General features: G+C 34.7%; 53 protein-coding genes and 1 pseudogene (1 of these 54 running past the window's edge). 31 read left to right on the plus strand and 23 right to left on the minus strand.

Annotation, left to right across the window (positions count from 1 at the left end):
- Positions 1 to 37: 37 nt before the first annotated feature.
- A pseudogene (locus DOK76_RS11260) lies at positions 38 to 442 on the minus strand (GNAT family N-acetyltransferase); the annotation flags it as partial.
- Positions 340 to 561, minus strand: a complete 222-nt coding sequence (locus DOK76_RS13180; protein WP_242542295.1) for a hypothetical protein — start codon at positions 559 to 561, stop codon at positions 340 to 342. The gene DOK76_RS13180 and the pseudogene DOK76_RS11260, both read right to left, overlap by 103 nt.
- 169 nt (positions 562 to 730) lie before the next feature.
- Between DOK76_RS13180 and DOK76_RS11265 the strand changes: the two genes are divergently transcribed.
- The 7 genes from DOK76_RS11265 (at position 731) to DOK76_RS11295 (ending at position 9,306) form a co-directional block, all read left to right on the plus strand.
- The gene (locus DOK76_RS11265; protein ID WP_206967828.1) at positions 731 to 2,506 is read left to right on the plus strand and encodes a DNA-binding protein; all 1,776 of its coding nucleotides are present in this window, start codon (positions 731 to 733) and stop codon (positions 2,504 to 2,506) included.
- Positions 2,507 to 2,535: 29 nt separating this feature from the next.
- Positions 2,536 to 3,132, plus strand: coding sequence for a Type 1 glutamine amidotransferase-like domain-containing protein (locus DOK76_RS11270; RefSeq protein WP_206967830.1), 597 nt, complete (start codon positions 2,536 to 2,538; stop codon positions 3,130 to 3,132).
- A 172-nt stretch (positions 3,133 to 3,304) separates the two neighbouring features.
- Positions 3,305 to 4,912, plus strand: a complete 1,608-nt coding sequence (pyrG, locus tag DOK76_RS11275) for a CTP synthase (RefSeq protein WP_206967832.1) — start codon at positions 3,305 to 3,307, stop codon at positions 4,910 to 4,912.
- 101 nt (positions 4,913 to 5,013) lie between these two features.
- The gene (locus DOK76_RS11280; RefSeq protein WP_206967942.1) at positions 5,014 to 6,201 is read left to right on the plus strand and encodes a glycine C-acetyltransferase; all 1,188 of its coding nucleotides are present in this window, start codon (positions 5,014 to 5,016) and stop codon (positions 6,199 to 6,201) included.
- 22 nt (positions 6,202 to 6,223) lie between these two features.
- The gene (locus tag DOK76_RS11285) at positions 6,224 to 7,183 is read left to right on the plus strand and encodes an L-threonine 3-dehydrogenase (RefSeq protein WP_206967834.1); all 960 of its coding nucleotides are present in this window, start codon (positions 6,224 to 6,226) and stop codon (positions 7,181 to 7,183) included.
- Positions 7,184 to 7,339: 156 nt separating this feature from the next.
- Positions 7,340 to 8,854, plus strand: coding sequence for a DUF1846 domain-containing protein (locus DOK76_RS11290; RefSeq protein ID WP_206967836.1), 1,515 nt, complete (start codon positions 7,340 to 7,342; stop codon positions 8,852 to 8,854).
- A gap of 62 nt (positions 8,855 to 8,916) precedes the next feature.
- Complete coding sequence (locus tag DOK76_RS11295; RefSeq protein WP_206967838.1) at positions 8,917 to 9,306, plus strand: ASCH domain-containing protein; 390 nt, start codon at positions 8,917 to 8,919, stop codon at positions 9,304 to 9,306.
- Positions 9,307 to 9,337: 31 nt separating this feature from the next.
- Here the strand turns inward: DOK76_RS11295 and DOK76_RS11300 are convergent, their stop codons facing one another.
- The 9 genes from DOK76_RS11300 to lexA form a co-directional block, all read right to left on the minus strand.
- Complete coding sequence (locus DOK76_RS11300) at positions 9,338 to 10,561, minus strand: ABC transporter permease (protein ID WP_206967839.1); 1,224 nt, start codon at positions 10,559 to 10,561, stop codon at positions 9,338 to 9,340.
- Positions 10,554 to 11,288 (minus strand): ABC transporter ATP-binding protein, encoded by a 735-nt coding sequence (locus DOK76_RS11305; RefSeq protein ID WP_206967841.1) that lies wholly within the window; start codon positions 11,286 to 11,288, stop codon positions 10,554 to 10,556. Before DOK76_RS11305 ends, DOK76_RS11300 begins: the two co-directional genes overlap by 8 nt.
- A gap of 1 nt (position 11,289) precedes the next feature.
- Positions 11,290 to 12,432 (minus strand): efflux RND transporter periplasmic adaptor subunit, encoded by a 1,143-nt coding sequence (locus DOK76_RS11310; RefSeq protein WP_206967843.1) that lies wholly within the window; start codon positions 12,430 to 12,432, stop codon positions 11,290 to 11,292.
- 132 nt (positions 12,433 to 12,564) lie between these two features.
- Positions 12,565 to 13,842, minus strand: coding sequence for a hydroxymethylglutaryl-CoA reductase, degradative (locus DOK76_RS11315; protein WP_206967845.1), 1,278 nt, complete (start codon positions 13,840 to 13,842; stop codon positions 12,565 to 12,567).
- Between the two features lie 12 nt (positions 13,843 to 13,854).
- Entirely contained in the window at positions 13,855 to 15,030 is a 1,176-nt protein-coding gene (locus tag DOK76_RS11320; protein ID WP_206967944.1) for a hydroxymethylglutaryl-CoA synthase, read from the minus strand.
- Between the two features lie 147 nt (positions 15,031 to 15,177).
- Complete coding sequence (locus tag DOK76_RS11325; RefSeq protein WP_206967847.1) at positions 15,178 to 15,792, minus strand: 50S ribosomal protein L25/general stress protein Ctc; 615 nt, start codon at positions 15,790 to 15,792, stop codon at positions 15,178 to 15,180.
- A gap of 357 nt (positions 15,793 to 16,149) precedes the next feature.
- The gene (locus DOK76_RS11330) at positions 16,150 to 17,184 is read right to left on the minus strand and encodes a M42 family metallopeptidase (RefSeq protein ID WP_206967849.1); all 1,035 of its coding nucleotides are present in this window, start codon (positions 17,182 to 17,184) and stop codon (positions 16,150 to 16,152) included.
- 73 nt (positions 17,185 to 17,257) lie between these two features.
- Positions 17,258 to 17,476, minus strand: a complete 219-nt coding sequence (locus tag DOK76_RS11335; protein WP_206967850.1) for a hypothetical protein — start codon at positions 17,474 to 17,476, stop codon at positions 17,258 to 17,260.
- 105 nt (positions 17,477 to 17,581) lie between these two features.
- Entirely contained in the window at positions 17,582 to 18,202 is a 621-nt protein-coding gene (gene lexA, locus DOK76_RS11340; RefSeq protein WP_206967852.1) for a transcriptional repressor LexA, read from the minus strand.
- A 141-nt stretch (positions 18,203 to 18,343) separates the two neighbouring features.
- Between lexA and DOK76_RS11345 the strand changes: the two genes are divergently transcribed.
- On the plus strand, positions 18,344 to 18,589 hold the full coding sequence (locus tag DOK76_RS11345) for a DUF896 family protein (protein WP_206967855.1): 246 nt from the start codon (positions 18,344 to 18,346) through the stop codon (positions 18,587 to 18,589).
- A gap of 93 nt (positions 18,590 to 18,682) precedes the next feature.
- Complete coding sequence (gene tkt / locus DOK76_RS11350; protein WP_206967856.1) at positions 18,683 to 20,680, plus strand: transketolase; 1,998 nt, start codon at positions 18,683 to 18,685, stop codon at positions 20,678 to 20,680.
- A 46-nt stretch (positions 20,681 to 20,726) separates the two neighbouring features.
- On the opposite strand, the gene DOK76_RS11355 is transcribed toward tkt, so the two are convergent.
- From DOK76_RS11355 to DOK76_RS11370, 4 genes are all read right to left on the minus strand, one after another.
- Positions 20,727 to 21,893, minus strand: coding sequence for a CynX/NimT family MFS transporter (locus DOK76_RS11355; RefSeq protein ID WP_206967857.1), 1,167 nt, complete (start codon positions 21,891 to 21,893; stop codon positions 20,727 to 20,729).
- Positions 21,894 to 21,961: 68 nt separating this feature from the next.
- Positions 21,962 to 22,522, minus strand: coding sequence for a helix-turn-helix domain-containing protein (locus DOK76_RS11360; protein ID WP_206967859.1), 561 nt, complete (start codon positions 22,520 to 22,522; stop codon positions 21,962 to 21,964).
- A complete protein-coding gene (locus tag DOK76_RS11365; RefSeq protein ID WP_206967861.1) occupies positions 22,522 to 23,388 on the minus strand; it encodes an SPFH domain-containing protein in 867 nt (288 codons plus the stop codon). The genes DOK76_RS11360 and DOK76_RS11365 overlap by 1 nt, the downstream gene beginning before the upstream one ends.
- An 81-nt stretch (positions 23,389 to 23,469) precedes the next feature.
- Positions 23,470 to 24,813, minus strand: coding sequence for an APC family permease (locus DOK76_RS11370; RefSeq protein WP_370590132.1), 1,344 nt, complete (start codon positions 24,811 to 24,813; stop codon positions 23,470 to 23,472).
- Positions 24,814 to 24,996: 183 nt separating this feature from the next.
- On the opposite strand from DOK76_RS11370, the gene lepB reads away from it, so the two are divergent.
- The 5 genes from lepB to dinB all read left to right on the plus strand — a co-directional run bounded on the left by lepB (position 24,997) and on the right by dinB (position 35,297).
- Complete coding sequence (gene lepB, locus DOK76_RS11375; protein WP_206967865.1) at positions 24,997 to 25,557, plus strand: signal peptidase I; 561 nt, start codon at positions 24,997 to 24,999, stop codon at positions 25,555 to 25,557.
- Between the two features lie 124 nt (positions 25,558 to 25,681).
- Positions 25,682 to 29,248, plus strand: coding sequence for a PD-(D/E)XK nuclease family protein (locus DOK76_RS13375; RefSeq protein WP_206967867.1), 3,567 nt, complete (start codon positions 25,682 to 25,684; stop codon positions 29,246 to 29,248).
- Positions 29,235 to 32,990 (plus strand): helicase-exonuclease AddAB subunit AddA, encoded by a 3,756-nt coding sequence (gene addA, locus DOK76_RS11385; RefSeq protein ID WP_206967869.1) that lies wholly within the window; start codon positions 29,235 to 29,237, stop codon positions 32,988 to 32,990. Before DOK76_RS13375 ends, addA begins: the two co-directional genes overlap by 14 nt.
- 67 nt (positions 32,991 to 33,057) lie before the next feature.
- Positions 33,058 to 33,942 (plus strand): DUF975 family protein, encoded by an 885-nt coding sequence (locus DOK76_RS11390; RefSeq protein WP_242542297.1) that lies wholly within the window; start codon positions 33,058 to 33,060, stop codon positions 33,940 to 33,942.
- A gap of 236 nt (positions 33,943 to 34,178) precedes the next feature.
- Positions 34,179 to 35,297 carry a DNA polymerase IV gene (dinB, locus tag DOK76_RS11395; RefSeq protein WP_206967872.1) on the plus strand — a complete coding sequence of 373 codons (1,119 nt, stop codon included), beginning with the start codon at positions 34,179 to 34,181 and terminating at the stop codon, positions 35,295 to 35,297.
- Between the two features lie 47 nt (positions 35,298 to 35,344).
- Here the strand turns inward: dinB and DOK76_RS11400 are convergent, their stop codons facing one another.
- Positions 35,345 to 36,541 carry a toxic anion resistance protein gene (locus DOK76_RS11400; RefSeq protein WP_206967873.1) on the minus strand — a complete coding sequence of 399 codons (1,197 nt, stop codon included), beginning with the start codon at positions 36,539 to 36,541 and terminating at the stop codon, positions 35,345 to 35,347.
- Entirely contained in the window at positions 36,542 to 37,255 is a 714-nt protein-coding gene (locus DOK76_RS11405; RefSeq protein WP_206967875.1) for a 5-bromo-4-chloroindolyl phosphate hydrolysis family protein, read from the minus strand.
- A gap of 200 nt (positions 37,256 to 37,455) precedes the next feature.
- Here DOK76_RS11405 and DOK76_RS11410 point away from each other — a divergent pair, with 200 nt between their 5' ends.
- The 4 genes from DOK76_RS11410 to DOK76_RS11425 are packed head-to-tail and all read left to right on the plus strand — an operon-like array spanning position 37,456 to position 39,475.
- Positions 37,456 to 38,004 carry an NUDIX hydrolase gene (locus DOK76_RS11410; protein WP_206967877.1) on the plus strand — a complete coding sequence of 183 codons (549 nt, stop codon included), beginning with the start codon at positions 37,456 to 37,458 and terminating at the stop codon, positions 38,002 to 38,004.
- Between the two features lie 11 nt (positions 38,005 to 38,015).
- Positions 38,016 to 38,201, plus strand: a complete 186-nt coding sequence (locus DOK76_RS11415; RefSeq protein WP_206967879.1) for a hypothetical protein — start codon at positions 38,016 to 38,018, stop codon at positions 38,199 to 38,201.
- A gap of 22 nt (positions 38,202 to 38,223) precedes the next feature.
- Positions 38,224 to 38,928 (plus strand): 5'-methylthioadenosine/adenosylhomocysteine nucleosidase, encoded by a 705-nt coding sequence (locus DOK76_RS11420; RefSeq protein ID WP_206967881.1) that lies wholly within the window; start codon positions 38,224 to 38,226, stop codon positions 38,926 to 38,928.
- Position 38,929: 1 nt separating this feature from the next.
- The gene (locus DOK76_RS11425; protein ID WP_206967883.1) at positions 38,930 to 39,475 is read left to right on the plus strand and encodes a cysteine hydrolase family protein; all 546 of its coding nucleotides are present in this window, start codon (positions 38,930 to 38,932) and stop codon (positions 39,473 to 39,475) included.
- Between the two features lie 55 nt (positions 39,476 to 39,530).
- Here the strand turns inward: DOK76_RS11425 and DOK76_RS11430 are convergent, their stop codons facing one another.
- Positions 39,531 to 40,535: a YeiH family protein gene (locus DOK76_RS11430; RefSeq protein ID WP_206967885.1), complete on the minus strand. Its 1,005-nt coding sequence runs from the start codon at positions 40,533 to 40,535 to the stop codon at positions 39,531 to 39,533.
- Between the two features lie 111 nt (positions 40,536 to 40,646).
- Here DOK76_RS11430 and DOK76_RS11435 point away from each other — a divergent pair, with 111 nt between their 5' ends.
- Positions 40,647 to 41,459: a LysR family transcriptional regulator gene (locus tag DOK76_RS11435; protein WP_206967887.1), complete on the plus strand. Its 813-nt coding sequence runs from the start codon at positions 40,647 to 40,649 to the stop codon at positions 41,457 to 41,459.
- Positions 41,460 to 41,516: 57 nt separating this feature from the next.
- Here DOK76_RS11435 and DOK76_RS11440 read toward each other — a convergent pair whose 3' ends face one another.
- Entirely contained in the window at positions 41,517 to 42,062 is a 546-nt protein-coding gene (locus DOK76_RS11440) for a TIGR01440 family protein (RefSeq protein ID WP_206967889.1), read from the minus strand.
- Between the two features lie 118 nt (positions 42,063 to 42,180).
- Between DOK76_RS11440 and DOK76_RS11445 the strand changes: the two genes are divergently transcribed.
- Entirely contained in the window at positions 42,181 to 43,125 is a 945-nt protein-coding gene (locus DOK76_RS11445; protein WP_206967891.1) for an NAD(P)-dependent oxidoreductase, read from the plus strand.
- 31 nt (positions 43,126 to 43,156) lie between these two features.
- Here DOK76_RS11445 and DOK76_RS11450 read toward each other — a convergent pair whose 3' ends face one another.
- Entirely contained in the window at positions 43,157 to 44,185 is a 1,029-nt protein-coding gene (locus DOK76_RS11450; protein WP_206967894.1) for a lactonase family protein, read from the minus strand.
- Between the two features lie 196 nt (positions 44,186 to 44,381).
- On the opposite strand from DOK76_RS11450, the gene DOK76_RS11455 reads away from it, so the two are divergent.
- Both DOK76_RS11455 and DOK76_RS11460 read left to right on the plus strand, forming a co-directional pair.
- Positions 44,382 to 44,735 carry a PTS glucitol/sorbitol transporter subunit IIA gene (locus DOK76_RS11455; RefSeq protein ID WP_206967895.1) on the plus strand — a complete coding sequence of 118 codons (354 nt, stop codon included), beginning with the start codon at positions 44,382 to 44,384 and terminating at the stop codon, positions 44,733 to 44,735.
- A 19-nt stretch (positions 44,736 to 44,754) separates the two neighbouring features.
- Positions 44,755 to 45,918, plus strand: a complete 1,164-nt coding sequence (locus tag DOK76_RS11460; protein WP_206967897.1) for an AI-2E family transporter — start codon at positions 44,755 to 44,757, stop codon at positions 45,916 to 45,918.
- Positions 45,919 to 45,944: 26 nt separating this feature from the next.
- On the opposite strand, the gene DOK76_RS11465 is transcribed toward DOK76_RS11460, so the two are convergent.
- Positions 45,945 to 46,556 carry an FMN-dependent NADH-azoreductase gene (locus tag DOK76_RS11465; protein ID WP_206967899.1) on the minus strand — a complete coding sequence of 204 codons (612 nt, stop codon included), beginning with the start codon at positions 46,554 to 46,556 and terminating at the stop codon, positions 45,945 to 45,947.
- A gap of 180 nt (positions 46,557 to 46,736) precedes the next feature.
- Between DOK76_RS11465 and DOK76_RS11470 the strand changes: the two genes are divergently transcribed.
- From DOK76_RS11470 to nth, 9 genes are all read left to right on the plus strand, one after another.
- Positions 46,737 to 47,306, plus strand: a complete 570-nt coding sequence (locus DOK76_RS11470) for a thymidine kinase (RefSeq protein WP_206967901.1) — start codon at positions 46,737 to 46,739, stop codon at positions 47,304 to 47,306.
- A 54-nt stretch (positions 47,307 to 47,360) separates the two neighbouring features.
- On the plus strand, positions 47,361 to 48,431 hold the full coding sequence (gene prfA / locus DOK76_RS11475; protein WP_206967903.1) for a peptide chain release factor 1: 1,071 nt from the start codon (positions 47,361 to 47,363) through the stop codon (positions 48,429 to 48,431).
- Complete coding sequence (gene prmC / locus DOK76_RS11480) at positions 48,424 to 49,266, plus strand: peptide chain release factor N(5)-glutamine methyltransferase (RefSeq protein WP_206967905.1); 843 nt, start codon at positions 48,424 to 48,426, stop codon at positions 49,264 to 49,266. The genes prfA and prmC overlap by 8 nt, the downstream gene beginning before the upstream one ends.
- 13 nt (positions 49,267 to 49,279) lie before the next feature.
- Positions 49,280 to 50,305, plus strand: coding sequence for an L-threonylcarbamoyladenylate synthase (locus DOK76_RS11485; protein ID WP_206967907.1), 1,026 nt, complete (start codon positions 49,280 to 49,282; stop codon positions 50,303 to 50,305).
- Between the two features lie 50 nt (positions 50,306 to 50,355).
- Positions 50,356 to 51,594: a serine hydroxymethyltransferase gene (gene glyA / locus DOK76_RS11490; RefSeq protein WP_206967948.1), complete on the plus strand. Its 1,239-nt coding sequence runs from the start codon at positions 50,356 to 50,358 to the stop codon at positions 51,592 to 51,594.
- Positions 51,595 to 51,674: 80 nt separating this feature from the next.
- The gene (upp, locus tag DOK76_RS11495) at positions 51,675 to 52,304 is read left to right on the plus strand and encodes a uracil phosphoribosyltransferase (RefSeq protein ID WP_206967909.1); all 630 of its coding nucleotides are present in this window, start codon (positions 51,675 to 51,677) and stop codon (positions 52,302 to 52,304) included.
- A gap of 107 nt (positions 52,305 to 52,411) precedes the next feature.
- Positions 52,412 to 53,563, plus strand: a complete 1,152-nt coding sequence (locus DOK76_RS11500; protein WP_206967911.1) for a hypothetical protein — start codon at positions 52,412 to 52,414, stop codon at positions 53,561 to 53,563.
- 61 nt (positions 53,564 to 53,624) lie between these two features.
- Complete coding sequence (locus DOK76_RS11505) at positions 53,625 to 54,329, plus strand: DnaD domain protein (RefSeq protein ID WP_206967913.1); 705 nt, start codon at positions 53,625 to 53,627, stop codon at positions 54,327 to 54,329.
- A gap of 12 nt (positions 54,330 to 54,341) precedes the next feature.
- Positions 54,342 to 54,995 carry an endonuclease III gene (gene nth, locus DOK76_RS11510; RefSeq protein ID WP_206967915.1) on the plus strand — a complete coding sequence of 218 codons (654 nt, stop codon included), beginning with the start codon at positions 54,342 to 54,344 and terminating at the stop codon, positions 54,993 to 54,995.
- Positions 54,996 to 55,024: 29 nt separating this feature from the next.
- On the opposite strand, the gene DOK76_RS11515 is transcribed toward nth, so the two are convergent.
- Positions 55,025 to 57,253 carry a PBP1A family penicillin-binding protein gene (locus DOK76_RS11515; protein ID WP_206967917.1) on the minus strand — a complete coding sequence of 743 codons (2,229 nt, stop codon included), beginning with the start codon at positions 57,251 to 57,253 and terminating at the stop codon, positions 55,025 to 55,027.
- 4 nt (positions 57,254 to 57,257) lie between these two features.
- A protein-coding gene (gene recU / locus DOK76_RS11520) for a Holliday junction resolvase RecU (protein WP_206967951.1) crosses the window boundary here: on the minus strand, positions 57,258 to 57,671 show its 3' portion. The gene runs 189 nt beyond the window's last position; only the last 414 of its 603 coding nucleotides appear in the window; its start codon lies off the right edge, out of view; the stop codon is at positions 57,258 to 57,260.

Genomic DNA, 57,671 nt, shown 5'->3' on the forward strand with positions numbered 1-57,671 from the left:
CTAGTTTGTCTTCAATCTGACTGTAGAATAATTTATTCTACAGTTTCTTTTTTTTTAACCATTCTTTTTTTAGAATGCCGTAAATATAACTATTAGTCCACTCATTTTTACTCCAATAATCCTCAATAAAATAGGCTTCTTGTCTCATACCTAGTTTCTCGCAAAGTTTTTTTGATGCTATATTTCTAGTATCTAAATTAGCGTAAACTCTATGTGCATTAAAATGAGTGAAGACTTCTTCAATGATAGCTGAAATAGCTTCAAAAGCGAATCCTTGACGAGCATACTGGGGATGGAACACATAACCTATTTCAAAGGTGTCTTTCATATCTGCTGTCATTAATAAGACTTCGCCAATGACTTTATCCTGGTAAACAACGGAAAAGCTTGTTGAATTTTGATGTTTTTTCTTTTTGTCAAAGGCATTATGTTTATTTTCTTTAGTCCAAGGGGCGTTAGGTAGATACTGACAAACTTTCTCTTGAGAGTAAAATTCAAAAAATCAGATAAATCTTCTTCTTGTACGGGGCGTAATAGTAATCGACTTGTTGATAAAGACATCTCTTTTCCTCCTATTAAAGTAGAGTGTTAAGGTTAGTATAATTATACTGATAATTAATGAGTTAAATCAATAATATGTTGTTAGATAGTTAGAGACTTTGGACTGATGTGTATCAATGTTATAATTGATAAAATAGTATGTGTTATCAATGATGGAGGAGTGAATAAAATGAGTTTAGATTTAATCGTCATAACCTTAAAATTTAGTATTGGATTTCTACTAGGAATTGGTTTAGGTGTATTCTTTAGACCGAATGGAAGTGAAATGAAAAAGGTTGTAAGTAGAAGTATTAAGGTGAGTCTTGTCTATCTGATAGGGCTATTTATCTTTATATATTTTGCTTTACCATCCCAATCCCTAAATCAGTTATTATTTTATAATCTGTTAGGTTTTATTTTGGGAAATGGGGTTAGCTTACTTAGTTCTTTATCTAAGCAATCTGTAATTAAAGATACGAAGAGTAAAAAAGCAAAAGTAGTGATAGTAAAATCAAAAATGAGTCGCTTGTTTATTGGTTCCATTCTTTTGATGGTGCTTTTTCTAGTGAGTGTACCTGTGATTAAGATTTTAAGTATTGATGAAATTTATGAAACCATACCAGTTAAAAAGGTAGAACAAACTGAAGAATTGAAATCTACAAAAGAAACACCGATTGCTATGTCTATAAAAAGTGCCCGCAATAAAATGCAAAAAATGATGAGTAGTGTACCTAATTATAGTGGGTACCAACTTGGAACAACAACAGCTCAACTAATCGACGGAGAGTATGTTTATATTTCTGGTTTAGAGTATCGCAGCTTTTGGAAGTGGAATAAATACAAAAAAATTCCTGGTTACTTTAAAATAAGTGCTACAGATATCAATGCACAACCTGAATTTGTAGAAAAAGAAATGTATTACGTACCAAGTAGTTATTTATGGCAAGATGCTGAAAGAAAGATTTATGGGAAATCATCTAATTTAACGAGAACTGGTGCTGTTAACTTGGAAATTGGAGATGACGGAACTCCTTATTATGTCCAATCTTTATACAAAGAATATGGCTTAAGTGGTAAAAAACGATACGATGATTTTAAAACAGCAGTGCTAAATAGTGTGACGGGGGAAACGAAGGTTTATGATTTAAAAGATGTGCCTAAAGAAATTGATGCTCCATTAACAAGTGCTGTTGCAAGTAGTATGAATAATTACTATGGTAAATATGGTAAGGGTTGGTTGAATAGTCTGTTTTCAAAAGATGACGTGAAAGAACCGACAACTAATGGAATTTACTCATCAGGAGCAGTGACACCTTTAGTCTCAAAATCAGGAGAATTATTCTACTTTACAGATTTTACTAGTGATGATGAAAAACAAGATAGTGCCCTAGGCTACAGTTTGATTAATGCTAGAACTGGTACCATGGAATTTTACCGAGATAATAAGGGTATGATGGATAGTGATGGTGCTATCGCTATTTCTGAAAAGATTTATCCTGAGAAAAAATGGGAAGCCAAAATGCCGATTCTTTATAATGTAGAAGGCGTGCCAACGTGGATTATTTCGTTACTAGATACGAATGGGATTTTTAAAGGCTATGTGTATATTTCAGCTACAGATAGTGATGTGTTAGTTGATGGAACTGACGCTGAAAAAACACTACAAGCCTACAAAATGAAACTAAACCTTAAAGGTAGTAACAATAAAAACACAGAAAAAGGCTCATTAACGTCCTTTAAAGGAAAAGTTACTCGAGTTAACCACACGACAACAGATGGTAGTGAAACGATTTCTTTCATGTTAGAAGGACAAAACCAAGTCTTTAGAATCAGTACAGAAAATAATATTTATAGTATGTTTCTAGCTGAGGGCGATCAAGTGAGTTTTGAAGCAGCGACTAAAGAAGACGATGTACTTGTGACACTTGATGACATTCAAATTGATCATGTGACTCCACAAGAATAAAAAATTGATAAACAGACTGAGGTGATTGAATGACTCAAGGACAATTAATGCTATTATCTGGTGGTGGTTTTTCTACTGAAACCAATTCTTATATTGATCAAGTTGCTTTAAATTTGTGTCAGAACAAAGGTAAGAAAAGAATAGTTTTTGTACCAACAGCTAGTCATGATGCTCAAGGTTATATCGACAAGTTTAAAGAGGCTTTTAGTGAGCATGAGACCTATGTGTTGAAAGCAGAAGATTTGGAACAATCAGTTGGTATTGAAGAGATGGATATTATTTATATTGGTGGTGGTGATCCTCATTACTTAGTTGAGACCTGGAAAACAACAGGATTTGATAAAATAATCATCAAGTGTGTGGCTATGGGCATTCTTGTTATAGGTATTAGTGCTGGTGCCATGTGTTGGTTTGAAAAGATGAGGTCAGAGAAGAAGACAACAGATGGATTAGGTCTTCTTGAAGGTAGTATGTGTCCTCATTATGATGAAAAATGCGAAGAGACATTGGATTATGATATATGGGCAAAGGAAAATCCAGCTATCAAACACATCAAGCTAAACAATAATGAAAATTTACATGTTATTGATGAAACTATCATGGCTAAAATTATTTCTCTTAGTTAAAAAAATAAATTGACAAATGCCTTTTGAATCGGTATTATGTTCAATGGGCACCCTTTTAATAGGGTCAGAATAGAACGAGAACATAGTTGCTCCCTTATTCTTAAATGAATAGGGGAGCTTTTTTTGTTTTTTCTATGGCTTTTCCAAACAACGAAAGAAAGAGGGAAAACGTATGACAAAGTATATTTTCGTAACAGGTGGCGTCGTATCATCGATTGGAAAAGGGATTGTAGCTGCATCTTTAGGGCGACTACTAAAAAATAGAGGGTTGAAAGTAACAATTCAAAAATTTGATCCTTATATTAATATTGATCCAGGGACCATGAGTCCTTACCAACATGGAGAAGTTTTTGTGACAGATGATGGAGCAGAAACGGACTTGGATTTGGGCCATTATGAACGTTTTATTGATATTAATTTAAATCAATACTCAAATGTCACTACAGGAAAAATATACTCAGAGGTCATTAAGAAAGAACGTAAAGGTGATTACTTAGGAGCAACTGTTCAAGTTATTCCACATATTACTAATGAGATTAAAGAGAAAATGATGCGTGCGGCTGAAACAACTGATTCAGATATTATTATTACTGAAGTAGGTGGAACGGTTGGAGACATTGAGTCACTACCATTTTTAGAAGCATTGCGTCAAATGAAGGCAGAAGTTGGGTCTGATAATGTCATGTATATTCATACAACCTTAATCCCTTATTTAAAAGCTGCTGGTGAAATGAAAACAAAACCGACACAACATAGTGTGAAAGAACTAAGAAGCTTAGGTATTCAACCTAATATTTTAGTCCTAAGAACAGAGCAACCTATTAGTGAGGGAACTAAAGACAAATTAGCTCAGTTCTGTGATGTATCAAAAGAATCAGTTATTGAATCTTTAGACGTGGACACACTATACTCTATCCCGCTTAATTTACAAGCTCAAGGTATGGATCAGTTAGTGTGTGATCATTTAAAAATTGATGCACCAGTTGCAGATATGACAGAGTGGAAGGCTTTAGAACAAAAAGTACTAAGTCTCAAAAAACAAGTGAAGATTGCTTTAGTTGGTAAATATGTGGAGTTGCCTGATGCCTATTTATCTGTTGTAGAAGCATTGAAACATGCAGGATTTGAGCATGATAGTGATATTGATATTAAGTGGATTCAAGCAGAAGAATTAACAAAAGACAATAGTGATGAGTTATTAAAAGATGTTTCAGGTATATTAGTTCCTGGAGGTTTTGGCGATCGTGGTTTAGAAGGGAAAATCGAAGCTATTCGTTATGCCAGAGTTAATGATGTGCCGTTTTTAGGAATTTGTCTGGGAATGCAAATGGCTTGTGTGGAGTTTGCTCGAAATGTTATTGGGATTGAAGATGCCGATTCTGGTGAAACAAATCCAACAACGTCTAATAAAATCATTGATTTAATGCAAGATCAAGAAGATGTAGAAAACCTTGGAGGAACTCTTCGCTTAGGTTTATACCCATGTGTGATTAAAGAAGGTACTACGACAGCAAAAGCTTATCATAATCAAGAAGTCGTAGAAGAAAGACATCGTCATCGTTATGAATTTAATAATACGTATCGCCCGATGTTTGAAGAACATGGTATGACGTTCTCTGGTGTGTCACCAGATGGTAAATTAGTTGAGATTGTGGAGTTAAGCGATAAAAAATACTTTGTTGCTAGTCAGTTCCATCCAGAGCTTATCTCTCGCCCGAATCGACCCCAGTTATTATTTAGCGGTTTTATCAATGCTTGTGTCAATGAGGCGTCTGAATAATCGGCCTATTTTGTAGAAAACTCACTTAATTGGTAGTTGATTTAGGAAAAAATGTTATACTAGATTTATAAAAAATCAGGGGGTTTTCGTATATGAGTTTTATGAGTCCAAGTCTTGAAAAGTTCTTAGATGAGGGATTAGAAGATTTAAAAACAAAAGGATTGTATTCAACAATTGATGTCTTAGAAGGTGCTAATGGCCCAGAAATTATGATCAATGGTGAGAAGAAAATCAATCTTGCTTCTAATAACTATTTAGGTTTTGCTACACGTCCTGATTTGATTCAGGCAGCAAATGAAGCAACTGAAACATATGGTGTTGGAGCAGGTGCTGTTAGAACGATTAATGGAACGTTAGCAATTCATCGTGAGTTAGAAGAAAGAATTGCTAAGTTTAAAGGAACAGAAGCAGCTATTGCTTTCCAATCTGGTTTTAACTGTAACATGGGGGCTATTTCTGCAGTAATGAACAAAGAAGACGCTATTTTGTCAGATAGCTTAAATCACGCCTCAATCATTGATGGATGTCGTTTGTCACGTGCTAAGATCATTCGTGTAGAACATTCTGATATGGCAGATTTAGAAGAAAAAGCAAAAGCCGCTGTAGAAAGTGGTTTATATAAAAAAGTAATGTATATTACTGATGGTGTTTTCTCAATGGATGGCGATGTTGCTAAAATGCCTGAAATTATGGAAATTGCTGAAAAATACAATTTAATTGTGTATGTAGATGACGCTCATGGTTCTGGTGTCTTAGGTGGCGGAGCTGGAACGGTTAAAGAATTTGGTTTATCTGATAAAGTTGATTTCCAAATGGGAACACTTTCTAAAGCCATTGGTGTTGTTGGTGGTTATGTGGCTGGGTCACAAAAATTGATTGATTGGTTGAAATCACAAGCTCGTCCATTCCTATTCTCAACTTCTTTAACACCTGGAGCTTCTGCTGCTGTGATTAAAGCTATTGATTTAATGGAAACAGACCCAAGTCATGTGGAAAAATTATGGGATAATGCCAATTATTTCAAAGGGAAATTAAAAGAGATTGGTTATGATATTGGTCAATCTGAAACACCAATCACTCCAGTTATTTTAGGAGACGAAAAGTTAGCTCAATCATTTGCTAAACGCATGATTGAAGAAGGCGTTTATGTGAAGCCAATCGTTTTCCCAACAGTACCTCTTGGAACAGGTCGTGTGAGAAATATGCCAACAGCAGCACATACAAAAGAGATGTTAGATAAAGCTGTGAAGATTTACGAAAAAGTCGGAAAAGAAATGGGAATAATCTAGTTAACCATAAAGGTGGAAAATCATGAAAAGAATTATTGTAACAGGTTGTTTAGGTCAAATTGGTTCTGAATTAGTGTATCGACTAAGACAAGAAAAAGGATTAGATAATGTTTTAGCAACAGATATTAGAAAGCCAGAAGGCCATCCAGTTGTTGAAGAAGGATTATTTGAAGTATTAGACGTTCTTGATGAAGAAAAAATGTTAGCATTAGCTACAGAATTTGAAGCAGATACAATGATCCATTTAGCATCACTACTGTCATCTGTAGCAGAGGATAAACCGCAAATAGCTTGGCATATTAACATGAGTGGTTTAATGAATGCTCTTGAAGTGTCTAGAAAATTAAATTTACAATTCTTTACACCAAGCTCAATTGGTGCCTTTGGACCAGAAACACCTAAAATCAATACACCACAGGACACGTTACAACGTCCTAAAACTATGTATGGTATTACAAAAGTGGCTGGTGAATTATTGTGTGACTACTATCATACTAAATTTGGTGTAGATACGCGTGGTGTTCGCTTCCCTGGACTTATTTCATATGATACATTACCAGGTGGGGGAACAACGGACTATGCTGTAGAAATTTATTATGAAGCTCTTAAAAATGGCAGCTACGTGTGTCCTATCGGTAAAGGGACAGTGATGGATATGATGTATATGCCTGACGCTATCAATGCGATTGTAGACTTAATGGAAGCTCCTGAAGAGCAATTGATTCACCGTAATGCTTTTAATATTTCAGCGATGTCATTTGATCCTGAAGAAATAAAAGAAAGTATTCAAAAAGTAATGCCTGATTTTACAATGACTTATGACGTTAATCCAAAATTACAAGGTATTGCTGATTCTTGGCCAGATACTTTAGATTGTCATGTTGCAAAAGATGAGTGGCAATTTTCACCAATCTATGATTTGGATAAAATGACTGTAGATATGTTAGAGAAACTATCTATTAAATTAGCCAAAGAAAATTAGTTGATAAAAGAGATGGCTCCTAGAGAGTCCATCTCTTTTGTGTTGCTTGTTATACACAAGGAGTTTTTAAAGAATTAAAAAAACGGTAGTTATAAGTTGGCAGAGGAGCTAATATGACATATAATAGTTTCTTGAATAATTAATGGAGGGATCAACATGAAGAAAATTGGATTTGATTCTAAAAAATATATTGAAGAACAATCAAAATATATTTTAGAAAGAGTAAATGATTACGATAAGCTATATTTAGAGTTTGGTGGCAAGTTGATTGGAGATAAGCATGCCAAGCGCGTTTTACCTGGATTTGATGAAGATTCAAAAATTAAGATCCTTCAAAAGTTAAAAGACAAAGCAGAAGTGATTATTTGTGCTTATGCAGGAGATATCGAACGTAATAAGATCCGTGGTGATTATGGGATTACTTATGACATGGATATTCTGAAATCAATTGATGAATTTACAGAGTATGGGTTAAAAGTTAACAGTGTATTAATCACGCGTTACAGTGGCCAGCCTGCGACAAAAGTATTTATTAATAAACTAGAAAAAAGAGATATTAAAGTGTATACTCATGAAGCTATTGAGGGATATCCGTATAATATCGATCAAATTGTTAGCGATGAAGGTTTTGGTAAAAATCCATACATCCCAACAACAAAACCAATCGTCGTTGTGACAGCACCTGGAGCAGGAAGCGGTAAGTTAGCGACAAGTTTAAGCCAAATTTATCATGAAAGTAAATTGGGACGTGTGGCAGGGTATTCTAAATTTGAAACATTCCCAGTCTGGAATGTGCCATTAAAACATCCGTTAAACATTGCTTATGAAGCTGCAACAGTTGATTTAAAAGATGTTAACATGATTGATTCGTATCATTTTGATGCTTACGGTGAAGTGGCAGTAAACTACAACCGTGATATTGAAACATTCCCAGTGATTAAGCGAATTATTGAAAGAATTACTAAAAAAGAATCAGTATTTAAGTCCCCAACCGATATGGGAGTTAACCGTGTTGGATTTGGCATCATTGATGATGAGGTGATTAAAGAAGCTTCTAAAGAGGAAATTATTCGTCGTTGCTTCGATACGGAATGTTTCTACAAACGTGGAATGGTTGATGACGATGTGGTTAGTCGTATTCAAGTTATCATGGAAGAGATGGAACTTAAAAAAGAAGACAGAAACCCCGTTTTGCCAGCCAGAGAGTACGCTGAAAAGCTAAAACATGGCAACAATGAACTAGGAATTACGCCTGTGTCTGTTATGGCTTTTGAGTTACCTGATGGCAAAATAATTACAGGCCGCTCAACTGGCCTAATGGATTCATCAGCAGCTGCTATTTTGAATTCAATTAAGTATTTAGCTAACATTGGTGATGAAATTTTACTATTATCACCAGTTATATTAGAAACTATTCAAAAAACAAAAGTGGTTGATTTACATAGTAAAATCACAGCTTTAAATGCGAATGAAGTCTTAATTGCTTTATCAATTAGTGCAGTAACTAATCCAACTGCACAAATTGCTTATGAGAAATTATCTTCATTAGAAGGTACCCAGGCACATTCAACAGTCATGTTAAATAAAGATGACGAACAAATTTTAAAACGATTGGGAATGGATATTACAAGTGATCCAATCTTCCCGTCAGAGAATTTATTCTATATTTAGAAAAAGACAAAAAAGATTAGAACAAAAAAGTTCTAGTCTTTTTATTTAAGGAGAGCATTAAGATGAAAAAGGTTGTTAGATTTGGTTCAGAACGTGATGAACAAACATATTTAGCTCATTTAGTTTTAGACGGAGTCAAGATAGCCACCTCCTCTTTAAAAGAATTACAGGAATTGATGACTAAACCCAAAACAAGTCTCAATGATCGGTGGATTATTCAAAACGGATGGGCAGAAGAAGTATGTCAAGTTGATGTGACAACTGTAGAGCTTATACCATTTGGAGAGGTTACTGAAAGATTTGCCATTGATGAAGGTGATGGAAGTTATGAAAATTGGTATAATATTCATTCTCATTACTATCAACAATTACTTAACAAATACGATAGAGTGTTAAGTGATGAAACTATTTTAGAATGTGTTTACTTTAAACTTATAACAAAAAAACCTTAAGCAGGATGAACTGTTTAAGGTTTTTTGATATTTACTGATAAATAGCTTTAATTGGATCCATTTTAGCTGCATTGACAGCGGGGATAACCCCGAAAATTAAACCAATACCAGCAGAAATGCCAGCAGAGATAAGAGCCATTTGCGGACTCACAATAGCTTTGACATCTGGAACGACAACAGAAATTAAACTAGCAATACCAGAGCCAAGGAGTACGCCAATCACTCCACCAATCAGAGTGATAAAAGCAGCTTCAAGTAAAAATTGAAGTAAGATATTCGAAGGTTTTGCTCCAATAGCACGACGAATACCAATCTCACGTTTTCTTTCAGACACAGAGACATACATGATATTCATTACTCCGATACCACCAACTAATAAGGAAATAGCTGTAATAAAGAGTAATCCAGTGATGATTGCTTGCATCATATCTTCCATTTGTTTACGGAATGTTTCGTTGCTTCGATCTTCTTCAAAATTACCGACTAATTCGGGATGATAATCTTTTAGTAGCGCATTAGCTTCATCGATAATCATCATACGATCAGCATCTTTTTTGGTTTTTAATTTAATAGCATTAATTGGTTTGTTCTTTGCCAAATCATTGTAGGCTTTTTTAGGAACCGTGTTACTAAAAATAGATCCATCAGTAATCATTTCGTCCATATTAACTTTTTTCTTCACACCAATGACTTGAAATTTTTGTCCATCCACGTCGATGGCTTTTCCAATAATATCTTTAGGGTCCTTAATGTTTAACCCATAAAGCATCGCATCATAAGAAAGAACAATATTATTTTTATCTAAGTCATTTTCTGAAAAGTCAGAACCAAAAACAACATTTGGGTCTGGTTTTTTGTAAGCTTGAATCTCTCCACCTGTTTGAGTTTCAAAAAATGAAAAGTTTCCTTGAATGCCTTCAGGACCACCAAATCCATAACTATAATCAGCACTGATGTTATCGATACCATCAATTTTTCTTAACATTTTTAAATCAGACATGTTAAAGGCAAAGTTATCAAATTCTTGGCTTGCGACAGCAGATTCATCTTCAGCATCTACTTTATAGATTAATCGAATTGTATCGGCATTAGAGGATTCAAGAAGCTCTAAACTACTTTGTTTCATTCCTTCACCAATAGCCGAAACAGTTACAACAGCACTGATTCCGATAATAATTCCAACCATTGTCAGGAAAACTCTTAGTTTATGAGCTTTAAGACTTAAGAAAGTACTTAGGAGTAGGTTTTTAAGCATGATTAAATTCCTCCTCTGTTAAAAAGAGACCATCTTTCATGTAGACAACTCGAGAGGCATATTTTTTCATATCGTTATCATGAGTAACCATAACGATTGTTTTACCTTCTTTATTTAAGTCGCTAAGAATATTCATAATGTCAGCACTAGTTTCACTATCAAGGGCACCAGTAGGTTCATCAGCCATAATAAGTAGGGGTTCGTTCACTAAGGCACGAGCAATTGCTACACGTTGTTGTTGACCACCAGATAGTTCTGTTGTTTTAGACGATTCTTTTCCTTCAAGTCCGACTAATTGTAAATAGTGTTCGGCAATTTTTTTCCGTTTGCTTTCTTTTTTCTGACCTTCATAAACCATTGGAAGTTCCACATTCTGTGATACATTAAGTGATTGAATGAGGAAAAATTGTTGAAAGATAAAGCCAATGTATTTATTTCTTAATTCAGATTTTTGATTTTCCGTTAATTGTGATACATCTTGTTCATCAAAAATGTAAGAACCATCAGATGTTTGGTCTAAAAAACCAATAATATTCATTAAAGTCGTTTTACCGCTTCCTGATTTTCCCATAATCATTAAAAACTCACCGCGCTCAATTGTCAGATTCAGATTTTTAAGCACATGTAATTGATTTTTACCTACAGGATAGTATTTATTGATGCCTGTCATTTCAATGAGTGGGGAAGAAGCAGCAAGGGTTTCTTCTTGTCTCAATTCTTCAGTCATATTAATTCATCTCCCCAGACATTTCTGCTCCTGCATTATCTAAAATTTCACCATTTTTAAGTTCTTTATCGGATTTGACAATAATTTTATCAAGACCTTCTAGTCCACTATCAACGATAACCATTCCCTTTTCACCGGCTGCTTCAGAGACTTTAATATCTTTTCTTAGCACAGTACCAAAGTCATCAACAAACACGTATTTTTGCTTATTAGACTCATCAGTATGAACAGCCTTTTCTGGAATTTGAATTTTTTTGTCATCTAGCTTAATAGAAGACTGAACGTGAAAACCTGTTCTAACATCTTGACCGTCTTTTAAAGTTAATTTAACGGTGTATGTTGATAAAGCACCAGTTGAACCACCCTGATTTGCTCCTGCTTGGTTCGTTTGAGCAGTTGTTGGAGAGGTAGAGATGTAAGTAATTTCCCCTTGATATACTTTGTTGTCAGCAATTGTTCTAACTTCAGCTGGTTGTTTCACTTTGATTTTACTTAAATCACGCTCATTGACTTCACCTTCAACGTAAAAATCATTAGATGTTAAAGTCATGATAGCACTATCTCTGTTTTGTTCTTGTGCAATAGTGATTTGTCCACTAAATGGGGCAGTTACTTGATTAACTTGTTTGTTATAAAGTTCATCAATTTGACTTTGTAATTGTCCCATTTTGATATCGTAGCTATTTAAATCATATTTCAAAGAAATACTTTCTTGTGTGCTTGCATTATTAGTGGCTTCTTTATTTTGCCCTAATTCATTTAATTCTAATTGCATTTGTCTAGCAGCTTTTTCTTTTTCTGCTTGAGTTGACTCAATTTGGAATTTTAATTCAGTAATTTGATTATCACTTGTTTCATCAACATATTGATATAAAACAGTGTCTTTTTCAATGTTGTCACCATTCTTGACATTTAAATCACCTAATTTACCCAGTGTTGCATCTTTGATAAATTCTTTTGATTCAGTTGGTGTGACTATTCCATTGATAAAAACCTGTTCCACATCTTCGACTGTATAGTATTCGATGTTAGATTCAGCAACAGGTTTGTCGCTTGCTTTTCCTCCGAATAATAGTTTTACGCCAATGGCCAAAACGATAATACCTAAAACAATTCCTAAAATAATTTTCTTTTTCTTTGACATAAGTAAAAAACTCCTTTGTTTTTTGTTATACCCTTTCATTTTATCTTAAAAAAGAACTAAGTAAATCAGACGTAAGTCCTAGAAAAAAAGACCAATTACCACGAAATAGTGATAATTGGTCTTTGTAATGATTTATTTTCTGATTTGTTCTAATAAGTTTGTCGCTAAAGCTGAATTCATAATAGGAGACTCGCGCAGAAGTCGAGCGACTTCTTCAATCTCTTCATTTTCAGCACCAACTTGAATAGCTAATGAGTTTGCGTGTAAACTCATATGTCCTTTTTGAATCCCTTCAGATACAAGAGCTCTTAGAGCAGCAAAGTTTTGAGCTAGTCCAACACAAATAATGACACGAGCTAATTCCTCTGAAGTAGAGACATTGAGTAGTTCGAGATTTGCTTTTGCCATTGGTAAAACAGAAATGGCACCACCAACTGTTCCAACAGCCATAGGTAATGTTAATTCACCTATTAAGCACTTCTTGTCAATAGACCATGTTGTCATACCTTCATAGCGCCCATTACGGCTAGCATAGGCATGAGCACCGGCTTCGACTGCACGAGGGTCATTTCCTGTAGCAATCACAACAGAGTCTATCCCGTTCATAATACCTTTATTATGAGTTGCTGCTCGGTAAGGGTCTAACTTGGCATAAATCGAAGCTTCGACAATTTTTTGAGCTAACTCTTTCCCTGAGTAAGTAGACGTTGTTAAATCGTCAAAAGGAATTTGACAAGTCGCTTTAACAAGAGCATCTGTATTGAAATTACTTAAAATAGACATAAGAGCCGTTCCTTTTGTTAAATCAACTAGAAAAGGGGTAACACCTTCTAAAATAGTATTAATGATATTAGCTCCCATAGCGTCTTTTGTTTCAATCATTAAGTAAACTGTTAAAAATTGTTCAGAGGTGAGAGTGTGATCTTCTAAAATAGATACTCTTACTTCTTTCAAACCACCACCTCGTTGATGAATAGAAGGGTGGGCTTCTTTAGCTAAGACCAATAAAGTATCTACATGAGTTTCAATTAATTGTTTGGCTTCTTCAATACAAGGGACTTGCTTGAGAATAACTTGACCAATCAATTCTCTTTTTTCAAGTATGGTTGTAAAACCATTTCGACTCGCTATTTTGGCTGCGTTACTACATGCTGCAATCACAGAAGGTTCCTCAACCACCATAGGAATTATTTTGTTCTCACCATCAATAGTGAAATTAAGCGCAACACCTTGTGGTAAGTGAAATTGACTAATTTGATTTTCTATCAGTGAATTAGCAACATCTTCTTTTAAAAGAGGACTATCAATAAAGAGTGCTTGATTATTTTCTGATAGGTGGCCTTCACTTGTTAAAGTTGTTAAGCGTTCCAATCGTGTTTGTTGATAGAATTTTTTGGTTTGCTTCGTCACTGGTAACTCTCCTTATTGGCGTTCGTTATAATGTCTTTGGTGATCCGTAATACTTGATAAGTAGAAGTGGCTCTTATCATACTTAGCTTCACTAAGTGGGTGAGTGCCATCTGTTTTAGGTAATTCTTTAGTAAAGATAGTTTCGTATTCTTCAATAGATAAATCATAACGATTATTTAACATATCTTGGTGAGCTTCTTTTAAGAGATGTTTGTCATAATCTTCAACTAATCTACCAGAGAAAATTTCACCTACAGCGCCTGATCCGTAACTAAAGAAACCAATTAAATCTCCAGATTTTAAAGAGTTTTCGTCACTGTCTAATAAAGACATCAAGCTAAGGTATAACGAACCTGTATAGATGTTACCAATGTTTTTTGTATAGGTAGTCGATAAATCATAGTGAGACATTAAACGCTTTTGAACGTCTTCAGATTCATTTTCTAAAGCAGGTAAGAGTGCTTTTTTCCCCATTTTACTATAAGGTAAATGGAAACAAAAAGCATTGAAATCTGCTAATGAATAGCTAGTTCTTTTAGAGAATTCCTCCCAAATAGTTGAGAAAAAGTTAACATAAGCTTCATTTGAAAACTTGCCATTAACAATAGCAGTATCTGTATAGTTTGGACGCCAGAAATCAAAAATACTTTCAGTCATAGAAACAGAAACATCTTCAAGTTCTAAAATTCTAGGATTTTCACTAATTAACATCGCCACTGCACCAGCACCTTGAGTTACTTCACCAGAAGTAGCTAAGCCATATCTTGAAATATCTGATGCGATAACTAAAGCTTTTCTGCCAGGGTGAGTGGTAATAAAATCTTTTGCCATCATTAATCCAGCTGTTGCTCCGTAGCATGCTTGTTTCACTTCGACTGACTTAGCGAAGGGATGGATATTAAGTAGTTGGTGGATAAAGGCTGCTGAAGATTTTGATTCATCAATACCTGTTTCTGTTCCGACTACAATTAAGTCAATTTTACCTAAGTCTGTAGCATCTAAAATAGGAAGAGCAGCATTAGCTCCCATTGAAACAGTATCTTGGGTAATCGTTGGGACTGCCATTTTAGATTGTCCGATTCCAACTGTGAATTTGTTAGGATCAATTCCTCGGTGTTCTGCCAATTTAACTAAATCAATATAAGTATTTGGCGTAAAAAAGTTCATTTTATCTATTCCGATCAAAATTAACACTCCTAGTAAGTTTATTAAATCTACGTCATTTTATCATATATTCAGATAAGACTATAGTAATCCTATTAATTTTATAAATACTTTAATGATTCTTTATAATCAAAAAAAGACTACTCCTTAAAGAGTAGTCTAAAAAGTCTTTTATTCAGCTGGTTTTTCAGTGATAACTTCAGGTTCACCAGCAGTTGCAGTTGCTTCTTCTTCAGCAGCACTTACTTCTGTAACCGCACAGATTTGTTCTTCTGAGTCGTTAACAATAACAAAGCCATCTTGTGCTGGTAAATCACCAATCACTAATGCGTCTCCGATTGCCATTTCAGTAATGTCAACTTCGACACGTTCAGGTAATTTATCAGGAGTTGCTGATACCATAACAGCGTACAAGTTTTGCTCAAGAACACCACCAGCTTTAACGCCTTTAGACGTTCCAACTAAAGTTAATTCAGCTTCAACTTCAACTTCTTCGTTCATGTCTACTGCTAAGAATTCAGCGTGAATCCATGCTCTTGAAAAAGTGTCTAGTTGGTAAGTGTGTAGTAATGTACTAATCTTTTTACCGTTTAAATCTAGAGTATAAACAGCGTTTAAGCCGTTTTCACGAATGGCCTTGTCAAGTTCGTGGGCATCTACTGAAAATGAAATATTTCCCATTTTGTTACCATGAACTGAGCTAGGTACTCTTCCTTCTTCTCTTAACTTTTTACGGATAGATCGTGGTCTAACCGCTCTTTCTTCTGCTTTTAATACTACTGACATAAATAATCTTCCTCCTTTAGAATAAAATCTTAATTCGGTTCGTTATTTAGTTCTGCAGTGTTAATCGAGAATTGAGCCTGTCGATTATCATGCGCTTAAAAAATGAATGTCAGCATTTTTTAAGTGACGAACCATAAACTTACAAATAGAGATATCGCAGATTTTAATCGAATAGAAGAAGCTATTCTGAATTAAACAACAGACATAAGACTTAAGCATTCTGTTTTCTGCTTGCTCATCGTGGTTCAAAAAACCACACTATAATATAAGCTTATGTATTAACCATACTTCTTATCTGATAAAAGGTCAAGGAAAGAGTTTATTTTTTATTATTAATATCAGGTGTCTTTTTTAAAATTAACATAAATTACTAAATAAATATTTTTCTATTAATTGTTCAGTAGCGTTAATAGAATCAATATGTGTTCGCTCAAAGGCATGACTTGCTTCGATACCAGCACCAATTAAACCGTGCTTAACATCTGCTCCAGCTTTCATAGCAGCAGAAGCGTCACTGCCGTAGAATGGGTAAATATCTAATTGATAAGGAATATTATGTTCTTGGCACAATTTAACAAAATGATTTCTTAAATCAAGATGATAAGGACCGCTACTATCTTTCACACAAATAGAGACAGTGTACTCATCTGTTTGTTGGTCATCTCCCATAGCTCCCATATCAACGGCTAAGTACTCAACGACACGATCATTAATATTTGAATTACCACCGTATCCAATTTCTTCATTGTTTGAAAAGAAGAAGTGAGTAGTATAAGGTAATAGGTTTTCTGATTGTTGTAACTTAAGTAAAAATTGAATTAAAATAGCTGCACTCACTTTATCGTCTAAATGACGAGATTTAATAAAACCAGAATCAGTAATCTGCGTACGAGGATCAAAACTAATGAAATCCCCAACAGCAATCCCTAGTTTTTCCGTATCTTCTTTAGAAAATGTTTTTTCATCAAGACGAACTTCCATGTTGTCTTGATTTCTTTTAGCAGATCCAGCATCTTTATAAACATGGACACTTGTTTGATGCATTAAAATAGTTCCAGATAGTTCTTTTCCTGATTGAGTATGAATGGTACAGTATTCACCTTCAATAGAGTTGTAGTTAAATCCACCGATTAAATCTAATTTTAGTCTACCATCAGATTTAATCCCTTTAACCATAGCCCCTAATGTATCAATATGAGCTGTTATAAAGCGATGATTGTCTTTATCTTTACCAGGAACTGTTACGATTAAACTTCCTTTACGGTTAATGGTCATCTTATAACCAGTTTTTTCTAATAGAGTAGCAATATGTTGGATAATTTTTTTAGTGCTACCAGTTGGTGAGGGAATATTAGTTAAAGTTTGAACTAATTCGATCGTTGATTGAGTCATAAAAAGCCTTCTTTCTAAATTTAGTTTTCTTTTACATTATACTCTTTGAACAATAAAAAAACAGTCACTGTGTTTAGCGACTGTTACGGTAACTATAATGTGGATTATCTTTTGCGTATTTTTGGTATTGTTTATATTGTTTTACTTTATAACTTTTTTCATCCCAAAGCATTAGCCAAATCATGACAAGGGGAGTTAATACAATCAAAGCCGCTTGCCAACCTAGTGTTCCTAAAATAATACCTAAAACTAAAACGATTAATAATAATGCATATCTTCTAATTGCTTCCATCTTTGATCACTCCTTAAAATATCAAGAACGTTTGTTCGTATCTTTATTATACAAACAAACGTTCTTATTGTAAAGAAAAAAATAAAGCTTTTCGCTTTATTTTTTTTAGATATGATTTCGGTACAACCCAACGACTTTCCCAAGAATAGAAACGTCATTTAAAATGATAGGTTCGAGACTATCATTTTCTGGTTGTAAGCGAATATGTGTGGCTTCTTTAAAGAATCTCTTACAAGTGGCTTCATTTTCGTCTGTCATAGCAATAACGACATCACCATTTGAAGCATTGGCTTGTTTTCTTACGATGACATGATCTCCATCAAAGATTCCAGCATTAATCATACTTTCGCCTCTAATGGTTAACATGAATAAACTATTTTCTTCGTATTTTAAATCTGGAGGAAGAGGGAAGAAGTCTGATGCTTCTTCAACTGCTAAAATAGGTTCACCAGCTGTAACAACGCCTAACATTGGAATGGTTGTTGGACGAACACCTATAACATCTAAACCTTCAGCTGTTAACTCAATTGCTCGTGGTTTTGTCGGGTCTCTTAAAATTAAGCCTTTTTTTTCTAAACGAGACAGATGTCCATGAACAGTTGATGTTGAAGATAAATTGACGGCTTCTCCAATCTCTCTAACTGTTGGTGGATAGCCTCTTTCTTCGACTTGTTCATAAATATACCTTAAGACATCAACTTGTCTTGAAGATTGTTTTTTTGTCATAAGCTTTCTCCATTTCTTTTTTTTGAGTGTAACATAATTTAGATAATAAATCAAACGGGTGTTCGCTTTTTTGAGAGGCGAAATATTGTGCTTTTGTGCCAATTAAGTTAAAATTATAGATGAATTAAGGGAGGTAATATTATGTTAAGTAAAGAAAAATTAGCACGTATAAATGAATTAGCTAAAAAAAGTAAAACAGAAGCTGGTTTAACATCTGAGGAAAAGGTAGAACAAGCAGATTTAAGACAAGAGTATCTTCAAAGATTTAGAGGCGGTATGAGAAATCATATTGAAGGAATGAAAGTCGTGGATCAAGAAGGAAACGATGTCACACCGGATAAATTAAAAGAAATTCAAAAAGATAAAGGGCTTCATGGAAGACAATAGAAGTGAACTAATTTTCAAAACACTTGCTAAAAACAAGGTTTAGGGTTAAAATACAATAAAGGTAAAACAAACCTAAATAGGAGGATTCGTTTTATGAAGTTCGATACAATAGATCAATTAGGGGTTAATACGATTCGTACACTTAGTTTAGACATGATTCAACAAGCTAACTCAGGTCACCCTGGTTTACCAATGGGAGCAGCACCGATGGCTTATACATTATGGACTAAACATCTAAAAGTTAACCCAAGCACATCAAGAAATTGGGTAGATCGTGACCGTTTTATTTTATCAGCAGGACATGGTTCCTCTATGTTATATAGTTTACTTCATTTATCTGGTTACAACTTGCCAATGTCAGAACTTAAAAATTTCCGTCAATGGGATAGTTTAACACCAGGACATCCAGAAGTTCTGCATACTGATGGGATTGAAGCAACAACAGGTCCCCTTGGTCAAGGGATTGCAATGAGTGTTGGTTTTGCAATGGCAGAAGCTCATTTGGCAGCGACTTACAATAAAGAAAACTTTAAGATTGTTGATCACTACACTTATGCTTTATGTGGAGATGGCGACTTAATGGAAGGTGTCTCTCAAGAAGCAATCAGCTTAGCAGGACATTTAAAATTAGATAAATTAATCGTTTTATATGATTCAAATGATATTTCATTAGATGGTCCATTAGATAAATCATTTAGTGAAAGCGTGAAAGGTCGTTTTGAAGCGACTGGTTGGCAACATATTTTAGTAGAAGATGGTAACGATTTAGAAGCTATTTCATCTGCTATTGAAGCTGCTAAAGAAGAAACAACTAAACCAACTATTATCGAAGTGAAAACAATTATTGGTTTTGGTGCTAAAAATCAAGGAACTAATAAAGTTCACGGTGCCCCATTAGGAGCAGACGGTTTGGCATTTGCTAAAGAATCTTATGGCTGGGATTACCCATCATTTACAGTTCCAGAAGAAGTAGCAACTCGTTTTAACGAAGACATGATTGTTAAAGGTGAGAAAGCTGAGCAAGAATGGCAAGCACTATTTGCTTCATATAAAAAAGCTTACCCAGAATTAGCAGAGCAATTTGAAGCTGCTTTTGAAGGGGACATTAAAGTTGATTTAGAAAAAGCACTACCTGTTTATGAAGTAGGGGATTCATCTGCTAGTCGTATTACTAGTAAAGAAGCCATTCAAGAATTAGCGAAAGTATTACCTAATTTCTGGGGTGGTTCAGCTGACCTTTCATCTTCAAATAATACAATGATTGCTGGAGAAAAAGACTTTGAACCTGGACAATACGAAGGCCGTAACATTTGGTTTGGTGTTCGTGAATTTGGAATGGCAGCAGCAATGAATGGTATTATGCTACATGGTGGAACACACGTTTATGGCGGAACATTCTTTGTCTTTGTGGATTACTTACGTCCAGCTGTTAGATTATCAGCAATCCAAAAAGCACCGGTTACTTATGTGTTAACGCATGATTCAATTGCTGTTGGGGAAGATGGTCCAACACATGAGCCAATTGAACAATTATCAAGTCTACGCAGTATGCCAAATGTGAACTTAATCCGTCCTGCAGATGGTAATGAAGTGTCTGCTGCTTGGAAAGTAGCCGTGACATCAAAAGAAACACCAACTGTTTTAGCTTTATCTCGTCAAAACTTACCAGTTTTAGAAGGAACAAAAGAAAAAGCATATGAAGGTGTAGCTCGCGGAGCTTACGTTTTATCTCCATCTAAAGAGAGCACACCAGCAGGTATCTTAATTGCAACAGGTTCTGAAGTGAACTTAGCAATGGAAGCTCAAAAAGAATTAGCTAAAGAAGGTATTGATGTATCAGTTGTTTCAATGCCATCAACAGCGGTCTTTGATGCTCAAGAAGCGTCATATAAAGAATCAGTTTTACCAAAAGCTGTCACAAAACGTGTATCAATCGAAATGGGAGCAACATTTGGTTGGGAACGTTATGTTGGCTTAGATGGTAAAGTAATGGGAATCGATCGCTTTGGAGCAAGTGCTCCAGGAAACACTGTGATTGAAAACTACGGCTTTACTGTTGAAAATGTTGTTAAGACATTCAAGAGTTTATAGCATATACAAAGAGTGATGTAAGACACGTCTTACATCACTCTTTTTTTTAGTTAATTTTTTTGTTTTGACCAGCTTGTAGTCCTACAATGAGTAACACAAAAGTCATACCAATCAATAAGAATAAAGAAGGTTGCCAATTACCTGTTAGGTCATGTAAAAACCCAAATAAAAAGGGACCAATAGCTGCCAAGATATAACCAATTGATTGAGCCATTCCAGATAAGTCTGCCGCTTCTTTAGGTGTAGTAGTTCTTAAATTGAAAAACATCATGGCTAAACTAAAGGCAATACCTCCAGCAATACCGATAAAAATAATGGCAGTTGTAATAACTAAAGAGTTAGAAAACATTAGACCACTAATTCCTAATGTAAATAGAGTAAAAGAAGCAATAACAAGAGATTTTTGATTTTCTTTTTTCTCAGCTACGATTGGAATAATAAACGTCGTCGGTAAGAGAGTTAACTGTAGTAATGACAACATACCGCCTGACTTAGCACTAGGTATGCCTTGACTGATTAACATTTGAGGTAACCAAGCAACTAGTACATAAAAAATAAAGGATTGAATCCCCATAAAAAGAGAAATAGACCAAGCTAATGGAGATTGCCAAATAGAAGATTCTGAAGTGTTTGTTTCAGTTGTTTCTGCTATGTGATTATGTTTCATTTGAGGCAACCAACTAATTAAGGCGATTAAAACAAGAGCTAACCATAAAGTAAGTGCTTGATTCCACGTCCAGCCTAGCTTTTGAATAAGTGGAATACTAACTCCAGAAGCAATCGCTCCTGTTAAATTCATGCTAACGGAGTAAACTCCTGTAACTAAGCCACTTTGTTGATGAAATTCTTTTTTGACAATACTTGGAATTAAGACATTTCCAATGGCAATACCACAACCTAAAACAATAGTTCCAAGAAATAGTGTAGCTATACTAGGGATATAACGAATGCTTAAGCCTATTAGTAATAAGACAAGGGCAATAAAAATCGTTTTTTCAGTGCCGAATCGTCGTGCTAACTTAGGTGCAATAGGTGAGATTAAAGCAAAAGCAATGAGAGGAAGAGTTGTGATTAACCCAGCTTGTGCTCCTGTTAAATTTAACTCTTCTGTAATGGTTCCTACTAATGGACCTACTGATGTAATGGGTGCTCGCAAATTAGTAGCAACTAGTATAATGCCTAAAAGTAAGGCGTAATTAATTTTTTGTTTCAACTGACAACTTCCTTTCCAAAATAAAAAACATATAATATAATATGGCTTTGCATATTATATTATATGTTTTAGTATTTTACAACAATAGTTAAATAAATATCGTTTGTGGAGTTATTGATGTATTCATGAGAGAGGGTTGAATCAAAATTAATGCTATCATAAGTATTTAAGGTATAGTGCTTAGTTCCTACGACTAACTCTAACTCCCCAGTCATGACAGTGACAATCTCCGTTGAATTCTGTGTTTGATGAGTTCTTTTTATATGAGACTTGCCTTTTAAACAAACTCTGTAAACTTCAACGTTATCTTCTTGGAAAACAGGTTGGACTACCCAACCATTTTCCAAATCATTAATGAATGATGGTGTTTTTTCATTAGCAGAAGAAATAGTTGTCTCATTTTGACTAAAACCAAGTAATTTACTTAAAGGAATCTGTAAAGAATTCGCAAGTTTCCATAGGCTATTTAGAGTTGGATTGGAGCGTCCGTTCTCTATATTACTAATAGTAATGGCGCTAACTCCAGAAAGACTAGCTAATTCTTCAATTGTTAATTGTTCTTTTTTTCGAATTAAGCGCAACTCATTGCCGACTTGATCGCTTAAAAGTTGGTTGTTTTCTGTACTCATTAATCTTTGACATCTCCTGTATTAATCACTGGTTGTGTGCCTTTATCAGTGATAATTGAAACAAGTAAATTATTAATTAGTTGGACACGTCGATCATCGTTGAATTCGATATCTTGTCCTTGTTCAATTTGTTCCAGTGCCATTTGAGTCATTGATACGGCTCCTTCAACAATTGTTTGGCGGGCAGAAAGAATGGCACGAGCTTGCTGACGTTGAAGCATAGCACTAGCGATTTCTGTGGCATAGGCTAAATGATTTAATCGTGTTTCAATCACTTCCACACCAGCAATAGCTAGGCGCTCTTCTAATTCTATTTTAAGTTTTTCTGACACTTCTGTTGTATTTCCTCGTAAAGTAATATCCTCATCTTCAAAAGTATCATAAGGGTATTGAGAGGCAATGTGTCTAAGGGCTGTTTCACTTTGAATCGCCACAAAATTTAAATAATTATCTACTGAGAATAAAGCTTTTGCTGTGTCCACAACTCTAAAAACAACGACAGCTGAAATTTCAATAGGGTTACCATCAAAATCATTAACCTTTAGTAAAGCTGTATTAAAATTTTTCACTTTAAGTGAAATTAACGTTTTTTGAGTTAATGGAGTGGTAACGAAAAGTCCATTATCCTTGATTGTTCCAAGGTACTTACCAAAGAAAAGAATAGCTTTTGCTTGGTTTGGACCAACAATGGTTAAAGAGCTAATAAATAAACCAGAAATTAACCAAAGTAAGACACCGAAGATACCAGTGACAACTGTTTCATTAAGAATAGTGAGATAGAAAAGCCAACCTCCACCAATGACCATAAACAATAAAATTAAAAGACCTAGATAACCATTAATATGAAATGTATTTTTTTCTTTCATCTTGAATCCCTCGCTTTCTTTTATCTTAATGTTAGTATACTAAAACCTCAAAAACAATACTAACAAAAAAACAACTCACTCTTAAGAAAGAGAAAGTTGTTTTTTACAATATGTGTAACCAGAAATAGAGAAAATAGAACAAATCACGAAAAAGGCAATCATTGATAATGGGTTAGAAGAGAACCCACCAATAATAATAATAGAACCACCAATAAGTGCTAAGATAGGTGAAATTAAGCCAGTGAATACATTTGTTACTATTTTTTGTTTGTAAAGCATCAGTACTTTAATATAGAGAGCCATGTAGAATAGGTAACCAAAAACAATAGCTATTTCACTAATATCACCAGTTGTCATTAGACTAAATTTTTGTGATAAATAATGAATGAAAAACCAGAATAAAGAACAAGCCATACTAATTAAAGCAGAGTAATTTTTAGATAAGCCACGGTTATTTTTCACCACTTGTTCTGATGCTGGAATCATATTTTTAGTTGCTAGAGCGTAAGGCATACGAATATGTCCCAAAATAACGCCATTAACTACACCTAACATAGAAATTAAAATAAATAAAAGAATGATTACTTCACCACTTTTACCTAATAACATTTGTCCAACTTGAGTGACTGCACTGTTTCCTGTTGCTAAGATGTATTCAGGTCCAAGAATATGAGTCATACCTAAGAAATAAGATAGATAGACGATTAAAACAATAATAGGGGCAATAACTAAAGCAATAGGCATTGTTTTTTTAGGGTTTTTAACTTCTCCTGAGATGCTAAGAGAAATGGCCCAACCGTCATAAGAAAAGGCTGTTGGTGCTAAAGCTGCTAACCAACCCATACCTACATTGGTAAGTGGAACAGGATTAACATTACTAGGAATGTCTGGTTGTCCTTGATTAAAGAAAAGAGCGATAATACCAACACCAATTAAAGGAATCAATTTAATGAGAGACGAAATGACTTGAAAGTGACCGCCTAATGAGCTAGATAGGATATTAATGAAATAAAATAGCAGTAAATAGCCTAACCCAATTAGCATTTGTAAATCCAAGTTATCTGGTAAACCTAGAAGTAAGCACGTATAAATACCTGCTGCCCAAGCAACAACAACAGCAATCGTTGGGTAGTAAAGAAAAGTTTGGAACCAACCAACGGCACTTGCGATGCTTTCTGAATAAAAATCTTCAAAATAGCCAACAATCCCACCATTTTTAGTACTACGAGAAGCTAAATTTGTCAGTGAAATACTACCGAAAATGATACTAAAGGCACCAATAACAAAAACTAGGGCACCTAGAAAGACATTTCCACCAGTAAACATTAAAATGTCATCAACTTTGTAAAAAATACCAGATCCAATACAGATCCCAACAATCATGGCAGTTGCTGTCCATAAACCATATGATTTTTCTTGTTTAATAGAAAAGACCTCCTAAATAATATTCTATAAGGAAATATACCATATCTCTTTAGGAGAGGAAATAAAAAAAAGACCTTAAAATGGATATTCTAACTAAAAAGTAAGATAGAATAAGTTACTATTCATGGATTAATGGATATGTTAAACTAAAGATATTAATTGGATAGAGAAAGAAGTGACAAAATGAATCGAAAAGAAATGTTAACGAATATTTTATGGTTTGGTGGTTTAATTATTGTGCTATTTTTATTAAGAGCGTATGTGTTTACCCCAACTAACGTATCAGGTGATTCGATGAATCCAACAATGGTGGATAGAGAACGTGTCATCGCCTTAAAACAATCTAAGATTGAACGATTTGATGTCATTACTTTTCCAGCACCTGACAATCCAAGTAAAAACTACATTAAACGAGTGATTGGTTTACCTGGTGATACAGTGGAATATAAAAATGACACATTATTCATTAATGGAAAAGCTTACGAAGAGCCTTATTTAGACGAGTACAAAAACAATCCAACAGAAGGTACAGCAAGATACGGTTTACCTTTAACCCAAGATTTTAATATGGAAGAGTTACTAGGAGAAAAAACTGTTCCAGAAGGTCATTTATTTGTGATGGGGGACAATCGTCAAAACTCAAAAGATAGTCGTATGATTGGTTTTATTGAAGAAGATAAAGTCATGGGAAATGTAAAATTTGTTTTTTGGCCACCTGAAAAATGGGGAACATTTAACAACTAAGTTCATATCAAAAGAGGTGCTTCACTTTTTGAAGTCACCTCTTTTTTGATTTCTAGAAGTTATTTTTTAATTACAAATTATGATAAACTAAGGAGTATCTAGTCATAAGAGAAGGGGCGTTATTGTGAGTATTCAATTTGTTTTAGGGTCTGCTAGTCAAGACCATAGTAAAGAACTAGTTAAAGTTGCTGATGAATGGTTGCAACAATCTAGTGACCATGAAGTTTTTTACCTTGTCCCTAACCACGTTAAATTTGAAACAGAAATCCATGTCTTAAAAGAACTAGCCAAATTACCTAAGTATCAAGATTGGCAAAACATGGTTAGTATGCGACTTCAAGTCTTCAGTTTCTCTCGGTTAGCATGGTATTTCTTACAAAATACATCGGCTTATCAAAAGCAAGTCTTGTCTCCAACAGCTAAGTATATGATTTTAAGACAAGTATTAATTGAAGTAGGACCAAGCTTACACCTTTTTCAATTTGAAATTAATAAACCAGGATTTATTCAACAATTAGTTGATTTATTTGATGAGCTTCAAGAAGGCTTTATTACCTCAGATGATTTACTAGAGACTTTGAACGCGGTAAAGGTTAGTGGTCAACGGGTAGATGAGAGCGTTAAATTAGAAGATATTCAAGTTATCTATCAAGCTTACTCAGAACGAGTGGTGGAATTAAATAGTGATGGTCATGAGTTATTACTATCTTTGAAAGAATTTTTAGATACAAAAGAAATGCCCAATATGATGTTTATTGTGTCAGGTTTTTCTAATTTTACAGCAATTGAAAAGCAATTAATTGAAAGTTTAATGGCTGTCTCAGGAGAATTTAGATTATCCTTGGTTCTTGATAAAGCTTATACGCAACAACCACCAGAAACCATGGATTTATTTTTTAATACTGGTAGCCTTTATTTTGAATTGTATCAATTAGCTAGAGGCAAACAGTTACCTATATTGTTTGATCGCAAGGTTTCTGATGAAGAAGAAAAGACATCAATGGCTTTATTAGATGAGGTATGGCAAAACAGTCAACGATTATTGCCAGTGTCTGCAAAAAAAGTAAGTCATGAAGCTCAGCCTCTAAGGGTATGGCGTTGTGATGATGCTCATGGTGAGATGGTTGCTGTAGCGAAGGAAATCCGTCGTTTAGTAGCTGAAAAAGGGTATCGTTATCAAGAAATCAAAGTCATTACAAGAGACCTTGAGAGATACCAACAAGTGTTATCTCCTGTCCTGACTGAACAAGATATTCCTTTTTACTTTAATCAAGAAGAAGAGATGAAGCACCATCCTTTGATTGAACTGATTAATGCTTTATTTAGTATGAAGCAACATTTTTATCAATACAAAGATGTCCTAAGATTTCTTCGTTCCGAATTGTTTGACCCAATGAGTTTAGAAATGAGTGAGTTATCTGATTGGCAACAACGTCAGTTAGAGTTACGTGAAGCGATTGATTATACAGAAAATGTGGTTTTAGCTTATGGGTATAGCGGCATTGATTGGGTTAAGGAAAGAGATTGGCGATATGTGTACTACCAATACCAAGATGAAGAGCAAGCACTAGATAAAGATGTTGAAATCCAACAAGTGTCGAATCAGGTCAGACATTTGATTCGTGATTATGTGGCGAGCTTTTTTGATGAATTAGAGGAAGTGAAGCTAGGTAAAGAAGCTAGTTTAGCCCTATATGAATTCATGGTTCGTGTTGGTGTTGAAAAACAGTTAACTTTTATGCGTGATATTGCCTTAGAACGAGGAGACTTAGTTAAAGCTAGAAATCATGAACAAACATGGCAAGCTTTTGTGATGCTTTTAGATGAGTACACAGAGTTAATGGGTGAGATGCCTTTTGAGCTTGAAGAGTTTATTCAAATTATCAAAACAGGTTTAGAAGGATTAACATACAATAAAGTCCCCACAACATTAGATCAATTAGAAGTAACGTCAATGGATTATGTCCAAGCTAAAAAAAGCAAAGTCACCTTTATTATTGGTGCTACAGATCAGCAGTTACCAAGAAAAATTGAGAACAAAACCTTACTTTCAGATGATGAGCGTTTGTTGTTAAAAGAAGAGCTACCTTTTGAAAAGTATTTGAAAAAGAATCATACAAAAGACTCCGCTAAGGAACCCTTTATTTTTTATTTAGCCTTACTTTCTGCAGAAGACGAAGTTATCATTACTTATCCTTCAAGTAGTGATAGCAGTAAAGAATTAAAAATATCTCCCTTTGTGACGCAATTGAAAACGTCTCTAGGGATTAAGGAAGCAGTCATATCTCAAGGCTTTAAAATTGGAAAAGAGATTCAACTGGATGATTTTTCAACAGATAGTGTCTTGTTAAGAGAATGGATTGATTTTAAACGCCAATTAATGGAAGAACACGAAGCAGTTCCTTGGTTGTTCCATCAATTAGAAAAACGTCTTCTTAAAAATAACCCATTAAAAACAGAAACATTACTAGCTAGTTTGATCCATAAAAACATTCCTGAGACACTTAGTAACGTCTCTGTTGAACAGCTATATGGAGATACGGTGTATGCTTCTGTTTCAAAAATTGAAAACTTTCATAAATGTCAGTATAAATACTTTTTAATGTATGGTTTAGGTTTGAGAGAAAGAGATCAATTTGAGCTCTCTCCAGCTGCTACTGGTGATTTTTATCATGAAGCACTAGATCAGTTTTTCAAAGAGATTATTAAAGGCAAATATATTTTAAGTCAAATGACTAAAGAAGAAGTTGATTTAGTTACGCAAGCAGTGTTAAAAGAAGTATTAGGTCAAGATAAGTTTGGTATTTTAAGTACAACCAATCGGATGAATTATATTAAATATCAATTGTCACAAACCATTCAACGAGTCGGTTGGTCTCTAAAAAAACAAAGTGAGCGTAGTAACATGAATGTGATTCAAACAGAAGTTTTATTTGGTCAAATTCTTCAAGAGAAAGGGCTAGCCAGTTTAGATTTTGATTTAGGAAACAAGAAAAAACTAAAAGTTCGTGGGAAAATTGACCGTGTGGACAAAATGACTGTAGAAGATGATGTGTATCTATCTGTTATTGATTACAAATCAAGTAAGCATAATTTCGATTTTGTGGAGGCTTATTATGGACTTGCTCTTCAAATGATTACCTATTTAAATGTCACTCTAAACAATGCAGTTGCTTTAGTGGGACAAGAGGCAAAAGCAGCTGGAGCTTTCTATATGCATGTCAAAAATCCTATTTTAACTGGTAGTGAGAAAATAACCACTGAAACAATAGAAGAAGAATTACTGAAGACATTTCAGTATGAAGGGTTATTAACAGATGAAGAACGGGTATTAGAGTTGTTGGATAAGACTATGGAGCCTGGAGTAAAGTCAGCTGTTTACCCGTATCAACAACTGAAAAAAGAAACCATGAAATCCTCTCAGTTTGTGTCTCAAGAAGAGTTAGACTTTTTATTAGCTAACAACCAAGAAAAATACAAAGAAGCAGGTAAAGGTATTTTTGAAGGGTCTGTAGACTTAAATCCAGCCTATAGAAAACAAAGAAGAATAGCCTGTGAGTATTGTCCATTTAGAAGTGTTTGTCAATTCGATGTGATGTTAAAAGAAAATAACTACCATCGTATTGAGGAGTTAAGTAAAGAAGAGATTATGAAGACGCATTGTGAGGTAGAGAAAAATGAAGATGACTAATATTCCCTTAAAGCCAGAAAACAGTCAATACACAGATAAACAATGGCAAGCGATTTATGATGGCGGTGATAATTTACTGATTTCAGCCTCAGCAGGATCAGGGAAAACAACAGTCCTTGTTGAACGCGTGATTCAGCATATCAAATCAGGTATTAATGTAGATGAACTTTTGATTGTTACCTATACAGAAGCTGCTGCTAAAGAGATGAAACAACGGATTCAAGCAGCGGTTCAGCAAGGGATTAATGAAGAGGTTGATCTTGAGAGAAAACAACATCTCATTAAACAGCTTAGTCTACTCCCTACAGCTCCAATTAGTACTCTACATGCTTTTTGTTTAACAGTTATCAGAAAGTATTATTACTTGATTCATATTGATCCAGTGTTTCGTTTATTGACAGATGAGACAGAAATTGACTTGTTGAAAGAAGATGTGTGGGATGAAGTAAGAGAAACGTTATACGGAGAGAATCAAGAAGCTTTTTACCGCTTAACAGAAAATTTCTCTAATGACCGAAATGATAACGGACTAACCAATTTGATTTTTTCTTTAGCAACTTTTGCTCTTTCTAATACAGAACCAAATGCTTGGCTAAATGGCCTAGAAAAACATTATCAAATTGAAGATAGCATTGTGACAAGCGAGTTGTATCAAGAATTAATGAAGCCTAGTTTAATCAAAGACGTGACAGAATTAGTTGAAAAAAGTGAGAAGTTGATTAATAGTGTCACTGGAGAACCTGATTTTGAGAAAACCATACTTGTGTTTCAAGAGGATCAGCAGCTATTAACTAGTCTATTAAACTTGATTGAATCAGATGATCTAGAAGGGTGTTATCAATTACTTCTTAAGATTAAGTTTCCTGTAATAAAAGGACCAAGTAAAAAAACAAGTCCAGAAGAAGTGATGACTTATTATGAAGAATTGAAAAAAGACCGTGATGTGATTAAAAAACAAGTAGCCACACTAAAGAAAAACTACTTTACTTATTCACCAGAAAAAATGCTTTCTTTGATGAAAGAAGCTCGACCAATTGTCAGTGAAATGGTAGCAGTGTGTCAAACGTATTTAAAGGCTTTCTCTAAACAAAAAGAGGAAAAGAATTTAGTCGATTTTAACGACTTAGAACATTTGACCTTAGCTATTTTAAGACAAGAAGAAGAAGGACAGTTTGTGCCTTCTGAAGCCTCGACTTACTATCGTCATAAGTTTAAAGAAGTATTAGTAGATGAGTATCAAGATGTCAATCGTCTTCAAGAAGGTATTCTTTACTGGTTGCGTCAACCTGACACCAGTCAAGGAAATCTGTTTATGGTAGGAGATGTGAAGCAATCTATTTATGCTTTCCGTCTAGCAGATCCAACTCTGTTTATTGAAAAATACGAGCAGTTTGCCACTGAAGAAGAGGGACGTAGAATTATTTTAGCAGAAAACTTTCGTTCTAGAGGGAGTGTTTTAGATTTTACGAATCTAGTATTCAAACAATTGATGGATAAGGAATTGGGCCAAATTGAGTACGATAGAAGTGCTGAGTTGATAACAGGTTTTACTGGATATCCAGAAAGTACGCAACATGATACGGAAATTCTGATTTATGAAAGCGAGTCAGATAGTGAAGAAACAGAGGATAGCCTTGAATTAAGTTTTGAAGTTGAAGACAAAACGGAAGGTGAATTGTTACTTGTTGGGCAAAAAATTCAAGAATTGATAGCAAGCGAATTTCCTATCTATGATAAAAAGAATCAAATAAGTCGACCTATCACGTATCAAGATATTGTCTTACTTAGTCCTACTAAAAAGAATAATTTAGTCATTCTAGATGTCTTTAAAGAACTGGGTATCCCCCTATTAATTAATGACACACAGAACTATTTCCAAGCAACTGAAGTCAAAATAATGATTGCTTTACTTCAAATTATTGATAATCCCTATCAGGATATTCCTTTAGCAGCTATTTTACGTTCTCCAATTGTTGGCTTGAAAGAAAATGATTTGGTTAGAATTAGAGAATATGATAGAAAAGGTTATTTTTATGATGCGTTAAAAGCTTATTTAGCTAAAGAAAGTCAAGTGGATTCACTTTTTCGTAAAGTGACAGATTTTCATGAGCGCTTTATTTATTGGAGAGAAATAGCTCGACAAGAAAAATTAGTCACGTTGATTTGGACAGTTTATCAAGACACAGGATTACTAGAATACGTGGCAGGTATGCCTTCAGGAAAACAACGTCAAGCAAATCTTCATGCCCTATATGAGCGAGCGTCTTCTTATGAGGAAATGAGTTTTAAAGGTTTGTTCCAATTTATTCGCTTTATTGAGAAAATGCAGGCAAAAAATAAAGACTTAGCTGAACCAAATAGCATGAATGAAGAAGAAAACGCCGTACGAGTGATGACGATTCATGCTAGTAAAGGATTAGAATTTCCTGTGGTGTTTGTTTTAGACATGAACAAGCAATTTAATATGACGGACATCAACAATCAATCATACATTTTTGACGAGGCTTTAGGAGCAGGGATTAAGTTACTGGATTCAACTGAACGAGTGAAGTATGAAACGCTGCCCTATGTCTTAATTCGAGAACAAAAACGTCGGAAATTATTAGCTGAAGAAATGAGAAAACTTTATGTGGCTCTGACTCGAGCTGAAGAAAAGCTCTTTTTAGTCGGTTCTTATAAAAATAAGGAAGCTGCTTTTAAAAGTTGGCAAGAAAATATTTCTTCTGATCATTTGGTGTTACCAACATCATCTAGATTAGGACAACGTAGTTTACTTGGATGGGTTGGTTTAAGTTTAGTGCGTCATCCTGATTTAATGAAAGACTATCCAGAAATTGAAATTGAGGCATTAAAAGGGTTAGCAACTATGCCAGGCAAATTTAAAGTAACTTTTGTGAGTTTAGAAGATTTAAAAGTGTCTCAACAAGCTGAAGAAGATACTGAATCTATGATACAGACTGTGTCAAAAGAAGCTAATCCACAATTATTGAAGGAGATAGTAGACCGTCTTAATTTTAATTATTCCCACGAATCTGCAACAAGAACGACTAGTTACCAATCTGTTTCAGAAATCAAACGATTGTTTGAAGATCCTGATATGAAAGAACTACAGGTACTTGATATTTCCAACAAATTAAGTACTAAAGCACATCGTGTCGTAGGAGAAGAGCTGGCTAAACCGAACTTTTTACAGACAAGTAAAGTGATTACCTCAGCAGAAATTGGAACAGCGACTCATTTAATCTTGCAGTTAGTTGATTTGACTGAGCAACCAACGAAAGAAAAAATTGATCAAATAGTGGCATCTCTTTCAGACCAACAAGTTTTAGAAGAGGCCATCGCTAAAAAAATCGATACAGAGATGATCGCTAATTTCTTTGAAACAGAGCTAGGGCAACTACTTGTTAGTCATCATGAGTCAGTGAAACGAGAACAACCTTTTTCTTTATTACTTAAAGCCAGTGATATTTTTACTGATTTTATTGGTAAAGGAGATGATCGTTTACTTATTCACGGGATTATTGATGGGTTTGTTGAAATTGAAAACGAGTTAATTTTGTATGATTTTAAAACAGATTATATCCCGCAAGAAGCAGAAGAAACTGCTATACAAGCAGTGAAGCAGAAATACACAGGGCAGTTGAATTTATATAGACAGGCCTTAGAGCAACTAAAGGGAAAAAAAGTGACATCTGTTAAGTTAGTCCTATTAAGAGCAGGCAAACAGATAGAAATGGGCTAGATGTAAAAAAATATAGTTATGTAGTCAGAAAAGTGGTACAATTTAATCATAAAAAGGGGGGATAATCATGTATAAAACATCTGGACAATTGAAACAAGAAGCACGAGATAGTTTACGAGGAAGATGGAAGGATGCTGTGTTATTAAACTTAGTACCATCACTACTCCAAATTATTTCTATGTTTTTAGTCGCAATGGCTATTGCAGCAGTTATCTTTTTTGTTTCATTATTTGCAACATCGTCTAGTTTTGAATCGGGTACACATGTTGGGCAAACTAATTTTGAACGAATTTTTGAGGAAGAGTTTGATGATTTAAATGACGAAGAATGGCTTCACGACAACTATAACCCTGAAGATTATTCTAACTCATCTGCTATAAGTGCCGCAGCTTCAGCGAGCTCATCATCATTTATGGCGCCTATTATTGGCTTAGTCACCTCATTTTTAACAATCGGTATATCATTTACCTTTTTAGATGTGATTAGAAAGAGAGAACAACAAGAAATGGGCTTTAAAAATGCTTTCCGCATTTTTAATGGCAATGACTTTGTACCAGTCTTACTTATCAATATTTTAACGTATATTTTTAAGTATTTATGGACATTGCTCTTTATTATTCCAGGTATTATCAAGTCTTACGCCTACTCACAATCTTATTTTATCTACAAGGATTTAGCGGCACATAAAAATGTTCGCAGTATGGGAGCAACTAGCTTTATTACAGAAAGTAAAGAGTTAATGGTTGGTCACAAAGGAAGACTATTCTGGTTAGATGTTAGTTTTATTGGTTGGTACCTACTTGGTTTCTTTACTTTTGGGATTGGTTTCTTATGGATTAATCCATATGTTCAAACTACAAAAGCAGCCTTCTATAATGACTTAGCAAAAGACCGCTACACAGTGGTTGAAGTTGAAGAGGTAGAAGAAGACGACGAATGGACCAATTTTTAAAGAATGAGATGATTCTCATTCTTTTTTTATTGTTTTGATAGCATTTAATCAAATGAATTTAAGGTAGATAGAGTAATATACATTCATACCAATTATCCCGAATTGGTTTTTCATACTTAACTCTTACCGAGAGAGTGAAATAACAACCTTCATTTCCGCTAAAGCGACGGCTTTAGTGGTTTTTTTTTATGTTTTAATTTATAATGAGAATGTATGTTTGTATAGGGAGGTTAGAAATGACGAATGAGTTAAGGTTTCCTTTAAAAAAGGATACATCCAGAAAAATTATTCATATTGATATGGATGCTTTTTATGCCTCTGTTGAAGAGCGTGATCATCCAGAGCTTAAGGGACACCCTCTAGTCATTGCAAGGCATCCAAGAGACACAGGGGGAAAGGGTGTTGTCACAACAGCTAATTACGAGGCTAGAAAATACGGGATTCACTCTGCTATGAGTGCTCAAAAAGCCTATGAATTATGCCCGAAAGCCAACTTTGTCCAAGGAAACCGTCAACACTATGCCGAGATTTCAAAAGAAATTCATCGGATATTTCATGAGTACACAGATGTTATTGAGCCATTGTCACTAGATGAGGCTTATTTAGATGTCACAACTAATAAAAAAAATATCAAGAGTGCTATAAAAATAGCTCGCATGATTCAATTAGACATATGGAAGAAGCTACGATTAACTTGTTCTGCAGGTGTTAGTTACAATAAATTTCTTGCTAAATTGGCATCAGATTATGAAAAACCTCGAGGCTTAACAACTATTTTACCTGATGAAGCTGAAGCCTTTTTAATGGATATACCAATTGAGGATTTTAATGGAATTGGGAAAAAAACAGTCCCTAAAATGCATGATATGGGTATCTATTATGGTCGAGATTTAGCAGCAAAAAGTGAGATGGAATTGATTCGTCATTTTGGTAAGATGGGGTATTCGTTGTACCGGAAAGTCCGGGGGATTCATGATAGTCCTGTGGAACCAAATCGAGGGAGAAAATCTGTTGGAAGAGAGAATACGTTTGCTCGTCCTTTAGTAACAGAGGAGCAGGTGGTCATACAATTAAGAGAACTAGCAAAAGACGTGGAAAAGTCATTAAAAAAGGCTCAACTTCATGGACAAACCGTTGTATTAAAAGTGCGAGATAAAGAGTATGAAACATACACTCGAAGAGTCACTCTAACGGATTATGTAGATGACCAAGAAACGCTTTTTTTTCAAAGTAAACAACTATGGGATAGTTTTGATTTACTTGAAAAAGGGATTCGCTTATTAGGTATTACAGTAACCAACCTTGAATCAAAAGACTATGAATTAATAAAATTACCTTTATGGGAAAAAAATTGACGTAAAAAAAGAAGCTTAAGCGTTTTATGCTTAGCTTCTTTTTTTTGTTAGTTGACTGATTGTTGGTTTGAGATTTCAAGTAATTTTGTTTTTAAATCTTCTTCCATAACAGTTAATTCAATTTCTGCATTACGACGTTTTTCTTTACCTTCTTTTTGGATACGTAATGTTTCTTGAATTGTTTCAATTAAATCATTTTGTGTTTTTTGTAAGGTTTCAATATCAACAATGCCACGTTCATTTTCTTCTGCTGTTTCAATAGCAGAGATTTTTAGCATTTCTGAATTTTTTGTTAGTAAATCATTTGTTGTTTGAGAAACTTGACGTTGAGCTGTCACAGCATCTTTTTGACGTAATAAGGTTAAAGCGATAGCAACTTGGTTTTTCCATAAAGGAATAGCTGTGTTAATTGACGCTTGAATTTTTTCTGCAAGGGCTTGATTCGTATTTTGAATTAAACGAATTTGTGGAGCTTGTTGAATCGTGATTTGACGACCTAGTTTTAAATCATAAGTTCGTTTTTCCAAACGATCGACAAACTGGTTCAAGTCATTTACGATTTGAGCGTCCATTTGGTCACCACTTTGTTCAGCGACTTTCATAGCTTCAGGAATAGTCACAGTTTCTAGTTCTTCAATTTTTAATTCACCGGCCGCAATATAAATGTTTAAGGCATCAAAATAGTCTTTGTTTTTATTATAGAGTTGCTCAAGCATTAAGTTGTCTTGTAGTAAACCATTTTTTTCTTTATCTAATTTGACAGCAATTTTATCAATTTGAGCACCGATTTTTTGGTATTTGGCAGTCACTTCATAGACAGATTGCTTCACTTTACCAAACATTTTTCTAAAGATATTACCATCTCGAGCTTCTAATTCACTAGGGCTTGCTTCATTAAGACGGTACATTAACTCTGTTAAAGAATCTCCCATAGGTCCAATATCTTGTGCTTGAACATGGTTTAACATTGTATGAGAAAACTCACCTAATTTTTGTTGCGCTGCGACACCGTAACTTAAAACAGCTTGAGAATCACTGGTATCGATTTGAGCCGCTAATTCACGGGCCTGTTTTTGTCTTTCTTCAGGCAATTTATCAATTACTTTTGTTGCTACAGACGTATTTGTTTGTAATTTTTCTTCTTGTACAGTTAGTTTAGACGCATCTGGTGCTTCAAATGGGTTGCTAAGTAAATCATCTAATGTATTAGTTACTGGAGTAACATCTTTTAATTCATCAGTCATTTAGATATGCTCCTTTTCTTGTTTGTATTCTTCAATGTCTTTTTCACGATCAATGTTTTGCTTTGCAATAGAAAGCTCTACATCTAAGTCTTCTAAATCATCTTTAACAAAGTCTGCATAATCTTTCACGATTAGTTGAGAGACTTCTTCAATGGCAGTTGCACATTGGTTTAAAGCGTCAAAAGTATCTTTAGTTTTCAATTCGTGATTGTTGATCTCAATATACTTAGAAGTTAACTCTACAAGATTTGGTAAATGATTGTAAAGGAAACGGTCTGATTGATGTAATTTGTTTGGCTCTTTCACGATTTCTTTAAACATAGCGCGACTTGCTTTTAAGGTGTCATAACGTAAATTAATGGCCTTAAGTTTTGCAACTTGTTGCATGTTGTCTTCAAGAGTTGTGATTTGTTTTCTGGCATCAGCCATTGTTTCTCTAAAGAAAATAATTTCTTTATCGTTCATACCAAACTCAGCATAATGAGCTTCTTTTTCTTTTGTTAACTCAGGCATTTCGTTTTTAGCAGACGCTTTGTTCTGACTGAAAACTGTTTTGATTAACAATAGAACTGCAAAAAAGATTGAAAAGAAGAGTGCTACTGATAAAATCGTATGAATGAAGGGTGAGTGCCCGTCAAAAATAATAGTTAACGGTATTAAAATCACAATAGCACCAAGCATTTTGATTAATTTCGATTGTTTATTTTGTTTCATATGGTTTCACTCCTATATGGTTTTATCCAATATTCTTTGTCTTAAAAACATTCTATCACAGTAGTTAGGAAATCATATCAGTCTAGGGATGGATTTCTATCTGATTTAACAAAAACCTAAAAAAACTACTAGTATTATTGAAATGAAAGGTCTTTAAAGGTATCATAAGCATCATATGGATCACAGACAAGGAGAAAAAAATGACAGAAAAATTTGAAGAGAAAACAACAAATCGTCAAGTTATTTATGAAGGTCATATTATTGAGGTTGTCCTAGATGATGTCTTGTTACCTAATGGAAAAATGGCGAAAAGAGAATTAGTCTTTCATAACGGTGCAGTTGCTATTATAGGGATAACTAATGAAGAAAAAATTCTTTTAGTAAGACAATTTCGTAAAGCTTTAGAGAAAAGTATTTTAGAAATACCCGCTGGAAAAATTGAAAAAGACGAAACAGATCCTTTAGAAACTGCTAAGCGTGAGTTAGAAGAAGAAACAGGATACCAAGCAAAAGAAATGAAAAAAGTGACACAATTTGTTGCTTCACCAGGTTTTTGTAATGAAGAGTTAACGATTTATGAAGCAACAGGTTTAGTCAAAGTAGATAATCCGCTTCCTCAAGACGAGGATGAATTTTTAGAAGTAGTTGCGTTAACTTTAGATGAAGCAAAAGAAAAAATAGCAAGTGGAGAAATTTGTGATGCTAAAACAATTTATGCTATGCTATATTGGGAAAATCAGCGTAAGTAAGGAGGATATAGATGTTTAGAAAAGAAAAAGAAACGAATGAAGAGCCTCCGATGAAAAACGAAGAGCCGCAAATTCTAACAAGAAGTCGTGTTAGAGAATTTAAAAAGAATAAAAAAAGAAATACTTGGTTAAATAAAGCCATTATAATAGTTGCTATTTTATTAGCTATTACAATTTATGCTGTATTAAAACTTTAATTTATGTTGAGGAGTGTTTGTGTTGAAAATCGGTATTATTGGAGCAATGAGTCAAGAAGTTGAGAGACTGAAAGAAAAGTTAGTTGATTGTGTTACTTGGGAAGAAGCAGGGGCTAAATTTTATCAAGGAACAATTGGTGAGCATGATGTTGTCGTCACTCAATCAGGTATTGGAAAAACCTTAGCAGCTGTTACAACGACTCTTTTAATTAGTCATTATAAAGTAGAAGTTGTGATTAATACAGGTTCTGCTGGTGGTATTGGTGAAGGATTAGCTATTGGAGACGTGGTTATTTCTGACAAATTAGCTTATTCTGATGTAGATGTGACAGCTTTTGGTTATGAATACGGTCAAATGGCTCAAATGCCTCTTTTTTATGAAGCGAATGATGTATTAGTACAAGCAGCAATGGAAGCTTCAAGTAATAATATGTTAAATGGTCGCGTTGGTTTGATTGTTTCTGGTGATACTTTTGTTCATAGTCAAAAACAAATTAATGAGATAAAGGGTCATTTTCCAACTTGTTTAGCTAATGAAATGGAAGGAGCAGCTATTGCTCATGTTGCCCATCAATACAACGTTCCTTTTGTGGTTATTAGAGCGATGAGTGATGTGGGTGACGAAAATGCTAGTGTTAATTTTGATGAGTTCATTATTGAAGCAGGAGAAAAATCGGCTAAGATGGTCTTAGCTTTATTATCAGAGATCAAAGAAGGAGACTTGTAAAATGGAAGCTTTGTTATCGATTGATTACACATATGATTTTGTGGCAGATGACGGGAAACTGACAACAGGTAAGGTTGGTCAAGAGATTGAAGAGGCTTTAGTATCACTAACAAAACAATTTATCGAGTCTGGTGATTTTGTTGTGATGGCAATTGATGGTCATGATCCAGAAGATTACTATCATCCGGAAAACAGTTTGTTTCCACCTCATAATGTCATTGGTACGAGTGGTAGAGATTTATACGGCTCTTTAAAACCACTTTATGAGGCTCATCAAGACGAGGCTCATGTCTATTGGCTTGATAAACGTCATTACTCAGCATTTAGTGGTACAGACTTAGATATACGCTTACGTGAACGACATATTACGAAGGTTCATTTGACTGGTGTTTGTACGGATATTTGTGTCTTACACACAGCAGTTGATGCTTATAATTTAGGCTATGACATTGTCATTCATGAAAACTGTGTTCAAAGTTTTGACGAAGAAGGTCATCGATGGGCGTTACGTCATTTTAAAAACACATTAGGTGCAGAAATTCGTTAAAAAAAATAAACTCCTTCACTGAAAGAAAACTAATTTCTTTCAATGAGGGATTTTTTTAAATATGAAAGATAAAAATAAGAATAATAGCTAGAACAACTTGAAGCATACCAACAGCTAACGCATAGATTAAGTAACGTAATCCTTCTTTAAAGAACTTAGCAAAATCAAGACGCAACCCAATAGCTGCTAGCGCTGTAATTTCAAACCAACCACTGACAAAGTGAGCACTTTGGCTAATTCCTTCTGGCAGATGGACTAAGCTATTTAAGGTACAAAAGAAGATGAAGCCAATAATGTACCAAGGAAGTGGTAACTTTTTCTTAGTAGTTGCTATCACGTGTGTATCGGATTTGACTCTATCCTTTTCAGTAAATTTAGAAAAGCTAAACACAACGACAACTAATAAAATGATTCGCATGATTTTGAATAGCGTCGCGAACTCAACGACTTCAGGACTAACCATACTCGCACTTGCTACTACTTGACCAACTGATTGTAATGTCCCACCAATCAATGCACTTTGTGGCATTACTGAAGTATAAAGTCCTGTAGCGATAAAAGGAAGCAGTAACATTAAGACGGTTCCTAATAAATTAACGAGGGTAATGACTTGTCCTTTTTCATGTTCATCTGCTTCGATTTCTGGGGCGATGGCTCCAATTGCGGAAGAACCACATACAGCATTTCCCCCGGCCATTAGAAGGCCTATTTTTTTTGAAAAGCCCATTTTTCGCCCGATATAGTAGACACCAATAATGGTGACAGTCATTTGAATGACAACAAAAGCAATACCGTTAAGTCCCATTTGGGCAATGGTTTGGAAGGTTACTGTTGTTCCAAGAAGTACAATAGATAATTCTAGTAATTTACTTTCAGCTAATTTAGTACCTGCTCCTAAAAAGGATTGTTTGAAGAATGTATTACCTAACAGAATACCTAATAAAATAGCAATAGTGGCAGCGCCAATTGTAGGGAGCCAAATGGCAATAACCTTACTAATAGCTGCTACTAAAAAGGATAGGAGTAAACCTGGAAGTATTTTTTTGGTTGTTTGAATCATTTACATCACACTTTCTTTTAATTGATAACAAAAGTATAACTTTCTTTTTTACATTTGAGAAATATATAGTTAGAATAGTAACTATAAGAAAAATAAATAGTAGGTGAGAAGATGTTTAAATTATTAATGACTTTTCGTGTGGCATACGAGACGAGAAATTTTTCTAAAGCAGCAGAGGTTTTATTTATTTCGCAACCAGCTGTATCTAACCAAATCAAACAATTAGAAGAGGAGTTCCAGTGTGTCTTATTTAGACGAAAGGGCAAGCAAGAGATGCATCCAACCCCCTCAGCAGATGTCTTATATCACCGAGTTTTAAATCTAAAAGATGATTGGGATGAAACGGTTAGACTTGTAAAAGAAAGCGATAAAAAGCAAATAGTGTGTCGCATGAGTGCGTCTAATACAATCTCGGTGTACTATTTACCAGAATTATTGATTGAATTGATAAAGGAATTCCCAGAAGTTAGATTTGAAATAGATATGAAAAATTCAGAGGAAGTATTGCAGGAGATGAATCAACATCATATTGATTTTGGTTTTATTGAAATGCCTTTAATGACTGATGGGATGAATCGAATTGAAATGATGAGAGATGAGTTAGTTCTTGCCGGCAATTTATCTAGTAATTTATGGATTAGCCGAGAAGAAACATCAGGGGTTTATCACTATATGGAGCGCTATTTATTAAATCAAAACATTAAACCAGAGCGTTTGTATGTTAAGAATAATGAAATCATTATTAAGATGTTGGAACAAGGTATTGGTAAGAGCATGATTTCAAGAAAAGCTGTCCCTAAGGGGCTTTCCTATGAGACTCTCGGTGAGACCTACAAACGACCATTGTATTTCTTAAAGAAAGATTACGTTGTTCAAGAAGAATTAATGGGAATAGCAAAAGTGATTGAGTCTTTTTATTCATAGAGAAGAGGGCAAAAAAACAACCGACACAAACTTTTAATGTCGGTTGTTTTTTTATAGTTAACAGTATTCTGCGCGTTCGCCACCGATTAGTTTAGGTCGGTTACCAAGTGCTGTAACATGAGCACTACCTAATGTGTTTAGTGATGGTCTAATTGGGACTTGGACGTGTCTAATGTGCATACCAATTGAGGTATCTCCAATATCAATACCAGCATCTGCAATAATGTGTTCAACTTCAACAGGATCCTTCATTCCTAAATAAGCAGCCGTCGCAGTTGATCCGCCTGCATGGCGTTTAGGCACAACAGAAACTAAATCAAATCCAAATTGTTTTGCTACTTCTCGTTCAACTGTTAGAGCACGATTGATATGTTCACAGCCTTGAACAGCTAAGTGGATATGTCGCTCTGAAAGGTAATCGATAAGTGTTTCAGCAATCACTTTACCAACTTCTTCGCTTGAGTTTTTACCAATAACACCACCAACAACTTCACTTGAACTACAACCAACAACGAAAATATCACCAGGTTGTACGTTGGCTTTTTCGATTACATCTTCTGTAATGGTAATCAAGTCTTTTTTTATTTGATTTAAATCTAACATATGAGGTCATCTCCTATTTTCTTCTATTGAAATTATAGCATAAGAGAAGAAAAAAGAGTAAATTTCCCACTAGTTAAAAAAATTAGGTACAATAGAGACATAATAGGAGGAATGCAAAATGGTAAAACCAATTTTAGTTGTCAATGTGCCCTTAACAGAAGAAGAACTAAAGGAATTAATAGAACTTGCCCCGACATATAAAGTAGTAGAGACTCTTGAAGAAGACGATCGTGTAGAAGATGTGGCCATTATGTATGGTTGGAATCAATCACTAGGCCAAAGGATTCTTTCGACTCCTTCCAATCAATTGAAATGGATTCAAGCAGAATCAGCAGGATATGATCATATTGATACTGAAAGCTTGAGTCACCAACATATATTATTAAGTAATGCGAGTGGTATTCATGGACATCAAATGAGTGAATCCATTTTAGGTATGATTTTTGCTCATACACGAAAAATAAAAGAGGCCATTCTTCAACAAGAGAAAAAAAACTGGTTAAAACCAGAAGGACTAAGTGATTTGAATGGTAAGAAAGTGATGATTGTGGGAACAGGTCATATCGGTGAGCGTTTGGCAGAAATTTTACAAGTCTTTCAAACAGAAGTAACAGGTGTTAATCGAAAAGGACGGGAAGTACCTCATTTTGATCACATTGTTCGCCAAGAAAATATTCAAACAGTTATAGGCGACATGGATATTATTATAAGTTTATTACCTGATTCAATGGAAACAAAGCATTTCTTTAATAAAGAGTTATTTTCAATTATGAAGCCTGGTGTCATGTTTATTAATGCAGGCAGAGGTGGAACCGTTAATACAGCGGACTTAATTGACTATTGTCAAAATCAGACTATTGGATTTGCTGGACTAGATGTTTTTGAAGAAGAACCTTTACCAGAAACAAGTCCACTATGGCAATTAGAAAATTGTTTAATAACTCCTCATTCATCAGGTATGTCAGATCAATACTATCGTCGTTTACATCCTATTTTTATGGCTAATTTCACTCACTTTTTAAAGACAGGCGATATAGAAGTGAATAAAATTAATCTAACATAATAAAAAAGAAGTCCAAGTCGGACTTCTTTTTTTAATTAAATTGAATGCAAACAATTTCAGGTGCATAGATGTCTTTTTGTAATAAATGAAGCTCTCCTGAATTTGTGTCACGTTCGAATAGAGTTAAGTTATCTGTATTTTGATTTGCCACGACTACAAATTGTTGATCAGGTGTGATATCAAAATCTCTTGGGAAATCTCCTTCAACTGAAATAAGTTGGATTAACTCAAGTTCTTGAGTGTTTTCGTCAATGTGGTAAACAGCTAAAGAGTTATGTCCACGGTTTGACGCATACAGAGTGCTACCATCTTTTGACACACGAATGGCTGCGCCACCGTTAAATTCAGCATAACCTTCTGGTAAAGTTGAGATAACTTGTTTTTCAGTGAATTCACCTGTTGCTTGGTCGTAAGCTAAAACAACAACATCACTTGATAGCTCACCGAATAAATAAGCTACTTGATTATTTGGATGGAAGACAATATGTCGAGGTCCAGTTCCTGGATTAGCTTTAAAAGTAGCTACTTCAGTTAGCTTTCCTTCAGAGTCAACGTCATATGTATAAACAGTATCGTTTCCTAAGTCACAAGCTACTAAACGGTTATCTGGTGTTAAGTCAGAGTAGTGAGCATGAGGAATTCCTTGATTTTCATGAGGACCATTTCCAGTGTGTTCAATGCGATCTGCTAAACTTAAAGAACCATCTTCGTTTATTTTGTAAGATGTAATTAAACCTTTATGGTAATTAGCTCCATAAACAAGTTGTCTTGCTTCATCAACTGCTACATAACAAGGTGGAGCTCCTTCTTCAGATATACGGTTTAAAAAAGTATAAGTGTTGTCATCATTTTTTTGATAAGCAGCCACGCCACCTAAACTACCATCTTTAGAAACAGCATAGATTGTTTCTTTATCTGAGATTGCTAAAAAAGTTGGGTTATCTTCTTTAATTAATGGTTGTAAGTTAATTAATTCTTTTTTTTCTGTATCTAATTCGATTGAATAAATCCCTTGGCTGTCCTTTTTAGTGTAAGAACCTAAAATCATTTTTTGCATCAAAGCTACATCCCCTTCATATATATTTCTTAACAGATTATAACATAAATGAAAGCACTATAATTAAAAATACGTGAAATTATCAGAAAAGAAAGCAAGAGTCTCTACACCATCTTGAAGGTTGTTGTTTCATAACAAGTTTTGTAAGATCTTATGGTATACTAATTGTAGGTAATTAAAAATTAAGAGGTGTAACTATATGAAAAAATCAGTGGTAACTCATATTGGAGAAGAAGCAATTAGCGTTAAGGATCCATTAATTATTTTATTTGATAACAGTGCAACAGAAGCTCTAAAAGCTGTCTCTGTGATTCAAGAATTTGAAACAAAAGAAGAGTTAGAGTTAATCGTAGGAGGTAAACTTCTATTTGATGAACAAGAATATAGCATTAAACAAGTAGGACCAATTGCTAATGATAATTTTAAAAGCATGGGGCATGTGACAGTATTCTTTAAAGAAATTACAGAAGATGATATGTCTGCAAATGCTGTTTATGTTGAACCTTACATTGTTCCTGAAATAAAAAAAGGAACCATTATAAGCTACACTTAAAATAAAAGGAGTGGTAGCCATGTCAGAAAAAAAGTTGAATGAAAACAAATCAAAAAGTTGGGTCAATCAGCTATTAGTCAATAATCAGATTTTAATGCCTTTAGTGACGATTGTCCTTTGTTTACTAATCGTCTTATTGTTTACTAAAGTGTCTCATTTATTCGAACCTATCATGCAATTTGTAGGGATAGTGGGTCTTCCTATTATTATTTCTGGATTGCTGTTTTACATTTTTAATCCAGTAGTTGATTTTATGGAGAAAAAAGGCATTAAAAGAAATTTTAGCATTATGCTACTTTATGTTATTGTGATTGGCTTAATTGTCTGGGGAGTTATTATTTTGGTCCCTAAAATCGAGCATCAAACAAAGAGTTTTATTGAGGATTGGCCAGTTTATTGGCAGACAATCGAACAGAAAACAGGAGAGTTTTTCAATGCACCTTTATTTGAAAAATTCAGTGAACCTATTGAAAATGCGATTAATGAGCTATTCAGTTCTATTAATCAAATAGCTAAAAGTATTTCTAAAAATGCTTTTACTGGGATTGGTAGTGTTGTTGGAGCAGTGGCTAATATTGTGGTGACAATCGTGACGGTACCTTTTATCTTATTCTATCTCTTAAAAGATGGAAAAGAATTGACGCCTTATGTGACTCAATTTTTACCAACAAAAATTAGACATAAAACAATCGTGGTTTTGAAAGACATCAATAAACAATTGTCTTCTTATGTAAGAGGTCAAGTAACTGTAGCCATCGCAGTGGCCATTATGTTTATGATTGGCTTTTCAGTAATTGGTCTGAAGTATAGTATCACTTTAGGTGTGTTAGCAGGTTTTCTAAACTTGATTCCTTATGTGGGTTCTGCTTTAGCGACTATTCCAGCAGTCATCTTAGCTTTGGTCGATGGGCCAAAAATGTTAATTGCCGTGATTATCGTTTTTGTGTTAGAACAAACCATTGAAGGCAAGTTTATTTCACCTTTAGTTTTAGGTAGTCAGTTGGATATTCACCCGATTACGATTATTTTTGTGTTACTTTCAGCAGGAAAGATTTTTGGTTTTATGGGTGTGATTATTGGAATCCCCGTCTACGCAACCATCAAAGTGATTGTGACTCATTTGTTTACATGGTACAAAGAAAAATCAGGTTTATATGAAGAAGACCTGATAGAAAAAGGCTAACGCAACTAAATGCGTTAGCCTTTTTTTTAAAATGATGTTGCGATTTGAACAGCTTTTTCTTTTGCTTTAGCAATGATTTCTTCAGCTCGTTCTGGTTGATGATCAACGCCTTCAATGAAGATGTGTTGAATATCAGTTAAGCCCATGAAGTTGAAGATTGTTTCAATGTATTTAGAAGCAGGTTCTTCACCTGAATAAAGACCACCATTTGATTGGATATGGACTAATCTCTTTTCTGGAACAAGACCAACTGGACCTGTTTCAGAGTATCTAAATGTTTTTCCTTTTACAACAATAGTATCGATCCACGCTTTTAAACGAGTAGGAACGCTTAAGTTCCATAAAGCATTAGTAATAACAATTTTATCTGCATCTAAAAATTGCTCAGTTAATTCGTTAAAACGAGTTAATGTTGCTACTTGTTCGGTTGTTAATTCTTTTTGGCTAGCAGCATCAGCCCACGTATTTAATAAATGTCCATCAATTTCAGGGACTTCCTCTGCGAAAATATCAAGAACAGTCACTGTATCAGTTGGATGACTTTCTTTGTATGCTTGAATAAAAACGTCTTGTGTTGCCACAGAACGAGAGTTGTCAGCACTTTGAGGATGTGCTTTTACGACTAAAAGATTTGCCATGATGTTCCTCCTACTTATTAATTGTTAGTTCGCTAATTACTATAACTATAGTTTTCATAAAAGTAAAGAAAATAATTGTAAAATTTTCTTAAGGTAAAAATGGACAATTTATAAGGAAGATAATGCTTTTTTTTTGAAATTAAAGTATACTATCATAGGATAAACAAGGGGGTTAAGTAGATGGCACAACTATTTTTTAAGCATGGTGCAATGAATAGTGGGAAGACAATTGAAATTTTAAAAGTAGCACATAACTATGAAGAACAGGAAAAACCAGTTGTTTTAATGACAAGTGGACTAGATACACGAGAAGCTGTGGGCATTGTTTCTAGCCGAATTGGTTTAAAGCGTGAGGCAATTCCTATCTTTCATGAAACCAATGTGTTTGATACAATTAACTCATTATCATTTAAGCCATACTGTGTTTTAGTTGATGAGTCACAATTTTTAGAAAAGCAACATGTGATTCAATTTGCCAAGGTTGTAGATGAACTTAACATTCCAGTGATGGCATTTGGTTTGAAAAATGACTTTAGAAATGAGTTGTTTGAAGGCTCTAAATATTTATTACTTTATGCAGACAAAATCGAAGAGTTAAAAACGATTTGTTGGTTCTGTCATAAAAAGGCAACAATGAATTTGAGAATGAATAATAATCAACCAGTGTACACAGGTGAACAAATTCAAATAGGTGGTAATGAGTCTTACTTCCCAGTTTGTCGTAAGCATTATTTTAATCCACCAAAATAGAAAAATACCATAAAATATGTATAATTAGGTTAAGAAGTAGAAAGGAAGATCGAGATGTTTGATCAATTACAATCCCTAGAGGATCGTTATGAAGAATTAGGAGAACTGTTAAGTGACCCTGAAGTTGTTAGTGACACGAAGAGGTTCATGGCGCTTTCAAAAGAAGAAGCCAGTACAAGAGAAACTGTTGATGTGTATCGCCGTTACAAAGAAGTTGTTCAAGGGATTAAAGATTCAGAAGAACTTTTAGGTGAAAAACTAGACGATGAATTGCAAGAATTAGCTAAAGAAGAATTGGCTGAATTTAAAGCTGAAAAAGAAGAATTAGAAGATAAAATTAAAATTTTATTATTACCAAAAGACCCTAATGATGATAAAAACATTATCATGGAAATTAGAGGAGCTGCTGGTGGAGATGAAGCTGCCCTTTTTGCAGGTGATTTATTTGAAATGTATCAAAGCTATGCATCTGCTCAAGGTTGGAAATTTGAAGTTATGGATGCTAATATCACAGGAATTGGCGGTTACAAAGAAGTAACAATCATGATTACAGGAGATAGCGTCTTTTCTAAATTGAAATATGAAAGTGGTGCTCACCGCGTTCAACGTGTACCCTCAACTGAATCTCAAGGTCGTGTACATACATCAACTGCAACAGTTGTGGTACTACCAGAAGCAGAAGAAGTAGAATTAGACTTAGCGGATAAAGACATTCGTGTAGATATTTACCATGCAAGTGGAGCCGGTGGTCAGCACGTTAATAAGACAGCTTCAGCTGTTCGTTTAACACATATTCCAACAGGTATTGCTGTAGCGATGCAAGATGAGCGTTCTCAGTTGAAAAACAGAGAGAAAGCAATGAAAGTTTTAAGAGCTCGTGTCTATGATCAAATGGTAACCGAAAGTCGTAGCGAATACGATGCAACACGTAAATCAGCCGTTGGGACTGGAGACCGTTCAGAACGTATTAGAACGTATAACTTCCCACAAAACCGTGTGACCGATCACCGTATTGGTTTGACGATTCAAAAATTAGATCAAATTTTAGCTGGAAAAGTAGACGAAATTATCGATGCGTTGATTATCTACGATCAAACAGAGCAGTTGGCTAAATTAAATGATTAATCAAACAACTTATTTTGAAGTCCTTAAATGGGCTTCTTCTTTTTTAGAAAATAATCAAAAAGAATCCTTTATGGCTGAGTATTTGTTGCTAGAAAGAAAGGATTGGAGCAAAACAGATTTATTGCTCCATTTTAAAGAAACCATGCCTGAAAGTGAAAAAGAGCAATACCTAAAAGATTTAGAACAATTAGTAAAAGATGTACCAGTTCAGTACTTAATTGGTTCCACAGAATTTTATGGTAGACGTTTTTTAGTTACAGAGGCTACTTTAATTCCTAGACCAGAAACTGAGGAATTAGTTGACTTGATATTAAAAGATTTACCTAATGAACCTTTAAATATAGTCGATATTGGAACAGGAACAGGGGCAATTGCTTTAAGTTTGAGTTTAGAACGTCCAAACTGGCAAGTTACGGGGATTGATATCTCAAGAGAAGCACTAGAAGTGGCAAAAGCCAATAGTAAAGAACTACAAGCTCAAGTGACATTTGTGGAAAGTGACGTACTAGAAACGTATGCTTCAAGTCAACCTGTTGATGTTATTGTCTCTAATCCACCTTATATTAGCCTTGATGAGTGGGATGTTATGGATGAATCGGTTAGAAAATTTGAACCCAAACAAGCCTTGTTTGCTGATAATAATGGGTTATTTATCTATGAAAAAATTGCCAAAGAAAGCCAAGCAGTCTTAGCAAGTACAGGGCGTATCTATTTAGAAATCGGGTATCTTCAAGGCGAGAGTGTTTCAAGACTATTTAAAGAGGCATTCCCAGAAAAAGAAGTAGAGGTCATTCAAGATATGAATGGGCAAGATCGAATGATTCGTGTGAAGTAAAGGAAGTGTATTGATGGAAACAAAAATAATCCATCCAAGTGAATTGAACATAGCAATTAAAGGAATACAACAGGGAGAATTAGTGGCTTTTCCTACTGAAACAGTATATGGATTAGGAGCAGATGCAACTAACGAAGAAGCTGTTAAACAAGTTTATTTAGCTAAGGGACGACCAAGTGACAATCCTTTAATTATCCATGTCTCAAGTAAAGAACAAGTGCTTCAATTTGTTGAGACATTACCAGAAAAAGCCAAGGAATTAATGACTCGTTTTTGGCCTGGACCTTTGACGTTAATCTTTCAATTAAAGGAAAAGTCAGGTCTCTCAAAAACAGTAACAGGTGGTCTATCAACAGCTGCCTTTAGAATGCCTAACAATGAGTTAACTTTAGAGCTGATCAAACAATCTGGACGTGTGTTAGTTGGTCCAAGTGCTAATACATCAGGCTTGCCTAGTCCGACGTTAGCTGAGCACGTCTTTCATGATTTATCAGGTAAAATCTTTGGTGTTCTTGATGGTGGTATGTGTCAGGTTGGTTTAGAGTCCACTGTTTTAGATATGTCATCTGAAACAGATATCCCAGTTATCTTACGTCCTGGAGCAGTAACAAAAGCACAACTGGAAGCTGTTATTGGAGAAGTATCGATTGACCAACATTTGGTTAGCGAAACGGAAAAACCTAAAGCGCCAGGGATGAAGTACAAACACTATGCCCCTAAAACACCAGTTGTCATGATTGACTATCACATGAATAATTGGCAAGAAGCAATCAACGAGGCTAAAGAAAAGGGGCAAAAAGTGGGAGTTCTTATCAATCAAGCAGATGCTAAAAATTTATCCAACTTAGATGGTGTCTTTTTACTTTCGAGCCAACGAGATGTTAAAGAAGCCATGAAATCTCTATTTGCTGGTTTAAGAGATCTAGACGAACGTGGGCTAGACATTATTTTTTCAGAAACTTATCCTGAAAAAGACGAAGGTTTAGCATATATGAATCGTTTAAAGAAAGCATCTAACCAAAAAACTTATTTAAAATAACTGGTTTTATGATACAATGTATGTAATTTAGGAGAAAGAGTGGGATTATGATGGATTATAAAAAAGCAGATGCTGTCCTTTGGGATGCTATTGAAAATGAAAAAAATCGTCAAGAGAATAACATTGAGTTAATTGCTTCTGAAAACTTTGTTTCAGAAGGCGTTATGGCAGCTCAAGGAAGCGTGTTAACAAATAAGTATGCTGAAGGGTATCCAGGCAAACGTTATTACGGTGGTTGTGAATTTGTTGACGTTGTTGAAAATTTAGCCATTGAACGCGCGTGTGATTTATTTAATGCCACTTATGCCAACGTACAACCTCACTCAGGTTCTCAAGCTAATACGGCAGCTTATTTAGCATTAGTTGAACCAGGAGATACTATTATGGGAATGGATTTAACTGCTGGTGGGCATTTAACTCATGGTTCTCCTGTTAACTTTAGTGGTAAAACATATAACTTTGTTTCATATGGTGTTGACCCTGTGACAGAAGTAATTGATTATGAAGTGGTTAAAATTTTAGCTAGAAAACACGAACCAAAATTAATCGTAGCAGGTGCAAGTGCTTACTCACGTGAGATTGATTTTAAACGTTTTAGAGAGATTGCTGATAGCGTTGGAGCAAAACTAATGGTTGATATGGCTCATATTGCTGGTCTTGTGGCAAGTGGTCTACATCAAAATCCAGTATTGTATGCAGATATTGTGACTTCTACAACACATAAAACATTACGTGGACCTCGTGGAGGATTAATTTTAACCAATGATGCAGATTTAGCTAAAAAAGTGAATAGTAACATTTTCCCAGGTATTCAAGGTGGTCCTTTAGAGCACGTGATTGCTGGTAAAGCAGTTGCATTTAGAGAAGCTTTATTACCTGAATTTACAACATATAGTGAGCAAGTGATAAAAAATGCGAAAGCGATGGCTCGCGTGATTAATCAAACACCTGGACCTCGTCTAATTAGTGGAGATACTGACAATCATTTATTATTAATTGATGTCACTGATTTAGGTTTAACAGGTAAACAAGCAGAAGCGATTTTAGATAGTGTTCATATCACTGTGAATAAAAATACAATTCCGTTTGAAAGTCGTAGTCCTTTTGAAACTAGTGGTATTCGAATTGGCACACCAGCTATCACATCCCGTGGTTTTGATGAAGATGATAGTAAAAAAATTGCAGAATTAATCATTGAAGCTTTGGTTCACTATGAAAGTGAAGAAGCTTTGGAATCAATTCGTCAATCAGTTGCAGAATTAATTCAAAAAAATCCGCTTTATAAGTAAATTTTTTAAGGTAATTGCTAGTCAATTGCCTTTTTTTCCGTTACAATAGATTGGAACAAAAATTAAAGGAGAATCATGATATGGGAAAATTTCAAGTTATTGATCATCCACTTATTCAACACAAACTAACAATTATTAGAGACAAGAATTGTGGAACAAAAGTTTTTCGTGAAGTAGTTGATGAAATTGCTATGTTAATGGCTTATGAGGTTTCAAGAGACATGCCTCTAGAAGATGTAGAAATTGAAACACCAATGGGCAAAACAGTCCAAAAAACATTAACAGGGAAAAAAGTTGCAATTGTCCCAATACTTCGTGCAGGGATTGGTATGGTTGATGGAATGTTACAATTAATTCCAGCAGCTAAAGTAGGTCACGTTGGTTTATATCGTGATGAAGAAACATTTGAACCAGTAGAATATTTTGTTAAATTGCCAGCAGACATTGCTGAACGTCAATTATTTGTTGTTGACCCAATGTTAGCAACAGGTGGATCAGCTATTATGGCTATCGACTTACTAAAAAAACGTGGCGCAACAAATATTAAATTTGTTTGTCTAGTTTCAGCTCCAGAAGGGGTTAAAGCTCTTCAAGAAGCCCATCCAGACGTTGATATTTACACTGCAGGTCTTGATGAAAAATTAAATGAACAAGGTTACATCGTTCCTGGTTTAGGTGACGCTGGAGACCGTTTATTTGGTACTAAATAAGTAATATCTCATTCAATGGATATGTCAGAAACTCCCAATATAGTGAAGAAAGATGTGAGTCTTATTCCTATAATGGGAGTTTCTATTATGTTTAAAGGGGTGACAACATGAATGAAGAAAAAGAATGGCATGTGCCAGTCGAATCGGATGACTATAAGTTAGATAATAGCCGACCTTTAACCATCAAAGAACGGTTAGAAATTTATGTCAAATTAACTAAGCAACAAAGAGAATTAATAGATGCTCATCGTAAATATTTGATTCGTTCAGAATTTTTAAAGGACAATTACCTAAAAGCTTCAGATTGGGAGTTTTTAGATTTAAAAATAGATGAGAACTATCCAAATACAATCGATGAAAAAAATAAGCTTTATTGCCAATGTGGAAGGCGCTTAAAATATCAGTATATTGTTAGATCAAAGGCAACTAATCAAACCATGGGTTTGGGGATTCAGCATTTTAAAGATCATCTTAATATCCCTTCTCAAGTTGCAAAAGAAATAGTTGATCGTTTAAACAATGTTGATTTTGCTTTAGATGAGTTACTTTGGTTGAAAAGAAGGGGGGTCGAATTTCCAGAAGGACTTTGGAAAAGTTATGCTTTTTTTGTTTATCAAAACCAGTTTAGAAAAGTACCTTATGATATTAATGTGTCGCTAGGGCGACGTTTTGCTGATTTTAAAGAAGTAGAGATGCCTATTTATGTTTCTGATTATCATGAGATTCTTCGGGAGATAGAACAATTAAGAATATTTCATGAGCCAATAACACATCCTATATATAACGAAGAAAATTTCCGTCATTTTGAAACTAATTTAGTAGCTAACATCCAACAAGAAACATTGTTTCATCAGGCGAGTATCTGGTCAAGTCAGATTCAAAAAAGGATAAAAACGCATCAAGAACAACCTAGTTTACCTAATCATTTTTTTGAAGAAATTGTAACTATTTTAGAGAAAGAATCTCCTGTCAGGGAAAAGGAGTTAATGTTGTTTGCCAATAAAGGAATGGGAAAATGGCTTCAAAAAGAAGTCTATCTTCATTTATTAGAAAGAGTAGAGGCTAATGGTTTAAATGAGGTTACCTTGAATGAAATTCATCCCTTTATGAGAGACGGCTTACTAAGTTGCATAGAGAAAAAAGAAAAGACAGAGGCTGTAACCACATCTTTAGAAAAAATAAAGACTATCTTAAGTGAGCTTGATAATGAATCAAGAGAGACGTTGATGAAGCAACTTAAGAAAGAGTGGCAAGAATAAGGATCTATAGGAATTTTTGATGAAAGTTTGATATACTAAAGGGGAAAGAGAGTGAGGAAACATGTTATCAATAAATGAATTTTTAAAAGCAGATTTGACGAATGTTTCTAATTTACTGCTAAAATACTATAAAAAAATTGGTATGTCAGATAAAGAGTTTTTATTTTATTTACAACTACTTAGCTATAATCAAATGGGAAATCCGTTTCCAGATCTAAGTGTGATTGCTGAGACTATGGATATCCCTGTAGATGAATTATTTAAATTACTTCAGCATTTAATTGATCAGGGAATTATTTCCATTGAAACGAATACGAATCAACAAGGTCAAAAAGAAGATAGCTACAATTTAACCTTGGTGTATGAGCGTTTATCTATGTATTTAGAACAACAACAGAAAAAAACACAAGATCGTCAACAAGAAAATCAAGTGGTTAATCTGTATCGTACCTTTGAAACAGAATTTGGTCGTCCATTGTCTCCGATTGAATTTGAGACTATTCAAAGTTGGTTAACAACGGATCACTATGATATCGAGCTTATCCAATTAGCTTTAAGAGAAGCAGTATTAAATCAAGCCTATAGTTTGAAATACATCGACCGCATTTTACTGTCTTGGGAAAGAAAAAATTTAACATCTAAACAACAAGTTCAAGTTGATCAAAAGAAACGTTTAGCTAAAATTGAAAGCCAATCTGAGGCTGAAATTGAAGAGGAATTGCCACATATCCCTCTTTATAATTGGTTAAATCCAAATCAAAAATAAAGGGGTGTTAACATGTTATCTGGGAAAAAAACAGTAGAGGCGTTGGACCGTATGGAGCTAATGTATCCTGATGCTAAGGGTGAATTAGACCACGAGACACCGTTCCAGTATTTAATTGCGGTTATTATGAGTGCTCAAGCAACTGATGTGTCTGTGAATAAGGTAACGCCGACTCTTTTTGCTAGCTACCCAACAGCACATGATTTAGCAAAAGCACCTCTTGAAGACGTTATGGAAAAAATAAAAACCATTGGCTTATATAAGAATAAAGCTAAAAATATTATTAAGACCTCTCAAATGCTTGTTGAACAATACGACGGAGAAATTCCTCAAACGATTAAGGAATTAGTAAAACTTCCAGGAGTAGGCATAAAAACGGCTAATGTTGTAGCAGGAGACATGTTTAATGTTCCTGCGATTGCAGTAGATACTCATGTAGAAAGAGTCTCTAAACGCCTAAGAATTTGTAAGCAATCAGTATCTGTGACAGAGGTAGAGGAAGTTTTAATGAAAAAAATTCCTCGTGAAAGATGGGTACAAGCCCACCATACCATTATCCTTTTCGGTAGGTATCATTGCACTGCTAGAGCACCAAAATGTGAGGGTTGTCCCTTACTTGATATGTGTATTGAAGGGCAACGAAATCTAATAAAAAAAGAGAAGTGAGATTTAATCTCGCTTCTCTTTTTGGTTAGTTAACTATTACCACCGTCACCACCATCGCCTCCACCTGGTGCTTCTGAGCTAGATGTTGGTGGTTGTACTTCAGATGTTGGTGGTGTGACATCTGAACTTGGTGGTGTTTCAGAAGATGGTGGTACAACTTCTGAGCTTGGTGGCACAACTTCTGAGCTAGGAGGTGCCACTTCACTTGATTCTTCTTTTTTCTCACTAGATTTAGACGTACTAGAGCTTGATTCAGTCGATGAGCTACTAGTGCTTAGTGTACTATAAGTATTTTTACTTTGGTTACCGACAAAATCTTTCAAGTAAACTTCGCTACCAACGCGAACCACATCTTCAGGTTGACTCCAGTCAGTGGCTTCTAAGTTTTGATATAAGAAAGTCATATAGTTACGATAAATATCCATTGCTAAATGCTGAGAATAATACGGGATAGGTGTGAAATAATCATCGTAACCTGTCCAAACAGCAAAGGAGTATTTTGGTGTGTAACCAGCAAAGGTAATATCTGGAACACCTTCACCTTTTACTTTATCAAGGGCATCATCTGCATAGTTAGATGTTCCTGTTTTACCAGCTTGAATGACGGTTGGTATTTGAGCATCAACAGCTGTCCCACGTTTGATAACGTCTTTTAACATATCCGTCATAATATAGGCAGTTGATTCTTTCATAGCACGGTTGCCTTTAGGCTCGAATTTTTCTTCTGTCCCATCAGAATAAACAATTTTATTAACGTATGATGGTTCATAATACACACCACCATTAGCAAAAGCTGCATAGGCCGCTGATAATTGATTTGCTGAACCTTGCATCGTAATGGCAGTTGATTCGTAAACATCGTTATCAAAGCCTAATTTTTTTATGAACTCTTGAGATTTGTCCGTTCCAACTTCTTCTAAAGCTTTAAGAGCAGGGATATTACGAGAGTCTACTAGAGATTCTCTCATGGTTAAACGTCCACGATACGCTTTATCATAGTTGTAAACAGGTTTACCATTTGATTTATAGTTATAAGGCTCGTCAATATAAATCTCACCTGAACCATAATTTAAGTTTTCAATTGTAGGGCCATATGCCACTAAAGGTTTAACAGTTGAACCAAAGTCACGTTGGTTGGTAACAGCTCTATTAAGTGAACGCTGTGATTCTTCTTTCATTTTTCTACCACCAATTTGAGCTTTTACTTGTCCAGTTTTAACATCAATTAAAGTTCCAGCGACTTGCATGTCATCATCAGGGAAATCAATAGAAGAGTTTTCATTGTTAACCAAGTTATATAAATAAGTTTGAGCTTCTAAATCAATGTTTGTGTAAACATCTAAGCCATCAGTATAGATATTTTTCTTGGTTTTCTTTTGAACTTCAGCAATAACTTCATTATAGTAATTATCTGTTACCCTTTGAATCGTAGAATCTTCTTTAAGAGGTACAAGGCCTGCATCGATTGGCTCAGCTACAGCTTCATTGTATTCTTTTTCAGAGATTTTTTTGTCTTTCAGCATTTCTTTTAAGACCATATCGCGACGTTTTTTTGCATAATCAGGATGGACATATGGGTCGTAATCCATTGGTGATTGCGGCATACCAGCAAGTAAAGCATATTGTGCTAGAGATAACTCGTTAAAATCTTTACCATAAAAAGTTTCGGCAGCAGTTTTCATCCCGTAGACACCATTTGACATAAATACGCGATTAATATAATAGGTTAAAATTTCATCTTTGGATTTTTTCTTTTCTAATTCAACAGATAGCCAAGCTTCTTGAGCCTTACGTTTTAAGGTTTGATCTTCTTGTTTATGTGAGAAGTAAGATAGCTTAATTAACTGTTGGGTTAAGGTACTTCCTCCTTGTCGGCTATTGCCTTTTAGGTTGGAAACAGCAGCACCAGCAATACGAATAGGATCAATCCCCATATGTTTTTCAAAACGCTTGTCTTCAATTGAGATGATAGCGTCCTTTAAGGTTGGGGGAATCTCGTTTGGTTCAATAGTTTCTCGCTTTTTCTCACCTAAAGTTAAAAAAGGATTTCCTTTTGAATCATAGAGAGTAGAAGAAAGAGTGTCTTCTAATTTAGCAAAATCTAATTCTGGAGCGTCTTTAACGTAATAGAAGAAAGTAGCTCCTCCAATGACTAAAGGAATGCAAATCAGAGAAAGAATAACGATTAGGGTAATTAATAAACCTTTTCCTTTTCGTCGTTTTCTTCTGGGTGGTTGTCCAGTTGGCTCGTTTATCATGTGATTAATCTCCTTTTAAAAAATGTTGATCTAGAATACTAAGATACGGAATCCTTGGGGCATACCCTGGAATAATCTCGTATCCATGTGTGTTGATAGCTTCAAGTGGAATGGATTTTCGACCATTCTGTTGTTGTTTGTTCCAGTAATCGATAATAAGTTCTGCTGGAACGAGAAAATACGATTTGTTTGTTGAAAAGCTCATCAGAACAAATACAATTCCTTGTTGATTTAAGCAATTTTCCATATGAGTAATTTGGTGTTGATGGAAGTTGCTTAAAGGAAAGGAAGTCTTATTTTTTGTTTCTTTGGCTTCAAAATCAATGTATCTTCCTTTATAGATGCCATTGTAGTCAGTAGTAGAGGCTTCTTTAAAGTAGGCTTCTTTAATCACAGCAGCACTTCTTTTAGGATAATC

Origin of the sequence: Candidatus Vagococcus giribetii (assembly GCF_017316185.1) — a bacterium.
Classification (GTDB): Bacteria; Bacillota; Bacilli; order Lactobacillales; family Vagococcaceae; genus Vagococcus; species Vagococcus giribetii.

Bases quoted from the DNA above. Each gene is read 5' to 3' on its own strand.
- prfA (WP_206967903.1), top strand. From the start codon at position 47,361: ATGTTTGATCAATTACAATCCCTAGAGGATCGTTATGAAGAATTAGGA.
- DOK76_RS11360 (WP_206967859.1), bottom strand. From the start codon at position 22,522: ATGAGTACAGAAAACAACCAACTTTTAAGCGATCAAGTCGGCAATGAG.
- DOK76_RS11485 (WP_206967907.1), top strand. From the start codon at position 49,280: ATGGAAACAAAAATAATCCATCCAAGTGAATTGAACATAGCAATTAAA.
- glyA (WP_206967948.1), top strand. From the start codon at position 50,356: ATGGATTATAAAAAAGCAGATGCTGTCCTTTGGGATGCTATTGAAAAT.
- DOK76_RS11300 (WP_206967839.1), bottom strand. From the start codon at position 10,561: ATGCTTAAAAACCTACTCCTAAGTACTTTCTTAAGTCTTAAAGCTCAT.
- DOK76_RS11305 (WP_206967841.1), bottom strand. From the start codon at position 11,288: ATGACTGAAGAATTGAGACAAGAAGAAACCCTTGCTGCTTCTTCCCCA.
- DOK76_RS11505 (WP_206967913.1), top strand. From the start codon at position 53,625: ATGTTATCAATAAATGAATTTTTAAAAGCAGATTTGACGAATGTTTCT.
- DOK76_RS11270 (WP_206967830.1), top strand. From the start codon at position 2,536: ATGACTCAAGGACAATTAATGCTATTATCTGGTGGTGGTTTTTCTACT.
- dinB (WP_206967872.1), top strand. From the start codon at position 34,179: ATGACGAATGAGTTAAGGTTTCCTTTAAAAAAGGATACATCCAGAAAA.
- DOK76_RS11345 (WP_206967855.1), top strand. From the start codon at position 18,344: ATGTTAAGTAAAGAAAAATTAGCACGTATAAATGAATTAGCTAAAAAA.
- DOK76_RS11440 (WP_206967889.1), bottom strand. From the start codon at position 42,062: ATGTTAGATTTAAATCAAATAAAAAAAGACTTGATTACCATTACAGAA.
- DOK76_RS11265 (WP_206967828.1), top strand. From the start codon at position 731: ATGAGTTTAGATTTAATCGTCATAACCTTAAAATTTAGTATTGGATTT.
- DOK76_RS11515 (WP_206967917.1), bottom strand. From the start codon at position 57,253: ATGATAAACGAGCCAACTGGACAACCACCCAGAAGAAAACGACGAAAA.
- tkt (WP_206967856.1), top strand. From the start codon at position 18,683: ATGAAGTTCGATACAATAGATCAATTAGGGGTTAATACGATTCGTACA.
- DOK76_RS11410 (WP_206967877.1), top strand. From the start codon at position 37,456: ATGACAGAAAAATTTGAAGAGAAAACAACAAATCGTCAAGTTATTTAT.
- DOK76_RS11400 (WP_206967873.1), bottom strand. From the start codon at position 36,541: ATGACTGATGAATTAAAAGATGTTACTCCAGTAACTAATACATTAGAT.
- lepB (WP_206967865.1), top strand. From the start codon at position 24,997: ATGAATCGAAAAGAAATGTTAACGAATATTTTATGGTTTGGTGGTTTA.
- lexA (WP_206967852.1), bottom strand. From the start codon at position 18,202: ATGACAAAAAAACAATCTTCAAGACAAGTTGATGTCTTAAGGTATATT.
- DOK76_RS11435 (WP_206967887.1), top strand. From the start codon at position 40,647: ATGTTTAAATTATTAATGACTTTTCGTGTGGCATACGAGACGAGAAAT.
- DOK76_RS11280 (WP_206967942.1), top strand. From the start codon at position 5,014: ATGAGTCCAAGTCTTGAAAAGTTCTTAGATGAGGGATTAGAAGATTTA.
- DOK76_RS11310 (WP_206967843.1), bottom strand. From the start codon at position 12,432: ATGTCAAAGAAAAAGAAAATTATTTTAGGAATTGTTTTAGGTATTATC.
- nth (WP_206967915.1), top strand. From the start codon at position 54,342: ATGTTATCTGGGAAAAAAACAGTAGAGGCGTTGGACCGTATGGAGCTA.
- DOK76_RS11295 (WP_206967838.1), top strand. From the start codon at position 8,917: ATGAAAAAGGTTGTTAGATTTGGTTCAGAACGTGATGAACAAACATAT.
- DOK76_RS11500 (WP_206967911.1), top strand. From the start codon at position 52,412: ATGAATGAAGAAAAAGAATGGCATGTGCCAGTCGAATCGGATGACTAT.
- DOK76_RS11465 (WP_206967899.1), bottom strand. From the start codon at position 46,556: ATGGCAAATCTTTTAGTCGTAAAAGCACATCCTCAAAGTGCTGACAAC.
- DOK76_RS11415 (WP_206967879.1), top strand. From the start codon at position 38,016: ATGTTTAGAAAAGAAAAAGAAACGAATGAAGAGCCTCCGATGAAAAAC.
- DOK76_RS11285 (WP_206967834.1), top strand. From the start codon at position 6,224: ATGAAAAGAATTATTGTAACAGGTTGTTTAGGTCAAATTGGTTCTGAA.
- DOK76_RS11425 (WP_206967883.1), top strand. From the start codon at position 38,930: ATGGAAGCTTTGTTATCGATTGATTACACATATGATTTTGTGGCAGAT.
- upp (WP_206967909.1), top strand. From the start codon at position 51,675: ATGGGAAAATTTCAAGTTATTGATCATCCACTTATTCAACACAAACTA.
- DOK76_RS11335 (WP_206967850.1), bottom strand. From the start codon at position 17,476: ATGGAAGCAATTAGAAGATATGCATTATTATTAATCGTTTTAGTTTTA.
- DOK76_RS11460 (WP_206967897.1), top strand. From the start codon at position 44,755: ATGTCAGAAAAAAAGTTGAATGAAAACAAATCAAAAAGTTGGGTCAAT.
- DOK76_RS11365 (WP_206967861.1), bottom strand. From the start codon at position 23,388: ATGAAAGAAAAAAATACATTTCATATTAATGGTTATCTAGGTCTTTTA.
- DOK76_RS11390 (WP_242542297.1), top strand. From the start codon at position 33,058: ATGTATAAAACATCTGGACAATTGAAACAAGAAGCACGAGATAGTTTA.
- DOK76_RS11445 (WP_206967891.1), top strand. From the start codon at position 42,181: ATGGTAAAACCAATTTTAGTTGTCAATGTGCCCTTAACAGAAGAAGAA.
- DOK76_RS11470 (WP_206967901.1), top strand. From the start codon at position 46,737: ATGGCACAACTATTTTTTAAGCATGGTGCAATGAATAGTGGGAAGACA.
- DOK76_RS11290 (WP_206967836.1), top strand. From the start codon at position 7,340: ATGAAGAAAATTGGATTTGATTCTAAAAAATATATTGAAGAACAATCA.
- DOK76_RS11430 (WP_206967885.1), bottom strand. From the start codon at position 40,535: ATGATTCAAACAACCAAAAAAATACTTCCAGGTTTACTCCTATCCTTT.
- DOK76_RS11325 (WP_206967847.1), bottom strand. From the start codon at position 15,792: ATGTCAGTAGTATTAAAAGCAGAAGAAAGAGCGGTTAGACCACGATCT.
- pyrG (WP_206967832.1), top strand. From the start codon at position 3,305: ATGACAAAGTATATTTTCGTAACAGGTGGCGTCGTATCATCGATTGGA.
- addA (WP_206967869.1), top strand. From the start codon at position 29,235: ATGAAGATGACTAATATTCCCTTAAAGCCAGAAAACAGTCAATACACA.
- prmC (WP_206967905.1), top strand. From the start codon at position 48,424: ATGATTAATCAAACAACTTATTTTGAAGTCCTTAAATGGGCTTCTTCT.
- DOK76_RS11405 (WP_206967875.1), bottom strand. From the start codon at position 37,255: ATGAAACAAAATAAACAATCGAAATTAATCAAAATGCTTGGTGCTATT.
- DOK76_RS13180 (WP_242542295.1), bottom strand. From the start codon at position 561: ATGTCTTTATCAACAAGTCGATTACTATTACGCCCCGTACAAGAAGAA.
- DOK76_RS11455 (WP_206967895.1), top strand. From the start codon at position 44,382: ATGAAAAAATCAGTGGTAACTCATATTGGAGAAGAAGCAATTAGCGTT.
- DOK76_RS11330 (WP_206967849.1), bottom strand. From the start codon at position 17,184: ATGACTCAATCAACGATCGAATTAGTTCAAACTTTAACTAATATTCCC.